Source organism: Tenacibaculum discolor, assembly GCF_003664185.1.
Taxonomy (GTDB): Bacteria; Bacteroidota; Bacteroidia; order Flavobacteriales; family Flavobacteriaceae; genus Polaribacter; species Polaribacter discolor.
The window spans coordinates 1-57,671 of the sequence record NZ_RCCS01000010.1 but is presented as its reverse complement, the minus strand read 5'-3'; the positions used below and the strand labels follow the sequence as shown (position 1 = coordinate 57,671).

The following is a 57,671-nucleotide window of genomic DNA, read 5'->3' as shown; positions in this document are numbered from 1 at the left end:
GTAATTATTGATAATAGCGAGTTTCAAAAAACCACTGCTAACAAATTACTTTTATCTGCATGGGGCGATAACTCGATAAACTTTAAAGAAAACTTCCAACCTAAAAAAGGAGGTAAAAACCATGAAGTAACTTTTAATTTAGTGGACTATGTTCCTTGGTCTGAAACAAAAATGGTTTTAGATGAAAACGGAACTGAACACTTGTTTTTTGTAGAAAGTTCTGACGGAAGTAGACATGAACACTACATTAAAAAAGGAACTATAGAGAACATTCATAACATTTTAGTAGGTTTTGAAGCTCCTAATAAAGAAGCAGCTTCAATTAACTTCTTTTATGAAGATGGTAGCTTAAAAATGATTTCTAAAAATGATGGTGATTGGTTTAGAATGGCTGACCAGAAAAAAGGTTTAATAGTTAAAGATAGTGCACAACACTTTCAACTGCTAACACTTCATAACGTAAATGGTCTACAATTTGTAGTTCCTAAATCTCCAGAAAAAGGAGAAATAAAAACTGTAAGGGGCAAAAAAGACGATAAAAAATATGACACTGTAATTTTTGATGTTACTGCTAATGGTGAAACTAAGCGTGTTGAGTTTTACGGTGGAAAGTTTAATGTTGATAACCAACAACAATTTAGCATTGGTGAATTAAACTTTAGAGCATGGTATGGTTCTAAATTATTACAAACTCCTTTTAGTATAAAATTAAATGACTTTCAGTTAGAAAAGTACCCCGGTTCAGAAAGTGCAGCTGCTTATGCTAGTGAGATTACCGTAATTGCACCTAATGAAACTTTTGATTATAGAATTTTTATGAATCATATTTTAGATTACGGAGGTTATAAATTCTTCCAATCGAGTTATAAAATCGAAGGTGAACACGAACAAACACATCTATCAGTAAACCACGATTTTTGGGGAACTTGGATTACTTATATCGGTTACTTTTTATTATTCTTTGGGTTAATAGCTTCGTTGTTTGTTAAAAATACTCGCTTTGATGATTTAAAACAATCACTAGTAAAAATCCGAAATAAAAAAGCTAAATTATCTGTTATTGCTTTACTATTTTCTTTAGTTAGTTTTGGTCAACATGAAACTCATGAACCAAAACAAATTACAGAAGCTCAAATAGATTCTATTTTAACAGCTAACAAAGTAGATGATAAACACGCTGCTTTATTTAGTTCTTTAGTTATTCAAGATGCTGGCGGACGTATGAAACCTGCTCATACTTTTGCTTCAGAATTAGTGAGGAAAGTAGCGCATGTTGATAAATTCAAAGATTTAGACCCAAGCCAAATTTTACTTTCTATTACTGAAAACCCAATGCTTTGGCTCAATGTTCCTTTTGTATATTTAGAAAAAGGGAACACACAAATTAGAGAAATTTTAGGTGTACCTGAAGATGCTGAATATGCTCGTTTTATTGATTTCTATAATAAAGATGGCTCTTCAAAAATTAGCAAATTAGTAGTTGAAGCTGAAAAGAAAAAAATTCAAAATAAGTTTGAAAAAGATATTATAAAGATTGAACGAAGAGTTTGGTTACTATCTCAAGCTTTAGGAGGTGGTATGTTGCGCATCTACCCTATTCCAAATGATGAAAACAATAAATGGGTATCTCAACCAGAAACACTACAAGCTAACTTTAAAGGAACAGACTCTGTTTTTGTACGTCAATCATTACCTGTTTATTTACAATTATTACAAGCTTCAAAAAAGTCAGGAAATTATACTGAGACTAACAAAGTTCTAAACGGAATTAAGAAGTTTCAACAAAAATTTGGTTCAGAAGTTATCCCTGCAAAAGATAAAATCGATTTAGAAATAGCTTACAATAAACTCAACATTTTTGTTAAACTTTCTGAGTATTATGGGTATGTAAGTTTACTTTTAATTGTATTTGTTTTCTTACAAATTTTCAACAATAAACCATGGGTTAACAATATAGTAAAAGTATTAATAGGTATTGTAATTTTCTTATTTGTCTTTCACGTTTTAGGGTTAACTGCTCGTTGGTATATAAGTGGAAATGCTCCTTGGAGTAATGCTTATGAGTCCATTATTTTTGTTGGCTTAGCAACCATGTTGTTTGGACTGATCCTAGGAAAAAAATCTTCATTAACTATTGCCGCTACCACATTTTTAGTTTCGGTAATTTTAATGTTTGCACATCAAAACTGGTTAGATCCTGAGATTGCTAACCTTCAACCTGTATTAAACTCTTGGTGGCTATATGTTCACGTTTCTGTAATTGTAGCTAGTTATGGTCCATTTGCCATGGGAATGATTTTAGGAATCTTTTCTTTATTCTTAATCATTTTCACTAATGAAAAGAATAAAAAGAAAATGGATCTACATATTAAAGAACTAACTGTTATTAATGAAATGGCATTAACCGTAGGTTTAGTAATGCTTACTATTGGTAACTTTTTAGGAGGTATGTGGGCTAACGAAAGTTGGGGGCGCTACTGGGGTTGGGATCCTAAGGAAACTTGGGCCTTAATTTCAATTATGGTATATGCCTTTGTTTTACACATGAGGTTAATTCCAGGTTTACGAGGAAGATATACCTTCAATTTATGGTCTATTATAGCTTTTGCTTCTATTATGATGACTTACTTTGGAGTAAACTTCTATTTATCAGGACTACATTCGTATGCTAGTGGTGATAAAGTAATCACCCCTACTTCAGTATATTACTCTATAGCTTTTGTTAGTATCTTAGGAGTTCTAGCTTGGGTAAAGAATAAAAAGTATTACAAGAAGTAACTTGGCAGTTTTTCTGTTAAAAAAATGTATTTTTGCAAACTGATAAAAAGAAAAAACAATTATGTTCAATAAAAATATAAAATTAGTATTAGCTGCCTTAATAACTGTATGGTCAGTGTATGAATTTACACAAGGACACATCATGAACGGTATATCTATACTTCTACTTGCTGGGCTGTTTATTTTATTTTATTTTAAAAACGAATTTATTCTTTTGGCCTTTTTACAGCTACGTAAACAAAACTTTGCTGGAGCTCAAAAATGGTTAGGATATATTAAAAATCCTTCTGCTTCTTTAACAAAAAAGCAAGAAGGTTACTATAACTACTTACACGGAATTATGTTATCTCAAACGAACATTACTCAAGCTGAAAAGTATTTAAAGAAGGCTGTTAAATTAGGTTTAGCTATGGATCATGATTTAGCTATGGCTAAATTGCAGTTAGCTGGGATAGCAATGACTAAACGCAGAAAGAGAGAAGCAACGAACTTAATGGCAGAGGCTAAAAAGCTAGATAAGCATGGAATGCTTAAAGAGCAGATGCAAATGATGAAGCAACAAATGAAGAAGATTTAACATTTTTTTAAGTTTTCATTATATATTTCGTAATTTTACTTACTAACAAAAATCATCAATGATTAGAGGTTTGTTTTTAAAAGCTTTTGATAAGTACGCTTCAAGATGGCTTGTTTTAATTATAGATATCGTCTTAGTTTGTATATCTTTCATTTTAGCCTACACTGTACGTTTCAATGCTAGCTTGAACTTTAATGTTAACAACCTATACATACAACTTCCATTTATAGCTACTATAGCTCTTATTAGTTTTATTATTGTTGGTTCATATAAAGGTATAGTTAGGCACACAGGTACAAGAGATGCTTTTAATGTATTTGTTGGCATTACTTTACTTTCATTCATAACAACATGTATTATACTATTTAACAATGCTTTAAACATATTCCCTAGTTTTACAATCCCAAAATCAATTATAATTATTCATTATTTGATTTCTGTACTTGTTCTAGTAGTTAGCCGATTTATTTTTAAAGCTTTTTATGAAATTGTTTCCACAGAACTTAAGTCTATTACAAATGTTTTAATTTATGGTGCCGGAGACTCTGGATTGATTACTTATGGTGCTTTAAATAGAGACACTAAAAACAAGTATGAAGTTCTAGGTTTCATTGATGATGACCCTAAAAAAGTTGGTAAAAAGTTAGATCGAATTAAGATTTATGACGGAAAAAGGATTAATAAGAAGTTCATTAAAGAAAAACAAATTGATGAAATTATTATTTCTATTCAGAATATTAAATCTGAAAAACTTTTATATTTTACTGATCACCTACTTGATTTAGACGTTCAAGTAAAAATAGTTCCTCCATTATCAAAATGGATTCATGGTGATTTGGAGGCGAATCAAATTAAACAAGTTAAAATTGAAGATTTATTAGATAGAAAACCTATTTCTATTGACAATCCTATTGTAAAAAGAGAGGTTAATAATAAAGTAATTTTAGTTACTGGTGCTGCTGGTTCTATTGGCTCTGAAATTTCACGTCAATTAAGCATTTATAATCATAAGCATTTAGTACTAATAGATCAAGCTGAATCTCCTCTGTACGATCTTCAACAAGAACTAATTCAAAAAGAACGTAAAAACTTTACCTCTATTGTTGCAGATGTCAGGGATAAAAAAAGGATGGAAGATATATTTCAAAGTTTTAAACCTCAAAAGGTATTTCATGCTGCTGCTTATAAGCATGTTCCTTTAATGGAGATGAGTCCTTATGAAGCTGTAAAAATAAATGTTGGAGGAACAAAAAATATAGCAGATTTATCAATAAAACATAATGTAGATCGTTTTGTGATGGTCTCAACCGATAAAGCTGTAAACCCAACTAATGTTATGGGCGCTACAAAACGTGTTGCTGAAATGTATATTAGTTGCTTAAGTAGCTCTAAAAGTCATACAACAAAATTTACTACTACTCGTTTTGGTAATGTTCTTGGTTCTAATGGTTCTGTAATACCTCTTTTTAAACGTCAAATTGAAAATGGTGGACCTTTAACTGTTACTCATAAAGATATTACTCGTTATTTTATGACTATCCCTGAAGCATGTAGGTTAGTTTTGGAGGCTGGTACAATGGGGAATGGCGGTGAGATTTATATATTTGACATGGGAAAATCTGTAAAAATATACGACATCGCAAAAAGGATGATTCATTTGTCTGGATTAAATTTTCCTGATGATATAGATATAAAAATCACTGGTCTTCGTCCTGGAGAAAAGCTATATGAAGAACTCTTAGCTGATGGAGAAAATACTAGTCCTACATATCATGAAAAGATTATGATAGCTAAGAACCAATTAATAAATTATAACATAGTTCAAAATAAAATTAAAGAATTATGCTTATCTAATATGAACCAAGATAATAGTAAGACGGTTCAACTTATGAAGGAAATTATTCCTGAGTATAAATCAAACAATTCAATATACGAAAAGTTAGACACTGATACTAAAAATTAAATTAGTACTTTCGCCAAAAAATTCAATCAATGCAAAGAATTTCAAAAATTGTTTTAATTTTAATAACTATTTGGTGCATTAGCTCTTGTGCATCAAGAAAAGATATTGTTTATTTCCAAAAAGATCAGGTAAATCAATCTCTTACTAATACTACATATAAAACTATTTTTAAGCCTGATGACTTACTTCAGATAACCATATCTGCACTAGACATGAATGCTGTAAAACCGTTTAATTTACCTTCTGTTACTTTCTCAACAACGACAGACAGAGCTGTTGGTAGCCCTCAACAACTATCATATTTAATTGATAATGATGGTTATATTGACTTTCCTGTTCTTGGTAAAATAAAGTTAGCAGGTTTATCAAGATCAGAAGCAATTGGGTTACTTAAGAGTAAATTATCCCCTGACTATCTTAAAAACCCCACTATCAATATAAAAATCATCAATTTTTCTATTACTGTATTGGGTGATGTTAAGATGCCTGGCAGATTTACCATCCCTAATGAACGAATTTCTATTTTAGAAGCAGTTGGTTTAGCTGGAGATTTAAATATGTCAGGAATTAGAACAGTTAAGGTTAAAAGAGAAGAAAATAATCAAATAAAAAGTTATACTTTAGATTTAAGATCTAATAACCTTTTTAATTCACCTGCTTATTATTTACAGCAAAATGATGTAGTTTATGTTGAGCCTAATAAGGCTACTTCACAAGATGCTGCTTACAACAAAAACACAGGATTGTTTATCTCTTTAGGTTCTGTAATCATTTCATTAATTTCTATTCTTACAAGATAGTACAACTATGAGTAACGAAAAACATACTACTCCACAACTGCAGGAAAACAATACAATTAATATTAGAGCTGAATTAGAAAAATATTTAATTCACTGGAAATGGTTTATTTTAGGTTTAATTTTAGCCATCATTTCTGCTTTATTATATATAAATGTATACAGCACAGCCATATATAGTGCATCTACAACAATTTTATTAAAAAACAATGAACAAGGAGGAGGTATTGCTGATGAGTTAGCTTCTTTTGGCGCATTTGGTATTGGTGGTGGTTCTAGCAAAAAGATTGATAATGAAATTGAAATTATAAAATCAAGAAAACTTCTTAGTCGTGTAATACAAACCTTATCTTTAAACACCTCGTATTCAGTAGAGAATTCTTTCAAAGAATCAGAGATTTATAAAGATACGCCTATTATATTTACACCTACTGACTCTAGTTATAATATTCATAAGAAACTAGACACCATATTAGAAATTGAAATTATATCCGAAAATAAATTCAAACTAAAAGACATACATGGTAATGTGATTTTAGAGAAAGAGTTCAATAAGGTAATTGAAAGTAACTCTATAGGTAATTTTAAAATCGAAAGAAAATCAAACATAGCCAAAAACATTTTAAGAAAGAACATAAAACTTTCTTTAATCCCTAGCAATAGAATCATAGACTACTTACAGAAAAATATTTCAATTATTCCTGTTTCAAAAAAATCAAGTGTTTTAAAGCTTTCTCTGGAATCTTCAATTAAAGAGAAAGCAGAAGACATTTTAGATGAATTAATTAGACAATACAATTTAGATGCTATCAACGATAAAAAAGAAATATCTGAAAAGACAAATGAGTTCATTTCTGATCGTCTAAAGAATGTAGCTAAAGAATTAGGTGTACTTGATGATAATGTAAAAACTTTTAAAGATAAAAACAACATTACTGATATTAAATCAGAGGCTCAACTAACTCTTCAAACAGATACTGAAAATCGTAAGAAATTAATAGAAGCTTCCACAGAATTAAGTCTAGCAAAATCTTTAAACAAAGAATTAGACGATGATGATTATTTACCCGCTAATTTAGGCCTTTCTGATGCTAATATTTCAAACTCAATTAATCAATACAACCAACTAATAGCTCAAATTAAACGTTTAGAAAAAAGTGCAGGAGCAAAAAACACAATGTTAATTGATTCTCAAGAAAACTTAAATAGTTTAAAATATTCCTTAAAAAAAAGTTTAGAAAACACTGTTAGATCTTTACAGATAAGAGTAAACAACTTACAAAGTGAAGCTAATAGGTTTAACTCTAAAATATCATCAATCCCTAATAAAGAAAGAGAGTTTTTAGATATTTCTCGTAGACAACAAATAATAGCTGGTTTATATTCTTTCTTGCTAAAGAAAAAAGAAGAAACAGCTATTTCTCTTACAGCAACTACTATACCTAATGCTAAAATAATCGATAGAGCCTATGCTTCTAATATCCCCGTAAGTCCTAGAAAAAAAATTATTTATTTAGCTACTTTATTTCTTGGTTTAATTATTCCTTTCAGTATCATCTATTTAAGAAATTTATTAGACACAAAAATTCATTCTAGAAAAGATATTACCGACTTAACCTCAATCCCTTTCTTAGGAGATATTCCTCACTCTGAGACTAAGGAAAAAATAGTTATTAATTCAAGTGCTCGTTCAAGTGCCGCTGAAGCTTTTAGACTTATAAGAACGAATTTAGACTTTATGATATCTAATAAAGAAGGAAGTGAGGCTAAGACAGTTTTTGTTACCTCTACAACTAGTGGGGAAGGTAAATCATTTACTTCTATCAATTTGGCTGCTTCGTTGTCTCTATCTGGAAAAAAAGTTGTCTTAGTTGGTATGGACTTAAGAGCTCCTAAAATTACTCAGTACCTAGAACTTCCTGATAGAAAAGGAGTTACTAATTACCTTACAAACAACATAGAATTGGAGTCCTTAAAGTTTTCAATAAATGAAATACCTGATTTAGATATTATTTCTTCTGGTACTATTCCTCCTAACCCTGCAGAATTATTGATGAGTAATAAAATAGAAGAATTATTCAGAACTCTAAAGTCTGAATATGATTATGTTATAATTGATACAGCTCCTGTAAGTTTAGTAACTGATACTTTATTAATATCTAAATATTCTGACATTGTATTATATGTTAGTAGAGCCAACTATTTAGATAAACGTATGTTGATGATTCCTGAAAGCTTATACAAAGACAAGAAATTACCCAACTTAGCAATCATATTAAATGACACTGATTTGAAACGAGTTAATGGTTACGGTTATGGTTATGGTTACGGTTATGGTTATGGAGTAGACATAGATGACAATGATAAACCATGGTATAAGAAAATATTTAGTTAAAAGAAATTGACTCTAATAAAAAAGGAAGCTTAAAAGCTTCCTTTTTTATTTAAATTTTTTATTATTATGTAACAATTTATCTATTTGTTTTTTTGTTTTTGATGTTCCTATTTTTTGTAGGAGTTTTAAGTGATTATGGTGGTGTGTATCTGTACCTACAAAATCATACATACCTTCACTTAACAACTTTTGTGCTGTTTTTTGCACTCCTTTACCATATTGTTCTGTCAAGGACAAAAGGTTTAATTGAAAAACACACCCTGCTTTCTTTAATTTATAAAAATTCTGAAAGTCATTGTGATAAAAATTATACCTTTCTGGGTGTGCTAGAACTGGTTTGTACCCCTTTAATTGTATTTCAAATAAAATATCGTATAAATTATAAGGAGCATTAAAATATGACATCTCAACAAGAATATAATTATCTTTTAGAACTAAAATATCGTCTGCTTTCAATCTTTCAATAAAACGTTCGTCCATCATATACTCTGCAGCCGCTCTTATTGAAATATCATTAAATCCATTTTCTTTTAAGGCTATTTTCACTTCTTCAAGCTTATTTTTTATGGTATCTGATGAATTTGGATACACATCTCCTAAAACATGCGGAGTTGTTACAAAATTCTTAATCCCATAAGAATACATCTTAGAAATTAATGATATGGAATTTTCAATATCCTTTGCTCCATCATCTATTCCAGGTAATAAATGTGAATGAATATCTACAAACTCTTTAGGGAAAACTTCTTGTAAAGGGATTTCTTTTTTTTTGAAAAAAAACATAGTAATGTATAATATATATATTTATCTGCAAATTTAAAATAATAAACTTACTATGCTGCTACAAACTTCATTCCTTTTTGTTTTTCAAAAATTAAATAATGGTCATTTCACTTTGATAGCATATATTTGACTTATAAAAACATAAGAAATGATTTTAATTGCCGATGGTGGCTCTACTAAAGCTGATTGGATTGCTCTTGACGATACTAAAAAAGAAGTTTTTAGAACAACTACACTAGGCTTAAATCCATCGGTTCTTACAGAACACGAAATGCTTAGCACTATCGATAGTGCTGACGACCTATTAAAAGTACAAAATGACACTCTACAGATTCATTTTTATGGAGCTGGTTGTGGAAGTCCTAAAGCTGCAGAAAGTTTACAAAATGTTCTAAAGTCTATTTTTAAAAAAGCTACAGTATTTGTTTCAGAAGATACTTTAGCTGCTGTTTATGCTAGTACAGGTAACAAACCTGGGATTGTCTGCATTTTAGGAACTGGATCAAATAGTTGTTATTACGATGGCAAAAACATAACTACTACAGCTCCTTCATTAGGTTATACTATTATGGATGAAGCTAGTGGAAATTATTTTGGTAAACAATTATTACGTGATTTTTACTACGATAAAATGCCTAAAAGAATTGCTTCGGCTTTCAAAACTTCATTCGAACTTGATACAGATACCGTAAAAATGAATCTGTATAGAAAGCCTTACCCAAATATGTACTTGGCTTCATTTGCTAAATTTATGCTAGAGTATAAAGGTGAAAAGTATATCAGAAAAATGATTAAAAAAGGGGTTCAAGAATTTTTTAAGTATCGTATTCTTCCGTTTAAAAAAGACAAACAAACCCCAATTTACTTTATCGGATCAATAGCTTATTACTTTCAGGATATATTAGAAAAAGTTGCTTTAAAAAACAACTTAATCGTTACAGATGTTATTCAACGCCCAATTGATAACTTAGTCGATTTTCATCGAAATCATTCATTTTAAAAAGACTCTACAATTCTTTCAAGAGCCATCCCTCTTGAACCCTTAACTAAAATTGTACTATTTTCTATTGGGTTATTCTTTACATAATCTTCAAACTCATAAAAGTTCTTAAACTTTTTACACTCAGTAATTGTCTTATAAAAATTATCCCCTATAAGAAAAGCTTTATTCAAGTCTAGTTTTTCAATCATATCTACTATGTTTTGATGCTCTTTTGAACTATATTCTCCAAGCTCAAACATATCTCCTAAAATTATTATTTTATTATTACCATGTAGTTTACTAAAACTTTCTAAAGCAGCTTTCATACTTGTAGGGTTAGCATTGTATGCATCTAAAATTACTTTATTAGTTTCAGTATTTATTACCTGAGATCTATTATTAGAAGGAACATAATTCTCAATAGCATTTTTTATTTGCTCTAATGACACGTTAAAGTAGTTTCCAATAGTTATTGCTGCTGATATATTAGCAAAATTGTAAGCTCCTATTAAGTTACTTAAAACATCTATATTTTTATAAGAAAGTTTTACAAATGGATTCGCTTCTATAAACTTTATACTTTCTTCAAAAGTAATTGTCTCTATACCTTCTGTTCTTTCTACTTGCTTTTCATCTGTAGGATTGACAAAAACTTTTTTATTATGAGCTCTTAAAAAATCATACAATTCAGATTTAGCTTTTACCACACCATCTAAAGAACCAAAACCTTCTAAATGCGCACTCCCGAAGTTTGTTATATAACCATAATCAGGATTCGCTATTCTTGATAAAAAATCAATTTCTTTTGCATGATTGGCTCCCATTTCAACAATACCTATCTCTGTATCTTTATTCATTGACAATAAGGTTAATGGTACACCAATATGATTGTTTAAGTTACCTAAAGTAGCTGTTGTTTTATACTTTGTTGATAGGACTGCATTTATAAGTTCTTTTGTAGTTGTTTTTCCATTACTTCCTGTTAAAGCAATTATAGGAATTTTCAATTGATTCCTATGATAATTTGCTAGTTCTTGAAGTGTTTCTAGAACATCTTTAACCAAAATTAGTTTTTCTGAAGTTTCATACTCAACTTCATCAATTACTGCATAACTAGCACCTTTATTAATAGCTTCTTCTGCAAACTTATTTCCATTAAAGTTTTCTCCTTTTAAAGCAAAAAAAAGTGTGTTTTTTCTAATACTTCTAGTATCTGTATCTACTAAACCATGAGCGATATACAGCTTGTATAAATCTTCTATCTTCATATTGTAAAAATAAAAAACCTCATTGAGATTCAATGAGGTTCTTATATAATTTTAGGTTCAATTATTATTTCACTTTATCTGGTGTAGCGGTTTTTCTTTTGTTTAAAACCATTGGTCCCATTTTATCAGTAGCACATCTAAACCCTATATAGTTCGTTGCCATATATTCTGGGAAATATCTTCTTTGTGCTGGATCTAACCAATATTCTCTATCAGCCCAAGAACCACCTTTATAAACTCTAGATTTATCACTTATTAATGTAGTTCTTCTCTTATCGTCATACTTATAGTTGTTTACAACGTTTCCTAAAGTATCTACTTCTGCTTCTGGTTTTTGTGGAGAATTATACATTCTTGTAGTACGGTCTAATTGATCTTTATCTAATCCGTAGAACTTAGAAGAAGCTTGGTCTCCATCGCCTAAACTAGAGTTATTAGCTAAGTTATAGTTTCTTCTCATGTAAGTATCTTCTTTAGTAATTGGAATATACTTAACACTTCCTGGTAAATCTTTAGGTACAATTCTACCGTTTTCTAAAGTATCATACTCTACTTCTCCATCACCAACAATAACAACTTTACCTTCTTCGTTAATTAATTTTTTAGTAAAAATATTACCTCTAAAGTAGTTAAAGTCATTTGCTTCTGAATCAATAATTGGTCGATATACATCTTGTACCCATTCAGATACGTTACCAGACATATCATATAAACCAAAGGCATTAGGAGGATAACTTTTAACAGCATTAGGAATATCTGATCCGTCACTACTCCAACCAGCAATACCACTATAGTCTCCTTTACCTTGCTTAAAGTTAGCTAACTGATCTCCTCTTCTTCTTTTATCTCTATCACGAGTATATTTTCCACTCCAAGCATACTTCTTTCTACCTCTAATATTATTATACTCACGGTTTTCAAAAATAGACTTTGCTGCATACTCCCACTCTACTTCAGTTGGTAATCTAAATTTCTGAGATAATATACCATCAGAAGAAGTTACTTGTCTTCCCGTAAAAGCTCCTTTTTCTGGTTTAGGCTCTCCTTTAGATCTTGGTACTGGGATACCTTTTTTATAGATTGTAGAATCTCCATCAAAAATGGAATAAGGATCTGTTAAATATGTATCAGTATCAAAGTTATTTTCACCTTTAAAGCTTATTGAATCTTCCTTAAAGATGTTTTTTATAACTCCTTTGTCCATTAATATCTTTAAGTTAACAGCATTAGTACGCCACTTACAATATTTATTGGCTTGTATCCAGCTAACCCCAACAACAGGATATTCCGCATACGAAGGATGTCTTAAATAACTTTCAGATAATAAGTTTGTATTACCTAAACCTTTTCTCCATACTAATGTATCTGGTAATATTGATGGATAAATATTTTTAAACTGCGGATCTTCTGGAGGGAATACATCTTTAGTATACTGCATAAATAACCCATACTCTGCATTAGTCACCTCTGTTTCATCCATGTAAAAAGTACGAACATGCATTTTTTGAGGAGTTGTATTCCAATCAAACATAACATCATCTTGTACTAATCCCATAGTAAAGGTACCTCCTTCTATATGAACCATTCCTGGCGGCACATTTTTACCTTCTTTGTACTCTCCCTTCAAATAACCTCCATAATTAGGATCATTAAAGTTCCAACCAGTTAATGAAGACTTACCCGATCTAGCTCCATTACTCTTACAAGAAGTAATTAATAAACCAGTGATCGCTAATAAACTAAATAATTTCAACGTACTTTTCATGTATTTTTAACTGTTTTTTAAGGGTGTCGCAATTTACAATATTTCTAATTTCTTACAACTAATTTATCTATAAATTCACATTTAGTAACCTTGTCTATGCAAGATTACAAACGACAGTTTTTATACTTTAGTATTACGAATCTAAGAAAAAGATTAAAATATAGGCTGTTAAAGTTTAATATTTTTAGTGGTAAAAAATAAATTTCTTCCTAAATCTAATAGTATACATAATAATATCTTAGTAATACCGTTACCTTATTAAACTAATAAATAAACTTTTAAGTTTAGTATTACAAGAAGTCCAAAAAAAGTTATTAGTTGTATACTCCCCCAAGAAAAATTATATATTTGCTAAACAATTAATCAAATTTTACATGAAAAAATTATCAATCGTATTATTTTTTGTGTGCTTTACCCTTCAAAATAAAGCGCAAGCCCAAACATCAATAAATACAACGGCAATGCCTTTTTTATTGATTACACCTGATGCTCGTGCTGGTGGTATGGGGGATATTGGAGTTGCTACATCTTCAGATGCCTTTTCTATCTTTCATAACCCTGCAAAAACTGCATTTAATCAAAACAAAATAAGCATAGGACTTAACTATACTCCTTGGCTTAGAAACTTAACTGACGATATTTTTGTTGGTGGAGGTTCTTACGTTAATAGGTATAGTGAAAAATCAGCTTGGGGAGTTGATTTAAAGTATTTTTCTCTTGGAGAAGTAGCTTTAACAAATGACAGTGGTACTTCTAATGGGATAGAAAATCCTAATGAATTAGCTATCACAGGAATTTATTCATTAAAACTAAGTGAAACTTTTTCTATGGGAATTGGTTTAAAGTACATCCATTCAAACTACAAAATAAGAAGTAACGACTCTAATTTAGATGCCGTTAACTCTTTTGCTGTTGATGTTTCTGGTTATTATCAATCTAAAGAAGATAACTATGGAAGCTTTAACGGACGCTACAGATTAGGTTTTAACATATCTAACATAGGTCCAAAAGTTGAATACAGTCCTGGTGTTCCTAACTTTATTCCAACAAACGCTAAAGTTGGGGGTGGTTTTGATTTTATTTTTGATGATAAGAATATTTTAGGACTTAACTTAGAATTCACAAAATTATTAGTTCCATCTAGTCCTAACTCTGAAAGAGGTTGGTTTGAAGGAATGTTCACTTCTTTAGGAGATAGAAGCTTTAGTGAAGAATTACAAGAAACTACTTGGGCTTTAGGAGCCGAATACTTATACAACAATGCCTTTGCTCTTAGAGCTGGTTATTTTCACGAAAGTGAGGAGAAAGGACAACGTCAGTACTTTACTTTAGGTACTGGGTTTACTGCAAGGGCTTTTACTTTAGATTTATCTTATTTAGTAAATACAGCAGCAGTAAATAATCCTTTAGAGAATACATTACGTTTTTCTTTATCATTTGATTTAGGAGAACTTTATGAAGTTTATTAAAAACCAGTATTTTTTTCATAAATTCGTATCAGAATACAAAAGCAGTCTAACCGACTGCTTTTTTTGACTAATTTATTTACGATGAAGAAAATTGATGTAACCACTATTGCTACTTTATTTGATGATATTTCACAATTATCAACCGAAGATGCCTTTTTAATGGAAAAAGCTGTTGAAGCAAGACAGAAAGCTTACGCCCCTTACTCAAAATTTAATGTTGGTGCTGCTATATTGCTTGATAATGGGGAAATTGTTTTAGGTAATAATCAAGAGAGCGCTGCATACCCTTCTGGTATGTGTGCAGAGCGAGTTGCTATTTGGAAAGCTGGTTCTGAATTCCCTGATATGAAGGTCAAAAAAATAGCAATAACAGCAGCCTCTGAAAACTCTACAGTGGATAAACCTGTTGGACCTTGTGGAGCATGCCGTCAAACATTATCAGAATATGAAATAAACCAACAACAACCTATTGAAATTATTTTTATGGGAGAAGTTGGTAAAATTGTGAAAACTGAGTCCTTACTATCTTTACTGCCTTTTTCTTTTGATAGCTCCTATTTGTAACATTTACAACATTAAAATCATAAAAAAACCTATTTGTTTTTTATAATAAAACAAAACATAGTTTATTTTTTAAGAATATCATAATTCTAAAAAAATGACTGTCTATAAAGTAATTATCGTCAATAAAAATGCTTTATTTGTAACTATCCAACATTTAAAAATTAGTATCTCGAATGAAATCATCAGTAATTACAGGAACAGGAGCCTTTATTCCTTCAATCAAAAAAGAAAATAGTAAGTTTAATGACAGTTTCTTTTTAAATGCTGATGGAACTTCCTTTGATAATTCTAACTCTGTAATTATTGATAAATTTAAATCAATAACTGGTATCGAAGAGCGTCGTTATGCTAAACCTGAATATAAAGCTTCAGACCTTGGTTTTTTTGCTGCAAAAAAAGCAATTGAAGATGCTAAGATTAATCCAGAAGAATTAGACTACATCATTTTTGCTCATAATTTTGGAGACGTTAAAATAAATGCTATTCAAAGTGATATTCTTCCCAGCTTAGCTACTCGTGTAAAGCATTTATTACAGATTGAGAATCCGAATTGTGTAGCGTATGATATTTTGTTTGGTTGTCCTGGTTGGATCGAAGGTGTTATTCAGGCACAAGCCTTTATAAAAGCTGGTATAGCAAAAAAATGTTTAGTTATTGGAGGCGAAACACTATCAAGAGTTGTAGACATGAACGATCGTGATTCTATGATTTACAGTGATGGCGCTGGTGCTTGTATCGTGGAAGCTACAGACAAAAACGACAGTGGTATTCTTAGTCATGCTTCACAAACCTTTACTAAAGAGGAAGCTTATTATTTATTCTTTGGAAACTCAAATGATAAAAATAAAGACAAAGATGTACGTTATATTAAAATGCACGGACGAAAAATATATGAGTTCGCTTTAACTAATGTACCTAAAGCAATGCAAACTGCTTTAGATAAAAGTGGTGTAAGCATTAATGACGTAAAAAAAATATTTATCCATCAGGCCAATGAAAAAATGGATGAAGCTATTATTAAACGCTTTTATCGATTATACAAAAAACCTGTTCCTGAAGGTATAATGCCAATGAGTATCCACAAATTAGGAAATAGTTCAGTAGCAACCGTACCTACCCTACTCGATTTAGTTTTAAAAGGAAATATTGAAAACCAAGAAGTAAAAAAAGGAGATGTTATTATTTTAGCATCAGTAGGTGCTGGAATGAATATTAATGCCATAGTTTATAAGATTTAATAGTTAAAAAAACTCTTTAATTTCTTACTAAATATTCTCGCAAATATAAAATCTAAGTACTATTTTTGCGCATGCAACAACACAACGTACTTATATTAGATTTCGGATCGCAATACACACAGTTAATTGCGCGCCGTGTAAGAGAATTAAATATTTATTGTGAAATTCACCCTTACAACAAAATACCACAAAATTTAAACGATTTTAAAGCTGTAATCCTTTCAGGAAGTCCATCTTCAGTTCGTTCAGAAGAAGCTCCACATCCTGATTTATCTGAAATTAGAGGTAAAAAACCTTTATTAGCTGTATGCTATGGAGCTCAATATTTAGCTCATTTTTCAGGTGGTTTAGTAGCTCCTTCTAATACTCGTGAGTATGGTAGAGCTAACTTATCTTTTATTAAAGAAGGAGAAGAATTCTTTAAAGATATTTCTGAAGGAAGTCAAGTTTGGATGAGTCATTCAGACACAATTAAAGAGTTACCTACTGGAGGAACATTATTAGCAAGTACTCATGATGTACAAAATGCAGCATACAAGATTGATGGAGAGACTACTTATGCGATCCAATTTCACCCAGAAGTATATCATTCTACAGATGGTAAACAATTATTACAAAACTTTTTAGTTAATATAGCTGGGGTAGCTCAAACATGGACACCAGATTCATTTGTTGACGAAACTGTAGCTGAATTAAAAGCTAAGATCGGTAATGACAAAGTTGTTTTAGGTTTATCTGGAGGAGTAGATTCTACCGTAGCTGCAGTTTTATTACACAAAGCAATTGGAAGTAATTTACACTGTATTTTCGTAAACAACGGATTGTTACGTAAAAATGAATTTACCGATGTATTAAAACAATACGAAGGTATGGGGTTAAACGTTAAAGGAGTGGATGCTTCGGCACGTTTTTTGGACGAACTAGCTGGATTAAGTGACCCAGAAGCAAAACGTAAAGCTATTGGTAAGGTTTTTATTGATGTTTTTGATGATGAAGCACACCAAATAGAAGATGCTAAATGGTTAGCACAAGGAACAATATATCCTGATGTAATAGAATCAGTTTCAGTTAACGGAGGTCCTTCAGCTACTATTAAAAGTCATCACAATGTAGGTGGTTTACCTGATTTCATGAAATTGAAAGTTGTTGAGCCTTTACGTATGATTTTTAAAGATGAAGTACGTCGAGTTGGTGCTTCTATGGGAATTGATAAAGAATTATTAGGTCGTCACCCATTTCCAGGTCCTGGTTTAGCTATCAGGATTTTAGGTGATATCACAGCAGAAAAAGTTCGTATTTTGCAAGAAGTAGATGCTGTATTCATCAACGGGTTAAAAGAGAGCGGATTGTATGACAAAGTATGGCAAGCAGGTGCTATTTTATTACCAGTAAATTCTGTTGGAGTTATGGGAGATGAAAGGACCTACGAAAAGGTAGTTGCTCTAAGGGCAGTAGAAAGTACCGATGGTATGACAGCAGATTGGGTTAATTTACCATATGAGTTTTTACAAAAAACATCAAATAAAATAATAAATAATGTAAAAGGTGTGAATAGAGTTGTATACGATATTAGCTCTAAACCACCAGCAACAATTGAATGGGAATAAAAATCCATTATTAATTTCAAAAAAAGAGTAGATGAAGAAATTACAGTTTTTACTATTAGTTTGTATTTTAACTTTTACCGTTTCTTGTGGTCAGCAAAAGCGTTACGTATCTTACAAAATCCAAGAAGGAGAAACGATGCGAGACGTTGCGGATCGCTTAGACATGAAAACAAAAGATTTATTACGTTTAAATCCAGATGTTGGAAGACGTCCAGATGCAAACACGGTAATTGTAATACCTAATCCTAAAATTAAAAAGAATACTTCTTCATCTACTACTTCTTCTCCTGAAGAAGAAACTGTAGATACTACTGATACTAATGATGTTGAGGATACAACTCCTGAAACTAATGAAGATGATACTGTTTTTAAACAAACAATTGTTGAATATGAGACTCACGAAGTTCAAAAAGGAGAAACTGTGTATCGTATTACAAAACAGTACGGTATTACCAAAGATGACTTAATTAAATTTAATCCTGAATACACTAATATTCAAAGTAATAATTTAAGTATAGGTCAGGTATTAAAGGTTAAGGAAATCAAGAAAACTATTACTATTGATAAAGAAAAAGTTTTAGAAAAGTTCTTAACGCATACTGTAAAGAGTAAAGAAACTATGTATAGTTTAACTCGTTTCTACAATGTATCCAAAGAAGATTTATTACGTTTGAATCCTGAATATCCAGATTTAGCTGATAATAAATTATCTATAGGTCAATTATTAAAAATTAAACCCATTGAAGAAGTAAGTAAAAAAGAAAATTATACTTTTTATAAAGATTCTATTGAAACTGACACTTCTATAAACCTTGCTATTTTACTTCCATTTAAAGCTGACGAGTATAACTCTCAATCCAGTAAAGATATTTTTGAAGGAAACCAATTAGCAAATATGGTTACTGACTTTTATCTTGGGGCAGAGATAGCTATTGACTCTATTAAAAAGCAAGGAGTACAAGTAAATGTTAATGTTTTTGATACAGGAAACAGAGGGAAAAATATAACTACTATATTAAAAGACAAAAAACTAGAAAATACCGATGTAGTTATTGGTCCTTTTTACTCTGATAAAGCAGAAGTTGTTGCTCGCGATGTAAACGCTCCTGTAGTTTTTCCTCATTACTCTAATAAACAAAGTAAGTTTTCTTCTTCTAAATTAGTTAAAACTTCTCCTGAGAAAAATAATTATGTGAGTTATTTAGCTTCTTATTTAAAAGACAGCTATAAAGACCAAGAAATTTTTATTGTAAGTGATGATCAAAAAGAAACTAATACGAGAGTTTCTAAAATTATTTCTGAGCTAAAAAAACATGATAGTATTAATAACATACATGTTTTAAAACCAGAAAAAGGCTACATAAAAAGAGACCGTTTTACTAGCAAAATGTCTTCTAAAAGACATAATTGGGTGATTTTTGCTTCTGAAGATAATGTAGTGGTTGCTGACGCCCTAAATAGTATGATAAGCCTGCCTGATGAAACTATAGTTCAAGTATTCGCAACTAATAAAGGTAGTGCTTATGATAAAATTGACAATAATAAGCTTGCCAACATTAATTTCACTTATGTTTCTAACACTTATTCTGATGAAGATGCTATAGAAACGAAAGATTTTAATAACAAATACTTACAAAAAAATAATACCATTCCTTCAGATTATGCTATCAAAGGCTTTGATATTACATATGATATTTTAATGCGTTTAGCTTCTGGATATCAACTTTCCGATACTTTTAAAAAAGGAGTCTCTTTACGTGTCGAAAACAAATTTGATTATCATAAAAAAATATTTGGTAGTTCTGGAAATCAAGGGTTATTTATTGTTAAATACAATCGAGATTTAAGCTTAATTAGACTTAGATAAATCTCTATCTCATAAATAAAAAAGCCAAAACTAAAAGTTTTGGCTTTTTTATTATTCATACATTTCTTTATAATATTTTTGGTACTCTCCACTTGTTACACGATTAATCCATTCATTATTTTCCAAATACCATTTTACTGTTTTTTTTATACCTTCCTCAAATTGTAAAGACGGTTCCCAGCCTAATTCATTTTTGAGTTTTGATGAATCTATAGCATACCTATAATCATGTCCAGCTCTGTCTTTTACATAAGTAATTAGTTTCTCTGAAGTTCCTTCCTCTCTTCCTAATAGCTTATCTACTGTTTTTATAACCACCTTAATTAAATCAATATTCTTCCATTCATTAAAACCTCCAATGTTATATGTATCTCCTAATTTTCCTTTGTGAAAAATAACATCAATTGCCTTAGCATGGTCTTCCACATACAACCAATCTCTCACATTTTCTCCTCTACCATACACCGGTAAAGGTTTGTTATTACAGATGTTATTGATAAATAATGGAATCAATTTCTCTGGAAACTGATTAGCTCCATAGTTGTTAGAGCAGTTAGAAATTACTATTGGTAAACCATAGGTATCAAAAAAAGCTCTTACAAAATGATCAGAAGATGCTTTCGATGCTGAATAAGGAGAATGTGGGTCGTAAGCTGTTGTTTCAGTAAAATACCCTTCCTTATTCAAAGAACCATAAACCTCATCGGTAGACACATGGTAAAACAACTTGTTTTCAAAATTGTCTTCCCAATAGCTTTTAGCTACCTGTAATAAACTCAACGTTCCCATCACATTAGTTCTGGCAAAAGAAAAAGGATCTTTTATAGAGCGATCTACATGCGATTCAGCTGCTAAATGAATTACTCCATCTATCTTGTATTTTGAAAAAATATCAGCTACAGCATCATAATCACAAATATCCGCCTTTACAAAGGTGTAATTAGATTTACCTTCAATATCTTTTAAATTTTCTAAATTTCCAGCATATGTTAGAAGGTCTAAATTGATGATATTATAATCAGGATAGTTGTTTATAAACAAACGTACCACATGCGAGCCAATAAACCCCGCTCCTCCAGTAATTAATATGTTCCTCATAAAAGTTTACTATATAAACTTTTCAAATTTACTAATAAATAAATGGAGTTTCTAGCTCTTTAAGAGTTGAAAGTTGTTGGTCTTTTGGAGAAAGTATTGCCTCTTCTGAATTAATTTTCCAATCAATATTCAAAGTAGTATCATTCCAAATAATTCCAGAATCGTATTCTGGTGCATACCAATTATCTACTTTATATGCAAAAATGGCTTCTTTAGATAAAGTAACAAACCCATGTGCAAACCCTCTCGGTATAAATAGTTGCTTTTTATTTTCTTCGGATAATTCTACGGTGATATGCTTACCATAACTTGGTGAATCTTTTCGGACATCCACAACTACATCTAATACTTTTCCTTGAATACAACGCACTAGTTTAGCTTGAGCAAAAGGTGGTTTTTGAAAATGCAGTCCTCGTAAAGCTCCAAAAGTGGATTTTGATTCGTTATCCTGCACAAAGTGTATCTGTTCGATATGTTCTTCAAATTCCTTTTGATTGAATGATTCAAAGAAATGTCCTCTTTGATCTCCAAAAACTTTCGGTTCAATAATTACAACTTCTGGAATCTCTGTTTTCGTAAAAATCATTACTATTCTTTTGCTAGTTTTAACAAATATTGTCCATAACTGTTTTTTTGTAAAGGCTCTGCTAACTTTTTTACTTGCTCTATATTAATATAGCCCATATACAGCGCTATTTCTTCTATACAAGCCACCTTTAACCCTTGACGTTTCTCTATCGTTTCTATAAACTGACTAGCTTCTAATAAAGAATCATGTGTTCCGGTATCTAACCATGCATAGCCACGCCCCATTAACTCAACCTTTAGCTGTTCGTTTTCCAAATAATGCTGGTTTACCGAAGTAATTTCTAATTCTCCTCTTTGAGATGGTTGTACATTTTTAGCTACTTGAATCACATTGTTCGGATAAAAATACAAGCCAACCACTGCATAATTAGAGTTTGGTTCTTTGGGTTTTTCTATGATAGAAATTGCATTTCCGTTAGTATCAAAATCTACTACTCCGTAACGTTGAGGGTCTTTTACATTATACCCAAAAACAGTTGCTTTATTGTTCTCTTTTATATTTTGAATTGCAGATTGTAACATTTCAGGCAATCCGTGGCCATAAAAAATATTATCCCCTAAAATCAAGCAAACATTATCATTTCCTATAAACTCCTCACCAATAATAAATGCTTGTGCTAACCCATCTGGAGATGGCTGCTCTGCATAACTAAGATAAATTCCTAGGTCACTTCCATCTCCTAATAACTTTTGAAAACTGGGTAAATCATCTGGAGTAGAAATAATCAATATTTCTTTAATTCCTGCTAACATCAATACCGATAACGGGTAATAAATCATAGGCTTATCATATACCGGAAGCAACTGTTTTGATACTCCTTTGGTAATCGGATATAAACGTGTTCCTGATCCACCTGCTAATATGATTCCTTTCATTTAATAAATGTTATTTACGAGTATGCTAATTTATAGAAAAAATAAAGCTCAGGAAAAACCTGAGCTTTATTTCTATTTTATTCTTGTTTTTGTTGCCATTTCCAAGCGGAAAGCAATGCTTCTTCTAATGTTTCTTGAGGTTTCCAACCTAAAATTTCATTAGCCTTTGTAGTATCAGCGTAAGCTGCTGTGATATCTCCTTCTCTTCTTGCTACTATTTTAGAATTTAACGATTGTTGAGTAACTTCTTCAAAAGTCTTTATAATCTCCATTACAGAACTTCCTTTACCTGTTCCTACATTGAAAAACTCAAAATTCTCTTTATTTTGTTTGTCTAGCAAACGTTGTAAAGCTTTCACATGTGCTTTTGCAAGGTCTACTACATGAATATAATCACGAATGGCGGTACCATCTGGTGTTGGGTAATCATCTCCAAAAACAGCTAGTTCTTCTCGGATACCAGCAGCTGTTTGTGTAATAAACGGAATTAAATTTTGCGGAACACCTAATGGTAACTCTCCAATTTTTACAGATTTATGTGCTCCTATTGGGTTGAAGTATCGTAAAGCTATAGCATTCATGTCGTACGCTTTACAACTATCTTTTATAATTTCTTCTCCAATTTGCTTGGTATTCCCATAAGGAGATTCAGCAATCTTTACCGGTGCATCTTCTGTGATAGGCAGTTCATCTGCTTGACCATACACCGTACATGACGAACTAAATATAAAATGGTCGATGTTTCGACCTTTCATTTCTTGTAACAAGTACACTAAGGCATTAATGTTGTTTTCGTAATAGTCTAGAGGTTTTTGAACACTTTCCCCAACCGCTTTAAAAGCCGCAAAGTGTATCACTCCTTCAATTACATTTTCATTGAAAAAATTATGTACTATTTTCTTATCTCGTAGATCTATTTGATGGAATTCAGGTTTAATTTCAGTAATCTCGGTAATTTGCTCTAATACTTCTATTTTAGAGTTTGATAAATCATCAATAATTACCACCTTAAAACCTGCTTTTTGCAGTTCTACCACTACATGCGATCCTATAAAACCTAAACCTCCTGTGACTAATATTTTTTTCATTCCCTAATCATTTTCAAAATTACCTCTTTTATTCGTACTCTGTCTTCATCACTTAAATTAGAACCTGAAGGTAAACATAATCCGTCTTCAAATAATTTTTCTGAGACATTCCTTCCGTAATATTTACAGTCTTCAAAAACGGGCTGTAAGTGCATGGGTTTCCATAACGGACGAGACTCTATATTCTCTTTTTCTAATGCTAACCGTAACTCTTCCCTTGAAAAACCTGCTTTTATTTCTTCAATAATTACAGTACTTAACCAGTGATTTGAAAAGTATTCTGATCTTGGTTCTATAAGTACAGAGATTCCTTCTATACCTTTGAATAACTCTTGATAGAATTGGTTATTAACTCTCCTTAAATTTATATGTTTATCTAACACTTCCATTTGACCACGGCCTATACCTGCCACAATATTACTCATACGATAATTGTACCCTATGTATGAGTGTTGATAATGAGGAGCATTATCACGTGCTTGGGTAGCTAAAAAGATGGCTTTTTGTTTATCTTCTTCACTCTTACATACCAAAGCACCACCACCAGAAGTTGTGATTATTTTATTTCCATTAAATGATAAAATACCTAAATCTCCAAATGTACCACATTTTTGACCTTTGTAAGTTGATCCTAATGCTTCAGCTGCGTCTTCAATTAAAGTAATCTCATATTTTTTTGAAAGAGTAAGAATTTCATCCATTTTAGCTGGCATTCCATATAAATGCACCACAATAATTGCTTTTGGTTTTTTCCCTTTAGCTATTCTATCTTCAATAGCCTCTTCCAATACCTTTGGACAGATGTTCCAAGTTTCTTCTTCACTATCTATAAAAACAGGAACTGCTCCTTGGTAAGTAATTGGATTTGCCGATGCAGAAAAGGTCATACTTTGACACAACACCTCATCTCCGTTAGTTACTCCTGCTAAAATCAATGCTAAATGCAAAGCCGAAGTACCAGAAGCTAAGCAAGCTACTTTTGAATTTTCTCCAACATACTCCTCTAAATCTTGTTCAAAACCGTTTACATTTGGTCCTAAAGGAGCAACCCAATTAGTATCAAATGCTTCTTGCACATATTTTTGTTCCCCTCCGCCCATATGTGGTGAGGAAAGCCATATTTTTTCTTTCATTTTACTTCTTTTATTTACTAGGATAATCTTTCACTCTAATGACCAATAACTTTATTTATGTTTTGTAATTTAATTAACTTTAAGTAATCTATCACATTTAGAAAACATTACACCTGACTTATAATTTGAAAATGAACTTATATCATTACTTCCTTTTAACCATTCAATAAAAATTGCCGCTGTATTATTTCCCGCTTCATGAGAAAATGGATACCCTCCTCCGAAACGTGGATTTAACTCTAAAACATATAATTCTCCTTCATATTCGAAAATATCACAATCAAGATTTCCAATATGTTTTAAAGCTGTACCTAGTAACTTACCAATAATCTCAAAACGATTATCTATTATAGATTTAGCTTTATCTGTTTCTCCTGATCGCATTTGTATTTTTTCACGTACAAAAGTACCAACATAATCATTATTAAAATCATTCAATACATCCATCCCATATTCTTTTCCAGAAATTTTTTCTTGAATTAAAATCGCGTGCTCTATATCTTCCATACTTGCTTCTGCAAGAATAGTACGTTTTAAACGTATAGTTTGTAGCTTATAAGCAAGCTCTAACTCCTCTAAATCTTCAGGAAAATCTATACCTATTGAAGCGCTTCCCCACCTAGGTTTTATGACCAGTGGAAAGTCCAATTCTCCAGTTTCCAGAGCTTTTTTAGCTTCATTGATATCAATAAAGGTTTTTGGTGACTTTAACCCTATATTTTCTAAAAATTTTACTGTCTCCCATTTATCAAAGGAAATCTTAATGACATCTTTATCAGATACAATAACTTTGGCTCCTAAGTTTTCTATTTTAGTTTTAGCCTCACTTAAAATAGGTAATTCTAAATCATTTAAAGAAATAACACAATTTATTTGATTTTCTTTCACAATTTTTAAAAGTGATGGTATATAGTCATCATTATAGATTGCTGGAACTATAATGGCTACATCTGCATCTACTAAAGCAGGAGCTGTGAGTTGCATATCTGTAGCAAAGACTTTTCCTGTTCCTTTCAGTGCTTCTTTAAAATAGTTGATTAGGTAGTTTCTTCTACCTGCACATGTAAAAAGTATATTCATTTATTTTCTTTTTTCTCTAACTTTATATAAAGGTGTCATACTAGGAACTACTGAAATATCTTGACTCTTAAGTACTTTTAAAAAAGTTAAGTAAAGTATTTTTACGTCCATTATAAAACTTACATTCTTAGCGTATTTGACATCAAGAGCCAATCGATCATTCCATTCTAAAAAATTTCTTCCATTAACCTGAGCTAACCCTGTTACGCCTGGTCTTACACTATGCCTTTCTAACTCTCTTTTTGTATAAAAATCTAAATAAGACTCGAACAAAGGTCTTGGTCCTACAAAAGACATATCTCCTTTTATAATATTAAAAATTTGAGGGATTTCATCTAAAGATGTTTTTCTTAGAAATCTACCTACCCTCGTAATTCTATCTTTATTTGGTAGAGGGTTTCCTTCTTTATCAAAAGCATCAATCATTGACTTAAACTTAATGACATGAAAAATTTGATTATTAAGTCCTGGTCTTTTTTGTGTAAAAAAAGGGGTCCCTTTATAATAAAAAAACAAAAACACTATCAAAATTATATAAACAGGAAAAAAAAGAAGTAAAAACAATAAAGCTCCTATAAAATCAAAAAACCTTTTAAATTTATTTTTATACATATTATTCTTTATCTTTTACGTATCGTTTATGTTTAGCTGGTGTTCCTGTGACAATAGAATAATTTTCTACATTTTTAGTTACTACAGACCCCATCCCTATAACACTAAATTTACCTATTTTTAGCTTACCTCCTATAGTAGAATTCAAACCAAAATAAGCAAAATCTCCAATTTCTAAATGCGAACCAACAGTACAGTTACCAGCAAAAAAAGCATGATTACCTATTTTATTATCATGTCCTACTAAGGCACCAGACATTATCCTACAACAGATACCTGTTTCAACCCCTGCTGAGATAGAAGCATTAGGCATTACTACACTGCCTGCTCCTAACTTTACATTTGAAGCAACATACGCTTTAGGACTAATAAAAGTAGCTAATCTATTCAAAGGAATATTCAATGATTCAAATAATTTTTCACGATCTTTTTGCCCATCAATCTTATAAACTGTATTTATAAAATAATATCCTTCATCTAATAACCTTTTAATATCTTGTTTTCCACCCAGAATAGGAAGTCCATCTATATTTTCATGGGTTTCCATATCATTTAAATATCCTGACATTATATATTCTGTATATCCTTCTTTGTTAGCATCTGCAATAGCCATTCCTATAGTAGAAGCTGCTCCAATACCACCAAAGATTATCACTTTTTTATTCATCTCTATTTATTCTGTATTTTCTTATATTTTTCTAAAATTTTATTTGCTTTTAACACAAAAGGAGGTCCTATAAATTTACCATTCATAATAGCTACTCCTTGATTGTTTTCCCTTGCTTCTTTATCTAATTTTAAAATTTCTTTTGCTTCTTTAATATCTTGTTCTGATGGAGAAAAATACCTATGAACCAAAGGAAGTTCTAATGGATTTAAACAAAGCATCCCTTCATACCCTAATTTTTTGGATAGAATAAGATTTTTCTCTAAATCTTCTAAATCTTTAACTCTTACATGAACTGTATCAATAGGTATTACTTTACAAGCTCTTGCTGCCATTGCAATCATATTTCTAGGCACAAATAGACTTTCATGATCCAAATCATGCTGCCCTTCTAAATCAGCAATAAAGTCTTCTGAACCGTAGGCTATAGCAATTACTCTTGAAGAAGCATTGCAGATATCTTGTGCATTCAAAACAGCTGAAGCTGTTTCTATTAAAGGGATTATTTTAAACGTTCCTACTGGTATTCCTTTTTCGTATTCTATTGTTTCAAGCAGTTTATCAAAAAAATAGATATCTTCTCCTTTTTTTGCTTTTGGATACATAAATCCAGATATTCCATCAATAGTTAATTGATTTACATCTTTTAGCAACTGTCCGCTTTCTCTATCATTTATTCTTGGGAATATTACTTTTTCTTTAAAAGCACCTTCACTAACCATTTTCCTTACCAAATCACGTGCCTTTTGTTTGTTTTCCAAAGGCTGTACTGAATCTTCTATATCAAAAAGTAAAATATCTGTATTAGTTTTTATAGCACTATCCATTAACTTTTTGTTATGAGCAGGAACAAACAACAAACTTCTCATTAAATAGTCACTCATTTTATTTTTTTTTAGGAATTAATACTTTTCTTCTAAAACTTAAAACAGGTTTATTATACTGGTTATATGCTATTGTTTCAACATATACAATACCTCTGTCGTTTTTGGACTTAGACTCACGTTTATCTAATACCGTTGTTTTTGCGCTAATCGTATCGTTAACAAAAACAGGTCCTATATGATTTACACTTTCGTATTCTAAATTAGCGATAGCTTTTCCACTAATATCTGGTACTGTTATTCCAACAACCAAACTAAAAACCAATGTTCCAACTACAAGGATTTGTCCGTGTTGATGATCTTTAACATGTTCTAAGCTTAAATGAACCGGGTGGTGATTCATTGTAAGTAAGCTAAAAAAGTTATTATCACTTTCAAAGATTGTTTTTGTTAAAGAGTGATTGATTGTTTCCCCAACGTTAAAATCTTCAAAATAGTTTCCTAAATTACTTGTTCTCATAATATTTTAAAATTTTATTAACTTTTTTTAAATGTGGTCTTTCAATAATTTGACCTTCTATTACTGTTGGAGAAAATTCTTTTTCGTTTAAAACTTTACTCAGTTCTTTCTTAATTCTTTTTGCCCATTCAAATTCATCTTTTGAATATAAATTCAGTTCTTTTAACTGCTCTAATTGCCATGGATGAATATAAAATTTAGCATCATAGCCTTTTTTTACTCCGTCTAAAATTTCATTTTGAAAGTCGGTTTTATTTTTTAATTCCATTGAAGCAATGTCTATTGCTAAAACATTTACAGAACGAGCATAGAGTAAAAGATGCTGTCTTAAAAATTCTAAGTTTTGTAAATTATGAATCCCTCCTATTTCTGCCATTAAATCATGACTCCCAATACCAAGTCCAGTTAAAAACTCTTTATAATCAAATAAAATATCTTTTATCTCAAGAAAAAGCCTTGATGTTTCAACAAGAATAATGATTTTAATAACATCACTATTTAAACCTTTAACTATCTTTTTAAAATGCTTTTTACCTTCTATTTTAGGGAAAACAAATTTTGTAAACCCTGACGCTATTAATTTTTTTAATAAAGATACATCTAATTTTTCTTCGTCATCATATAACGGAACTCTCACATAATATTGTCTTAGAGAATCATCTTTTATAAGGTTATTCAATAAATCTAATCGTTCAGAAAATTTTACTGCATCTTCTAAATCAATAATAATATCAGTTACCCCAAGGTTTTTAATATCCTGTATTTTATGCAATCGTGTACCTGGAACAAAAAAATAGCTTTCCATTTTTATAAAGATTTATATTCTTTTAATATTTCACTCCAAACATACCTTCTCTCATAGTTAGTCTGCATAATTTCTCTACTCTTCAACCCCATTTTACCTGACTCTCTTTTATTAACTAAACACCACTCCATACTCTCTTGTAATTTCTCAACATTTTTTACAGGAACAATCAATCCATTTTCTCCATGATTAATAATTTCGTTACAACCGTTAATATCTGAAACGATACAATTTAACTGCATAGCTGCTGCTTGCATTACAACGTTTGGAAATCCTTCGCGGTAACTTGGAAAAGTTAATACATTTGCCATTGCAAAATAATCAATTACATTTGTTTTATAGCCTACAGCATGTATGTTTGAATGATTATTTATCAAATCTTCTACTTCATGTTTTAATGGGTCGAGATGTTTTTCGAAACTTCCTACCAGAAGCAAATGTGTATTTGTTTTTTTACTATAAATATTGTTAAAAGCTTGCACAAGCTCATTTATTCCTTTATCTCCTACTACTCTACCTACAAATAAAAAAACAAAATCATCACCCTTTATTCCCAAGCTATTTCTTATTCCGCTCTTCATCTCTTCTGAGATTAATGTAGGGTCAAATTGAGTAGTATCTATACCATTGGAACTTCCTTTTCCTATAACTTTTATTTTTTTTGGAGAAGTAAATCTTTCTTTTAAAATAATTTTTTTAAGTCCATAGGAGTTTGGGTATACCTTTGTCGCACAAGCATAAGTTAACTTTTCTGCTTGATTTAATATCTGACGTTTTGTGCCTTTTGCTACTATTAAAGGCATACCTGCAACTGTATGTAAGCGGTGTGGTACATTTGTAATTTTAGCAGCTAACATTCCAAGCAAACCTGCTTTTGGCGTATGGGTATGAACTATTTCTGGTTTTTCTTTACGAAAAAGTTTTATCAACTGAATTAAAGCTTTTAAATCCTTAAATGGAGAAATCGTACGTGTCATTTCTATTGCAACAGTATCTACCCCTTGATTTTCACTTACATCTTCTAATGCTTTTCCTTTACTAGAAACACCTATTACTTGATATCCATTTTGAGTCATAAACTTTAATTGACCTTTCAATAACCCTCTTAAAGATTGCGGGACTGTCGTTACTCGAAATAGTTTTATTTTTTCCATATAATTATTTAGTTATTTTTGAGAAGAAAAATAGTTTTTAAACACACATACCGCCAAAAAGTTTCTTTTGAAAAACATCTAGAGGAACTCTTAAAAAACCTTCAAAGGCTCCTAAATCATATAAATATATATTTACAAGTCCTATAAATAGGAAAAAAAAGAAATCTTTTACATTAAAATCTTTTAATAAAGATAAAACTATAAATGGTATAAAACTTCCGATGATTCGACCTGATATAGGAGTTAAAAAATACCCTGTAGTATATATAACCAAACCTATTATTGCTAACTCAAAAGCAATCTCATTAAAAAAAACATCTTCTTTCTTTTTTCTTTTAAAAAATAACAAATAAAAAAATACAATTAACCATAATAAGAAAGCTCCCCCTCCTGAAGAAAATTGAAATCCTTCATAACTCTGTTTAGCTTGTATCATTTGTAATGCCATCATAAACGTAAAAGAGAAAAGCAGTCCAAACGAATAAAATATTATTAACTTAGTATAGTAACTCCACTTAAATTTAAAAAATACAATTAAATATATGCTATAAAACAAGGTTAAAATATAAAAAGAGTTATGTATTAACCCTAAAATTAGTAAGAGTATCAATACTTGGCTTCTTTTTTTAAAAAGAGGTATTAATAATATCATAAATGACAAACCTAACCCTTGCCTTATTGTTACTAATTGCATTCCTAAAGACTGAGCTTGCACAAAAAGAAAAAATATGGTTAATATTGCTATTAAAAAATTTTTACTTCTATAAAAACAAAAAAAACAAACAGAAAAAGAAATAAAAAAAACAATTAAGTCAATTGTTAATCTAGGATCACTGAAAAGTAATAATAAAGCTTTGTTTATCAATAAAAAAAGAGGTTCAAAAAAAAGATATCCTTTTGCTCCTATATCTTCTAAAATATCTGTTGAATAAGTTGCATATATTAAGTAGTTTCCTCTATCCTTAAAGAGAAAAGATGGTAATGAAGATAGCCATGAACCATATATAAAAGCTATAGATAAACTATAAAAAAGCTTGATAAACTTATTAAATTTATTTTTTTGCATTTACTTTATTATAATATTTTTAGTAGTTCCTTTTATTTTAAATTCACCTTCCTTTACGCTTTTTTTAACTATCACTTTAATTTTTTCAAAGTTAGAGTTCTTAAACACTCTTAAGTCTGTAGTGTTATTTATTCCTCGTATATTTTCAATCTCTAAACTTCCTGTAACTACTGGTAATAAAGAATATTTCTCAGGTATTAAATTCATTAACCCTAAGGCTACTTTTGAGCTATTGTCCATATGATTTTTTACTCTAATATTAACATGATTTTCATTTCCATTTAGTTGATTTAAGCAAAAAAAAATTCCTTGATTAAAATTATTAAAAGTATAAACGTTATCTATCAAAATATCTTTTAATTCTTCATTGTTATTATTAGGCTCTAAATCTATTCCTGCTTGTGGATTTGTTCCTTTTGTATTAGAAACAATGATATTGTGTATTATTAACCCCTTTACATTTATTACAGATATCCCATTCCTTCTATTTTTGTCAATTAAACCGTAACTTAAAAGTATGTTACTGCTACCTTTTCGAGCCAATGTCCCAATATAAACTCCATCTCCCCAGCATTTACTTATGTTAGCATTTATTATTTTAACATTATGTGATCCTCTAATCGAAATTCCCATTCCCCATTCTCCATTGCCCCCTATATGTCTATCTCTATCTCCAATTATTTTCGGGGAGAAAATTTTAACATCTTTTCGATTATGAATTCTAATAACTTCGTACTTTTTTTTTGAAGATGCCTTTAAAATTAATCTTGATTTTTTTTTGAAAAGAATGTTTTGGTTATCTCTTATATCCAAACCAAAATCGTTTATCAGTATAGGAAAGTTGGGCATTATAACATTTAAGTTTTCATCAATTGCTTTTTGTAAATTGTGAGTATAATCAATTGTCCCATTCTTTACATAGTTCTTTGGTAAATAATTAACTGCTTTTACAAATTCCCCTAACCTTAAATTCTTCTTAAACTCTTTTTTCTCTTTAAATTTTTGTACAAAATCAGGTACATTATTAATCTCTTTATATGAATAACGTTGTCCAAAAAAGTATGTCGACACGAAAAAAAACAAAAAAAACATTATTCTTTTTTCAGAAAATTGTTTTTTAATAAGTTTCATTCTTATATACATTTATATATTTTTTCACCATTGTTTCTATTGAAAAATTATTTGATCTATGATAACATTTTTCTGCCACTTCTTTATAAAAAGTTTTGTTTTCATATAATTTTAGTATTTTTTCAGCTAATGAATCACTATTACCTTTCTCAAATAAAAGGCCATATCCTTCTACTATTTCTCTTAATCCATCAACACTAGATGCAATTACAGGTTTTTTTGATGCCATTCCCTCAACTATTGCTAAGCCAAACCCCTCATAATTAGATGACAATATAGCTACATCTGAATAACTATATAATTCGGGGATATCATATCTCTTTCCCGTAAAAAAAACTCTATCTTTTAGTCCTAACTTAAATACTTGTTTTTCTCTTTCCTTTCTTAATTCTCCATCCCCAACCAGTAACAACTTTATACTTTCAGGTAATTTTGTTAACGCTTTTATCAATGTTTGTTGATCTTTTTGTTCTCTAAAACTTGACACCTGAATAAGAACAAAGTTTTCTTTGTCAAAAAAACTATACTTTTTTTGATATCTTTTTTTTTGAAAATCATTCAAGTTTATCCCATTTTCAATAACCTTCAACCTGTTATCGTCTCTTTTTAGGTATCCTTGTAAATTTTGATAAGTGGCTTGTGAGATACATCCTATAAAATCTAATTTAGAATAAATGTACTTGTCAATTTTTTTAAATAATTTATTTCCCCTTCTTCTATTTTCTGTACTATGTTCTGTATAAACAATTGGCTTTTTACTGAAGGATAAAATTTTCGCAAAGACTACCCAATATAAAGCAGGAAATAAATGTACATGTATCAAACTATACTGTTTTAAAAAAGGAATAATCTTAATAATTAAAAAAGGATTATAAACAGATCCTCTTGTTAATCCAGTAACAGTACCATTTGTTCTAGCCTCTAATTGAGATCTAAACTCAGTTTTATCATCTTTTAAGACTAGTACATCTACTGACAATTTCTTTTTTTGATATTCAGGAATGCTATCTACAATTAACTTCTCTGCCCCTCCTGTATTTAATGAGGAAATTACATGCAGTATTCTCATCTTATAATAATTCTTTTAAAAAGAGAGTCCATTTAGCAATCACATTCTCTTTACTATACTTGACAACTTCTTGTTTAGCACTATCGCTCATTAACTTGCGCATTTCTGTATTACTGATCAACTCTTTTATTTTTTCTACAAAAAAAGCCGAGTTATTTTCCTCTATTAAAAAACCAGAATTATCAGAAATAACTTCTGAAGGACCTGTTATACAATCATAAGCTATAATGGGTAAACCAAAAGATTGCGCTTCTATAAGGGTCATAGGCAGACCTTCAAAGCGAGAAGTCATAGCTAAAAATGAAGCTTGTTGATAGTATTCTGATATATTATTCGTGCTGGGTATCATTTCAACCCTCTCATGCATATCATACTCTTCTATTCTCTCTTTTAACTCCTGCTCATCCTCTCCGCTTCCTATTATTTGTAAGACCCATTCTTTGTCTATTGAATTCTCTTTTATCAAACTTGCCCATAAATCAATAAGTAAATCAAACCCCTTTTGATAGGCTAACCTGCCAATTGCAATTACTTTTTTTGAATCTATTGAATATTTTTCCTCTGAAATATTAAAAGGAGACATGTTATTTATTGCTTTGATGTTGCCTTTAACTTTTAAATTATCCTCCCACAACCCTTTATCTCGCTGTGTTAACACAACTATACCATCTGCATATTTTGCTGCTAACCAACGAAGCTTATGTCTTAAATTTTTACCTAAACTTACCGTAAAGTTAAAATGCTCCCAAATAACCAGTTTTAAGTTTTTTCTTTTATTAAAAATAAATACCGGTAAGAGAAATAGTAGTGAAAAAACTTCAACTGCTACTATAACGTTAATTTTATTTTCATTTAAAGCTTTTTTTAGTAAAAAAAATAAATTAAAATATTCTCTTTTTACATTTTTGCAATTTAAATGAATTAACTCTACACTTGAGTTAATTTTAAAAAAAGGCTTTTCTTTCTCCGAATTTGTTGCTATTAGGTAAACTTTATAATCTTTCTTTTCTGCCAAACCATTAGCTACTGAAATACAAGATCTTTCAGTCCCTCCAGACCGACTATAATTCCCTATATAAAAGGCTATTTTTTTCTCTTTGCTTACCATTTTATTGAAATATTATCTTTTACTTCTTTTTATTTTTCACTTAATTGGGGTATCTAACTAAAACTTTTTTTTTAACATAATTATATTTAAAGCACACAATTATATTTTTCTCTTAATTTTATTAATTAAAAACTGTTTTTCACTCTCATCAGTACCTACAAACCATATAAAAGATAATATTAAAATATAATTAATTGATACAAATATTATCTTATCAAAAAAAGTATTCAAAAGAATTAACTTTTGATTCTTTACATAAAAAAACAAAAGCTCTATACTTACCACTACTATAACAGGAATACCTACTACATTAAAATATTCAAAAAATTTAATGTTTAATTTTTTTTTCGTGTAAAAAAGTAAAAAAATTAAATTAATTACCTCCATTATAATCATGGATACTATAACAGATACAGGAGGAAACCCTTTCAATAAAAAAAAATATGACAGAGGCAAAGAAAGTAATAAAAAGAATGAGTCAAATATTTGATAACTACGAATATCTCCTTTTGCCTTTATAGCACTATCTATCGGATTATGAAAAACACGTACCATAGAATAAATTAAAGTTAGTTGTATAAACTCTTCTAGAAAGCTTGGTACTTCCTTTAACCATAAATCCAACAAATCTATTGTGAATAGTAAAAAAGGGATCATTAACATCATTATTAAAAAAAAGGAGTATTTCATTACTTTTAATACTAAATGTATAAACCTTTCTTGCTCACCTTGAGCGTACAGCTTAACTATTTGCGGATTACTAGCTATTAACAAATTTTGAGTGAACATTTGTAAAGCCCCAGAAACTTTTTGAGACAAGCCTCTAACTGTATTCAATGCTGGACCATAAAATAAATTCAATAACATATTAATTCCCTGATTCTGTATAGCATAACCTGTATTTCCAAAAAACTGCCATCCTGAAAACTTTAACATCTCTTTAAAGAGGTTAGATTCCCAGCTAATTCTAAACTTTATATCTTTAAATGTCCTTTTACAATATAAAGAACTTGCCCCTCTTATTACTATAGTTATTATAAAGACACCTACTGAATAAAGAATCAAACTATCAACTGTACTATAAAGAAGAACTAAAATCAAAAGTAACTTCAAAATGCCATCCAGAATTGAAATATAAGCATAGACTTTCATTTTCTCATTAGCTACAATTAAAGCGTCATAAGGTATTGACATTATTGAAACTATTACAGATAACAATGAAAAATGAAACACATAAAATGCTGCGGATAACCTTTCAGGAGCTATAACAAGTTTATTTTCAATATACCAAACTCCAAAAGCTTCTACTATTATAAAGAAAAGAACACTCAATGCTATGTGAATCATGATGCTCATACTAAATACAACATTAATGTTCTCTGAACGCCCTTTCCCCATTTCATAGTTAAGAAATCTTTGAGTTGATGATGTCATCAATCCCTTTACAGAGCTAAAAATAGCTACCAAACTTCCTACAACGTTATAAACTCCATAATCCTCAACTCCAAGTAATTCAAGAAGTATTCTTGATGTATAAAATGAAATAAACATCAAAAACACTAACCTAAAATACAAAAAAAGTGTATTAATAGCTATACTACTTCTCACTTATCAAATTTTTAAAACAGTTTAATTAGTAACCACTTTCCTCTTACTCTACACAAAACATGAAATGATATCTAAACGTTACTAAATAAAAACGTTAAATATATATCTCTTTATGATTAAACTCATTTTCATTCTTAATCAAGCTCATTTCTTTTAACAATTATTTTTACTTAATAGCATATAAATCACTTTAGTATTTAATACGAAATACATCTTTATTCTATTATTTCTTTCCCTCTTATACTAAAAAATTTTATGACATTTAGAATACATCTCAGTATTTTTCTACGTTAAGAACACTAGGTTTTCAATAACTTTACACCTATTTTATATAAGTATGTTTTACCCCTTTTTTTATTAAACCTACATTTCTAATATCATGTACAATCTCTATCGATTGCCTTGCTTCTTTCAAACCAAAGCCATTTCCTTTTAAAATCTCTTGGTAACTTGTAGTATGTAAATCGGTAAAACCTGAGCTGAACTCAATTTCTTCCCCATTTACGGTAATAGAACGATACGTACGTTGTCCTTTTTCTTGAATTTGTTTAGGTAAGGTGGTTTCATCAATCGATAGAAACCAACGAACACGTGCTTTTTCAAACTCTAAATAACCTGACGCTTTGTGTTTTTCTCTAAGGTGTACTTTATTTTCCTGTACATTTCCAAAAATCCAAGACAGCATATCGAAAAAGTGCACCCCTATATTGGTGGCAATTCCACCCGACTTACTTTCATCTCCTTTCCAAGAAATGTCGTACCAATTCCCTCTAGAAGTGATATAGGTTAAATCTACTTCGTATTTTTCTTCCTTATTTTCTTGTTCTATTCTATTTTTTAAAGCAATAATGCTTGGATGCAATCGTAATTGCAATATGGTATTAATCCTACTCCCTGTTTCTTTTTCAATCGCTTCTAAGGCATCTACATTCCAAGGATTTAACACCAATGGTTTTTCACAAATCGCATCGGCTCCTCTACGTAATGCCATACGAATATGTGAATCATGTAAATAATTGGGTGTACAAATACTTACATAATCCAACTGAATATTTTGTTGACGTTTTAATTTTTCAATATGGCGATCAAAACGCTCAAACTCCACAAAAAAGTCTGCTTTAGGAAAATAACTATCTAATATTCCTACGCTATCATTTTTATCCAATGCAGCTACTAAGACATTATTTGTATCTTTAATCGCTTTTAAATGACGTGGAGCAATATATCCTGCAGTCCCTATGAGTGCAAAGTTTTTCATTATAGATTTTTATCTTTTATTGAAATAGGCAATATATTTTTCACATCATACACCACAGATTTTTCACTTTGTAATGATAAAAAGTCTAAGTTTTCAAACTCTTTATGCGCTACTGTTAATACAATCGCATCAAAAGGTTCTTTTGGCACTTCCCTTGTTGACACCAACCCGTACTCATGCTTCACTTCTTCTTCGTTTGCCCAAGGGTCATAAATTGTAACATCCGTTCCGTATTCTTTTAACGCAGCCACCACATCTACTACCTTAGTATTTCGTACGTCAGGACAGTTTTCTTTGAATGTTACTCCTAATACCAAAACGTTTGCATCTTTAACACGAATATCTTTTTTTATCATCAGTTTTACCACCTCTGAAGCTACATAGTCTCCCATACTATCATTTAGCCTACGTCCTGCTAAAATAATTTCTGGATGATATCCGTATTCTTGAGCTTTTTGCGCTAAATAATAAGGATCTACTCCTATACAATGACCTCCTACTAATCCTGGTTTAAATGGTAAAAAATTCCATTTGGTTCCTGCTGCAGCTAATACATCATACGTATTAATATCCATTAGACCAAAAATCTTCGCTAACTCATTTACAAAAGCAATATTAATATCTCTTTGAGAATTTTCAATTACTTTAGCTGCTTCTGCCACTTTAATTGTAGGTGCTAAGTGTGTACCAGCAGTAATCACCGATTTATATAATTCGTCTATTTTTTTTCCTATTCCAGGTGTGGAACCTGAAGTCACTTTCAAAATCTTTTCAACCGTATGCTCCTTGTCTCCTGGATTGATACGCTCTGGGGAATAACCTGCGTAAAAATCTTCGTTAAATTTCAAACCAGACACTCTTTCCAATACTGGAATACACTCTTCTTCTGTTGCTCCTGGATATACTGTTGATTCGTATACCACAATATCTTCTTGCTTCAATACTTCTCCTACAGTTTCACTTGCCTTTACTAAAGGAGTTAATACAGGACGGTTATTTTTGTCTACCGGAGTTGGTACGGTAACTATATAATAATTACAATCTTTAATATCATCCAAAGAGGTGGTACAAAACAAACCATGCTTGTCTGAAGGTTGCTTTACCAATACAGATTGAAGCACATCATCTTCTACTTCTAAAGTACTATCGGTTCCTGACATCAACTCTGCTACACGCTCTTTATTGATATCAAAACCTACCGTAGAATATTTTGTTGCAAATAATCTTGCTAAAGGTAGACCTACATATCCTAATCCTATAACAGCTATTTTTGGTTGACTCATTCTTTTATAAATTTTCCCAATACCACTTTACTGCCTCTTTTAATCCTTGCTGAAGTGAAAATTGTGGATTATAGTTTAATAATTTCGTTGCTTTTTCTACACTTGCTAAAGAATGTGGAATATCTCCTGCTCTATTAGGGCCGTGTTTTACTTCTATATTTTTTATTGAAGCATCAAATTCAGACAGGTATTCTTTTAAATACTCTACCAAATCATTTAGTGTATTTCTATCTCCATAAGCCACATTATACACTGTATTTAAAGCTTCAGAATTATCAGCTACTAAAGACAATAAATTTGCTTGAATCACATTGTCTATATACGTAAAATCTCTTGAATAATTTCCGTCTCCGTTAATTGTAGGAGACTCTCCCTTCATAAACTGCCCTACAAACTTCGGAATCACCGCTGCATACGCTCCTTCTGGGTCTTGCTTTCTTCCAAATACATTAAAGTAACGCAATCCTATAGTTTCTAAACCGTAGGTTTTTGAAAAAACATCAGCATACAATTCATTTACATATTTCGTTATTGCGTAAGGAGATAATGGTTTTCCTATGACATCTTCTACTTTTGGCAATCCTTTTGAATCTCCATAGGTTGAAGAACTAGCAGCGTATACAAATCTTTTTACTCCTGCATCTCTAGCAGCTACTAACATATTTAAAAACCCCCCTACATTTACATCATTCGAAGTAACAGGGTTGTTTATTGACCTAGGAACTGAACCTAAAGCTGCTTGGTGTAGCACAAAATCTGCTCCTTCAACAGCTTTCTTACAATCTTCTAAGTTTCTTATATCACCTTCTATTAACTTGAAATTTGGATTATCATGAAGATGTGTTATATTTCCTCTTTTCCCTGTAGCGAAGTTATCTAAACACACCACTTTGTTATTCTTTTCCAATAGCACCTCACAAAGATTGGAACCTATAAAGCCAGCGCCTCCAGTAACTACTATTTTCTTTCCAGAAAGATTTATATTCATTTTAGAAGATTTTTATATCTTTTTCTCTATTAATCCGCAAAACTACAAAAAATAGCATAAACAGAATATTATAAAACAAAAAAGTCTCATCAAAAAATGATGAGACTTTCAGTGGGCGCGAAGGGATTCGAACCCCTGACCCCTTGGGTGTAAACCAAGTGCTCTGAACCAACTGAGCTACGCGCCCGTTTGCAATTAAATCCCTGTAAGAGTTGTGGGCGCGAAGGGATTCGAACCCCTGACCCCTTGGGTGTAAACCAAGTGCTCTGAACCAACTGAGCTACGCGCCCTTACTTGTTAATTGCGGATGCAAATATATAACAGTTTTATAGATTGACAATAACTTTTTTTCATTTTTTTTCTATAAAGTTTCTGCCACCACAAATGTACTTCCTCCAACATAAATCACATCTTCTTTAGCTGCATTTTCTTTTGACTTTTCAAGTGCTTGACTTACAGAATCAAACACCTCTCCTACCAATCCGAATTCCTTCGCTTGTTCTTTTAATTCGTCTGCTGACAAGCCACGAGGAATATTTGGTTTACAGAAATAATATTTTGCTTTTTGAGGAAACATTGGTAAAATTTCACTCAAATTCTTGTCTGAAACAACTCCTAACACCATATGTAATTGTTGATAATTTTCCTTTTTTAGTTGTTTCAACGTATAAAATAATCCTTCTTTATTATGTGCTGTATCGCAAATAACCTTCGGATTGTTCTGCAACACCTGCCAACGACCTTTTAAATTAGTGTTTTTTACAACATTCAACAATCCGTTTTTTATATTTTCTTCTGATATTGAAAATCCTTTTAATTGCTGAATCGTAGTTACAGCTGTCGTTACATTATGTTTCTGGTAGTCTCCTAATAAATCTGTGGTATAGTTTTTAGGATTATCTGAAGCAAAAACTATAGGTGCTTTACACTCTTCCGCTTTAGCGGTAAAAACATTTTCCGTTTCATTTTGACGCTCACCTACAACTACTGGAACTCCATATTTAATGATTCCCGCTTTTTCAAATGCTATTTCTGGTAAGGTTTCTCCTAAAAACTGAGTATGATCGAGTCCGATATTAGTAATTACAGAAACTTCGGGTGTAATTATATTAGTTGAATCTAATCTTCCCCCTAAACCAACTTCAATAACTGCAATATCTACTTTTTGATTTGCAAATTCTTTAAACGCCATTCCTACCGTCATTTCAAAAAATGACAAGCCTTGATTTTCTAAAAAAGTTTTATTGCTTTCTATAAAGTCAATTACCGCTTCTCTCGAAATCTCTTCTCCGTTAACCCGAACACGTTCTGTAAAGTTTTTTAAATGCGGGGAAGTATACAATCCAACCTTATAACCTACTTCTTGTAATATAGAAGCTATCATATGACTGGTAGACCCTTTACCGTTCGTTCCTCCTACATGAATTGTTTTAAACTTTTTATGTGGATTCCCCAACTCTTCACACAAGGCAATAATATTGGTTACATCTTTTTTAAATGCTGTTTTCCCTTGACGTTGATACATTGGCAACTGAGCAAACATCCACTCTAATACTTCTTGATAAGTCATTTAGAAAACTAATAAATTATTAAAAATGAAGAAAAATTAATTATGGTACTCCTGATACCATTTTACAAAACGACGTACTCCTTCTTCTACTTTAATCTCTGGTTTATACTCATAATCTTTGATTAAACCATCAACATTTGCCCACGTTCTTTTTACATCCCCCATCTGCATAGGTAGCATCTCTTTTGTAGCTTCTTTCCCTAAACTCGTTTCCATCTGCGTTATAAAATCTAACAATTTCACAGAGTCGTTATTACCTATGTTGTATATTTTATATAGTCCTCTACTCTCAACAGGTTTTTCTATAACTCTCTTAACCCCTTCCACAATATCATCTATATAGGTAAAGTCACGCTCCATATCTCCATTGTTAAACACTTTGATTGGACGATTATTTGAAATTGCATCAGCAAATAATATCGGCGCCATATCAGGTCTTCCCCATGGTCCATATACTGTAAAAAATCGTAACCCTGTTGTTGGAATCTTATATAAATGGCTATACGTATGAGCCATCAATTCATTGCTTTTCTTTGTTGCTGCATACAAACTCACAGGATTATCCACTGTGTCCTCTTCTGAAAAAGGCACTTTTTTATTGGCTCCGTATACACTTGAACTACTTGCGTACACCAAATGTTTAATCTCATAATGTCTACAACATTCTAAAATATTTAGAAAACCAACAATGTTACTTTGAATATATACATCTGGATTTTCGATACTATAACGAACTCCTGCTTGCGCTGCTAGATTGCAAACCACTTCAAAATTTTCAGTAGCAAACAGTTGAAATAACTCTTCTTTATCTTCTAGATTTAGTCTGACGAACTTGAAGTTTTTATTTGTTGAACTAATTGTTTTTTTATAAAATACCTCAGCACTATCCTTATCAACACCCAACTCTTTTAATCGAGCATACTTTAAATTGACATCGTAATAATCGTTGATATTATCAATTCCAACAACTGTGTGTCCTTCTGCTAACAATCTTTCACTTAAATGAAATCCGATAAAACCTGCTGCCCCTGTAACTAAAACTTTCATTAGTTTTTCCCTATTTGATAATATTCAAACCCTCTTTCTTTTAAATTGTAGCTATTGTATTGATTTCTTCCATCGAAAACAACAGGAGTTTTTAATTGTTTTTTAATTTCAGAAAAGTCTGGAGAACGGAATTCTTTCCATTCTGTCAATAATATCAATGCATCAGCCTCAGCTAACACTTCGTATTTTGCATTTTTATACGCTATATTCTCAACATCTTTTAAGTAAAAATGCTGCGCTTCTTCCATCGCTTTCGGATCGTACGCTTGTACTTTTGCCCCTCTCTTCACCAACTCTTTCACTACATAAATTGCTGGAGCCTCACGCATATCATCAGTTCCTGGTTTGAATGCCAATCCCCACAATCCAAAAGTCTTCCCTGTTAAATCTTCCCCAAATTTTTTAATGATTTTCTCTGCTATTACAAACTTCTGACGATTATTCACTTCTTCAACAGACCTTATCAATTGTGCTTCATAACCGTTTTCCTCGGCAATTTTCTTCAACGCTTTGACATCTTTTGGAAAACAAGAACCTCCGTAACCAGCTCCTGGATAAATAAAGCTATACCCTATTCTTGAGTCTGAACCAATTCCTGCACGTACATTATTTACATCCGCTCCTACTCGTTCGCAAATGTTCGCCATTTCATTCATAAACGAAATCTTCGTTGCTAACATTGCATTGGCAGCATATTTGGTCATTTCCGAAGAGCGAACATCCATAGCTATAAATCGGTCATTTGTCATAGTAAATGGTGTGTATAACTGACGCATTTTTTCAAAAGCATAATCTGATTCTGCTCCAATCACCACTCTATCTGGTTTCATAAAATCATTAATAGCATCTCCTTCTTTTAAAAATTCAGGATTCGACACTACATCAAATTCAATGCTTACATTTCTTTTATCCAACTCTTCTTGAATAGTTCTTTTCACCTTATCCGCAGTACCCACAGGAACTGTAGATTTATCTACCACGATTAGTCTATGATTCATTTTCTGACCAATTTCCTTTGCTACATCTAATACATATTGTAAATCAGCTGAACCATCTTCTCCCATAGGAGTTCCCACCGCTATAAAAACAATTTCGGTTTCATTAATAGTATCTTCTAACTTGGTAGTAAAGAATAAATTTTTCTTTTCTACATTTTTCAGTACCATCTTCTCTAATCCTGGTTCGTAAATAGGAATGATTCCTTTGTGCAACTTATTTATTTTTTCTTGGTCGATATCTACACAAGTAACCTTGTTTCCCATTTCTGAAAAACATGTTCCTGATACCAATCCTACGTAGCCTGTTCCAATAACAGTTAGTTTCATGTATTTGTGTTTATTAATTCTTCTATGGTTGCATCTTCAGTTTACACACAACCTAATTAAATAACTTTACGCTATTAATATTTAGCAAAGATATGTTATTTTGAAAGAGAAAACTTGTAGATAATTGTTCCTCGTTGTTTTGATGGTGCATTTCCATCTGCATTCCATTTTGTTTTCAATGCTGCTTTTTTTGCCGCATCGTATAAACATGATGCTGAATTTGTAGTTCCTCGAGCTCCCGGAGTTGCTTTAGTTACTTGTCCTTTTTGATTTACTTCAATACTTACCACTACTGTACCTTCTTCTTGACAATCTGGTTTTTGAATAGGTTTTGATAAAGCTTTTCTTCCTGCTAGGTTATAATTACCTCCTGAACCGCTCCCAGAATTCCCATAATATTTATCTGAATTTGGATCTCCTTTTTCATTTCCCTTTACACCTGTTTGTTTATCATCTCCTTCACCAGAGTTTGCTCCTTCTTTTGATGTTCCGTTTAACAAACTATTTAAAGCATCAGTCGTTTCTTTTGATGGTTTTGGCTTTGGCTTCTCTTTAGGCTTTACTTCTTTTGGAGTTTCTTTTACAACTTCTTTCTTTTCTACTTCTTTTTCAACCACTGGAACCTCTTCCGCTGTATCATCTGTAATAATTTCTTCTTTGATGGTTTCCTCTGGAGTTTCTTCTACCAACTCTTCAACAATTTCTTCTTGCTTTGGAGTAGCTTTCGATTTTGTTTTTTCAACAGGCTCACCACTTCCTACTTCAGAAGTACCAAAATTAATCGCTAAACCATATTCAATAGGCGGATCGAGATATTTCATTCCGTAATTGAATATCCCGATTATTAATAATATCAGAATAATTGCTGTTATCACAGCTGATTTACGTTTATGTTGTGTATCTAAAACCGTCATTTATTTACCTTTAACAGCCAAAATCATTTTTAACTTGTTTCTATTCGCAATATCAATTACCTGCATTACATTTTTATATTGCACATTTTGATCACCACGAATAACTACTGTTTTCTTTTTATCAACACCTACTTTAGTTAACAACTCCCTTTCTAAATTTACGTTGCTTACTTTTGTTTTATCTATGTAAAATGATGCATCTTTTGTAATAGTTACTGCAATTGATGTATTGTTTTCCGTTTTACCTCCAGCTTTTGGCAACAACACATCAATTGCACTTACTGTAACAAGTGTAGATGTTAACATAAAAAATATCAATAACAAAAAAACAATATCAGTCATTGATGACATATTGAAATTTGGATTGACTTTATTTCTTCCTCGTAAATTCATTATACTGGCTCGTTTAATAAGTCTAAAAACTCAACAGATTTTGCTTCCATTTGATAAACAACCTTATCTGTACGAACTACTAAATGATTGTAAGCGATATATGCAATAATTCCTACTATTAATCCTGCTACAGTAGTTGTCATAGCTGTATACAAACCGTCTGATAACATCTTAATATCAATTTGTCCTCCTGAATTTGCTATTTCATGAATCGCAACAATCATTCCAATTACTGTTCCTAAAAAACCTATCATTGGAGCAGCACCTGCAATTGTTGCTAAAACTGAAACATTTCTTTCTAACTTATACACTTCAAGTTTCCCTGCATTTTCTATTGCTGTATTAATATCTTCTAAAGGTTTTCCTATTCTAGAAATCCCTTTTCCAATTAACCTTGCCGTTGGTGTTACTGTATTATCACAAAGTGATTGAGCACTATCTATTCTTCCGTTAGTTACATGATCTCTAATTTGGTCCATAAAATTAACATCAACTTTTGATGCTTCTTTAATAGCAAAAAAACGTTCAAAATAAATATATAGAGCTACGGCTAATAAAACGAATAACAAAGCAATAATGATTTGACCGCCTACACCTCCATCCATAATTAAATTATAGATTGATAAAGTTTTTTCTTGAGGTACTTCCTCTACCAACTCCTGAGTTTCTTGAAATAATAGCATGAATACTAAATTAGGATTTATATTATGTTTTCGCTATTTAACTAACGATTTCTTTTATTTAAAATTGTTTGATATAAAAAGTCTTCCTTACTTTTAACAATGAAGGAAGACTTTTACTTTTATTATACTTGATTAATCAAAAATAGCACTTTTGCAATCATAAAAACTAATAATTTTATACTAGTTCTTTTAATGCAATTTCAAAAGCTGTTTCACTTATTTTAGTTTTTGCTGCACTTTTAGCGTGTGTTCTTTGTAATGCTTTTTTAATAGTATTTGAAGTGTCTTCAAAAATTGCTTGATCTGTCATTTCTACTCTACGCTCCATAAAGTATGCAAACACTCTTGCCATACCACAGTTTGAAATAAAGTCTGGAATTAAACTTACTTTCTTATCTGTATCTTCCATAATAGAACCGAAGAAAATTTCTTTATCTGCAAACGGAACATTTGCTCCACATGAAATAACTTCTAACCCTGAGCTTATCATGCTGTTAATTTGGTCTTGAGTAACTAGTCTTGAAGCTGCACATGGTGCAAAAATTTCACATGGCAAGTCCCAAATACGTTCGTTAATTTCTTCAAAAGGAATCATGTTTTCAGAAACTAAAGTATTACCGTCTTTGTTTAAGAACATTTCTTGAATTTCTTCAAAAGAGAATCCTTCTTCTTTAATGACTCCCCCAACACGATCAATTATACCTACAACTTTAGCTCCCATTTGCGCTAAATAATAAGCTGCTGCTGAACCTACGTTTCCAAAACCTTGTACTACTGCTCGCTTTCCTTCTACTGTTCCTCCATAAATATCATAGTAATGACGAACTGCTTCAGCAACACCATACCCTGTAATCATATCAGCTACTGTATATTTTCTGGAAATATCTGGTGATAGGTTTTCATCTTCTAATACCTTGATAACTCCATGACGTAACTGACCAATACGATTAATTTTGTCTGCTTCAGTAGGCTTAAAATGTCCATTAAAAACCCCTTCTTGCGGGTGCCAAACACCACTATCTTCTGTGATTGGAATTACTTCATGTATTTCATCAACATTTAAGTCTCCTCCTGTTCCATAATAGTTTTTTAATAATGGAGCGACAGCTTTATACCAACGTTCTAAAACTCCTTTTTTACGAGGGTCTTGTGGATCAAAATTAATTCCTGATTTTGCTCCTCCAATTGCAGGTCCAGATACTGTAAACTTCACTTCCATCGTTTTAGCAAGTGACATTACTTCATATTTATCTAATCCTTTACGCATACGTGTACCACCTCCGGCAGCACCTCCTCTTAATGAGTTTATTACAGTCCAACCTTCAGCTTCTGTTTCAGAGTCTTTCCAATTAAATACTATTTCTGGTTGTTTTTCTTCGTATTGCTTTAATAATTCTTTCATTGTTTAATGTTATAATAGATGATTTTCAACTTTACCTGTTTCTTTTTCATATTCAAAAATTCGTTGTAATTATTCCCCTAAGGGGGGCTAAAGTTGATTCATTATAATATAGGTTTTAGTGTGTAGTTGTTACCGAACAAATTTATTATAAAAAACAACATTACTCAAATAGTTTAAATTATTTCTGTGGATAAAAAAATTTACCTGAAGAATGGTCTTTTTTTGCTCCAGTTACTGATTGTAAACAATTTACTTTTTCTTGTTTTTTCAACAACCCTAAAAACGCAAAAACTAATGCTTCTTTGTAGTTGATTAACCCATCATCAACCATTGGTACTGTTTTTTTTATATAAAACTCTATTCTATTTATAAGAAAACTATTGAAAGCTCCTCCTCCAGTTACTAAAACCGTTGCTTCATTTTTATCCTCTATTACTTTACCTATTTGTATTGCTGAATGTTCTACAAAAGTTCTTAAAATAGTAGGTATTTCTGTTTCTTCTTCATTTATTAGAGGAAAAATAGTTGATTGTACCCATTCTAAACCTAGAGACTTTGGTGGTAATTGAGTATAAAAAGGAAGACTATTTAGATTTTCTAATAATTTTATATTTATTTCTCCTTTTGAAGCTACAATTCCTTTATCGTCAAAGTCAAGTCCCAATTTTCTAGTATAATGATTCAATACAATATTTACAGGACAAATATCAAAAGCTATTCTTTCTTTATTTTTTTCATAAGAAATATTTGCAAAACCACCTAGGTTTAGACAATAGTCATAATCAACAAATAACAACTTATCTCCTATAGGTACCAAAGGAGCTCCTTGTCCTCCAAGTTCTACATCTTGAGTTCTGAAGTCACAAATAACCTCTTTTTTAGTAATATTTGCTATTTCTTGGCCATTACCTATTTGTAAAGTTATTCCTGCTTCTGGTTGATGTAAAATAGTATGTCCATGAGAAGCTATAAAGTCTAATTTTAAAATGCGATGTTCAGTAATAAAATTACTTAATACCTTTCCTAGAAGTTTACCATATTCAATATCTAAAACCTCTAAATCTTTCTCATCATAATTAATTGCCTCTTGCAGTTTACTCTTCCATTCATTAGAGTATGATATTGTATCTGCTTTTAAGATTTTAAAATCCTTATATAATTTTTTGTGTATTTTAATGTATGCTAAATCTATTCCATCTAAAGAAGTTCCAGACATTAACCCAATACAATAAATATAGTTGTCTTGCATAAAGTAAAAATAGTAAGTCTATTGAAAAATTGCTATTAAAAAAGTATCTTTGAGCACATTTTTTACGAATTTAACAAAATATAAAAATAGATAATGGATTTTAACCTTACAGAAGAGCATTTAATGATTCGTGATGCTGCACGTGATTTTGCTAAAACCGAATTATTACCTGGAGTTATAGAAAGAGATGAAAAACAAGAGTTTCCTAATGAACTGGTTCGCAAAATGGGTGAATTAGGGTTTATGGGAGTAATGGTAGATCCTAAATACGGAGGAAGTGGAATGGATGCTGTTTCTTACGTATTAATTATGGAAGAATTATCTAAAATTGATGCTTCTGCTTCAGTAATGGTTTCTGTAAACAATTCATTAGTATGTTATGGTTTAGAAGCTTATGGTACTGAGGAACAAAAACAAAAATATTTAACAAAATTAGCTACTGGTGAACAAATAGGAGCTTTTTGTTTAAGTGAACCAGAAGCGGGTTCTGATGCTACCTCACAGGCAACTACTGCAGAAGACAAAGGTGATTACTACTTATTAAATGGTACTAAAAACTGGATTACTAATGGTGGTCGTGCAGATACTTATTTAGTAATTGCACAAACTGACAGAAGTAAGGGACATAGAGGAATCAATGCTTTTATTGTTGAAAAAGGTATGGAAGGTTTCCACGTTGGACCTAAAGAAGATAAATTAGGAATCCGTGGTTCTGACACACATACATTACAGTTTAACGACGTAAAAGTTCCTAAAGAAAACCGCATTGGTGAAGATGGTTTCGGATTTAAGTTTGCAATGAAAACTTTATCTGGTGGACGTATTGGTATTGCTGCTCAAGCTTTAGGTATCGCTGCTGGAGCTTACGAATTAGCTTTAAAATACTCTAAAGAACGTAAAGCTTTTGGTACAGAAATCTGTAACCACCAAGCAATTGCTTTCAAATTAGCTGATATGTATACTGAGATTGCTGCTGCTCGTCATTTAGTAATGGCTGCTGCATGCAAGAAAGATACTGGTGAAAACTACGATCGTGAAGGTGCTATGGCTAAGTTATATGCTTCTAAAGTAGCGATGGAACAAACTGTTGAAGCAGTTCAAATTCATGGAGGTAATGGTTTCGTTAAAGAATATCACGTTGAACGTTTAATGCGTGATGCAAAAATTACTCAGATTTACGAAGGAACTTCTGAAATTCAAAAAATTGTAATTTCAAGAAGTGTGTTAAGAGATTAATTATTTCTCTTTCATATCTATTTATAAGTAAAAGCTCATTTTAAAAATGAGCTTTTACTTTTTTAAATTCTTTATAGTAACTTTGCCCAATAAATAATCACTTATGTCAAATAAAAAATCCTACGGATTTATATCTGTAATTGTTCCTGTTTATAATGAAGAAGACAATGTAATTCCGTTAACTCAACAAATTGATGATAGTTTAGAAGGATTTGATTACGAAATCATTTATGTTGATGATTTTTCAACCGATAACACAAAGAAAAATGTTGTTAATATGAATAACCCTAGAGTTATTTTGGTTGAGCTACGTAAAAATTATGGTCAGAGTTTAGCATTAGCTGCTGGGTTTGATCAGGCAAAAGGTGATTATATAGTTACGCTTGATGGAGACATGCAGAATGACCCGTCAGATATCCCACACATGATTGAAAAAGCAGAAACAGAAGATTGGGATGTTGTTACTGGAATTAGAGCTAAAAGAAAAGACTCTTTTATTCGTACTATTCCTTCTAAAATTGCCAATTTTTTAATTAGAAGAGCTACTCGTTTAGATTTAAAAGATCAAGGGTGTGCTATAAAAGTATTTAAAAAAGATATAGCTAAAGATTTAAATTTATATGGTGAAATGCACCGATTTATTAATCTTTTGGCGCATTTAAATGGTGCTAGAATTACGCAAATACCAGTAAAACACCACCCTAGAATACATGGGCAATCAAAATATGGTTTAGGTAGAACTGTAAAGGTTATTAATGATATTATTTTAATAATCTTCCAAAGAAAGTATATGCAGCGTCCAGTTCATCTTTTTGGTAACTTCGGGTTATTTTTTATGTTCTTCGGATTAGCTATCAATTTTTATCTACTAATTTTAAAATTATTAGGACAAGATATTTGGGGCAGACCTTTATTAATTGTAGGTGTAATGCTAGTTATTATTAGTTTACAATTCTTTACTGTTGGGATTATTACAGATTTATTGATGAGAACTTATTACGAGTCACAAAAAAAACGCCCTTATACTATTAGAAAAATTCATGTAAGTGAATAATAAAATTGTTAAAACACTCGCCAAAATAGGTGTAAGTATCTTACTCTTATACCTTGTTTTTACAAAAATTGACTTTAACCAAGTCATTAAATTATATGAGACCTCCAATCCTTTTTACTTAGTATTGGCTATTGTTCTATTTATTATTTCACAGTTTGTTTCATCCTTACGATTAAATTATATTTTTCATAAAAATCAATTTCCACTAAATCAAGTAAGTAATCTAAAGTTGTATTTTATTGGAATGTTTTATAACTTCTTTATACCAGGTGGCGTTGGAGGAGACGCTTATAAAGTATATATATTAAATAAGCAATTTGGATGGAAGCCAAAGCAACTAACTAAATGTGTGTTTATAGATAGACTTATTGGCTTATTAGCTATTTTCTCCCTACTAATTTTAATGGGAGGTTATTTATTTTTTTCTAGCTCAATATTACTTTTGATAAGTATTATTATTGCATTTTTTACTTTTTTTGTAGCAAAATTTGTATTGGCGAGAATTTTTAAAAATAATGATACTTACTATACTTATAGCTTTGGTTATTCAATAGTTATTCAATTATTACAAGTTGGTGTTATTGTTTGTATTATTAAAGCCTTTCAGTTAAAAGTAACTGCAATTATTAGTTACTGTTTTGTTTTTCTAATATCTTCAGTACTTTCTGTAGTATCTTTTGCTGGATTTGGAGCTAGAGAATATATCTTTTTAAAAGCATCCACTTTTTTAAACACACAAGACACAATTGCTACAAGTATTGGACTTTCATTTAATATTATTACTGCTTTAATTTCATTAATTGGATTGGTTTTTATTATAAACAAAGTACAGCTAACAACTGTTTCATACAATAAATAATTTATGGACTTTTTTTACCAACAAAAAAACATTAAATATCTCTATTTTTTAGTTGCAGTGGTTTATGTTATAGGATTGTTTATTCCTTTAATGGCCAATGATTCAGCGCAACATGCTACCATGGCAATGCGTATGTATTTGAGTGATAATTTTTTTGAGCTATTGAAAGGTCCTAACCCTTATTTAGATAAACCACATATGCATTTTTGGTTATCAGCTATTTCATTTAAAATTTTTGGTTTACATGAATGGGCTTACCGAATTCCTGCCTTATTATTTACTGCTTTAGGAGCGTACTCTGTTTATCAATTAACAAAAAAACTATATAGTGAAAGTGTAGCTCATTTTGGTTCACTTATCTTTTTAACTAGCCAATCTATCATTTTAGCCAATCACGATGTTCGCACGGATGCTGTATTAACTGGAGTTACAATTTTTGCCATTTGGCAATTGTTTGAATATGTCTCAACAAGAAAACTAGTTTCAATTATTCTAGGAGCCATTGGTATGGGGATATCATTTTCTACTAAAGGATTTTATGGAGTAGGGATTATTTGTTTCGCTATATTTTCACATATAATTTATACCAAAAAGTTTAACGTAATATTTTCCTACAAAGTTCTTATAGGTTTAGCCATGTTCTTCCTTTCCATTACACCTGTTTTGTATGCTTACTATGTTCAGTTTGGTATAGATGGAGTTAACTTTATATTATGGAATCAAAATGTGGAAAGAATTACAGCTAAAGGTTTTACCAAAAACAGTCCTGATTACTTTTTCTTTTTTCATTCTCTACTTTGGACTTTTTTACCTTGGGCTTTTTTAATGTACTACGGTTTATTTTATCAAATCAAAAAGTTAATAAAAAACAAATTCAAATCTATAAAAGGTGTTGAACTATTAACTATTGGAGGTGTTTTAATTACACTCTTAATTATTAGCTTTTCAAAATTTAAATTGCCTCATTATTTAAATCCGTTATTAGCTCTACTTTCTGTGTTTACTGCTGGAGTTTTATATAATCTTCAAAAAGACAATCAGCAAAAAACATTAAAAGTATTTTTGGGCTTCATTTATTTTATGATAACTGTATTAACAATTGCTGTTATTTTAATTTTATGTTTTACTTTTAATACTCCTTCTATTTTAACTTTTATAATTAGTTGTGTTTTATTTTTAGTATTACTATTCTCTTTGATTCAGAAAAAGGATTTCAGTAAAAAAATAGTTATTAATTCTGTTCTTTTAATGGTATTTATCAATGTAGTACTTAATACTTACTTCTATCCTGAATTGCTACAATATCAAGGAGGAATAAAACTAGCTACCATTGTTAACCAAAACGATTCCATAAACATTAAAGACGTATATTTTTATGAAAATGATTATTCTTGGCCTTTAGATTTTTATACAGGAAGAAATACTCCGCATATTACAAAGGAAGAACTAAAAAACATTAATAAAGACGTTTGGATTGTTATTCGAAATATTCCTCTTGAAAAAGTTGAAGAAGATGGTTTTATCATTAAAGAAAAGCACAGAGTTGATCATTTTAGAGTAACTAGACTTAGCTTAAAATTTCTAAATCCTAAAACGAGAGATTCTAAGTTAGGTGATGCTTACTTATTAAAAATAGCTTCAAAAAAATCTTAGTGAAATTTACTCTTCATTTTTAAATTCAATCCCATGTAAATGCAAACCAGAAGCTGGTGCTATAGTTTTCATAAAGTCTATATCACTATTTTCAGGACTCAAACTTTTCTTGATGAACTCTAAGTCGTAGTTACCTTTACCTAATTCAGCTAAAGCTCCCATAATTAAACGGATTTGATTACGTAAAAAACCACTTCCTCTAATGATTAGCACATAGCTTTTCTTTGGAAAAAAAGAAGCCGATAAGTCAGTATTCTCTTCAATTCTACATAAATCAATAGTACGTTCAACTTTCGTTTCAGGTGAAGGTTTTGTACAGTAATGCTTAAAATTATGAAAACCTTCAAAAAGTTTTGCTCCTTCTTTCATTAGCCTTACATCCAATTCATCTAAATACCCCGTTAAAAAAGGAGCACAATAAGGATGGTTTTTCTCTCCAAAAGAAAAATAATAACGATACTCTTTAACTTTTGGGTGCTGAATAATATTAAATGATTCGTCGTGTAATTGTTCAACAGATACCACACGAATATCAGAAGGTGAATTTCTATTGAAGTCTTCAATAAAAAAAGACTCTTCTAGTTTTTCATCAATAAATAATTGAAAGTAATAATCAGTCGATGATACTTTAGCATCTGTTCTTCCTACACCTACCGATTTACAGCGGATACCTTTACAAACAAACTTTAATGTTTTATCTACAAAAAAATGAACCGTTTTTAAATTGGGTTGTTTCTGCCAACCATGTAAACGAAACCCCAAATATTGAAACCGAACTAAATACGCGTAGTTATAATTCATACTATAATAACTCGTATGATTGTTTTGCTATTTCTAACTCTTCATTTGTTGGAATTACCAACACTTTTACTTTGGAAGCATCACTATGTATTTCAGTTAATTCTTTCGCACGAATAGCATTCTTTTCTGTATCCAATTCAATACCCAAATATTCCATATCTGTGCAAACTAGTTTTCTAATCACATCAGAATTTTCACCAATACCTGCAGTAAATACAATTGCATCCAAACCATTCATCGCTGCAACATATGAACCTATATATTTTTTAATTCTATACGCATTCATGTCTAGTGCTAACTGGCAGTTTTTATCTCCTTTAGCAGCTGCTGCTTCGATATCTCGTAAATCACTAAAACCTGTTAAACCTAACATTCCACTTTCTTTTTGTAACATGTTATTTACATAATCAACATCATACCCTAAATTATTTATTAGATAAAAAATTAAAGAATGATCAATATCCCCAGAGCGTGATCCCATAATTAAACCTGTAACGGGACTAAAACCTAAACTATGATCAATACTTTTTCCATTCTTAATCGCAGTAATACTGCACCCATTACCCAAATGAATTGTTATAATTTTTGAATACTCCGTTTGAAGATATTTATTTGCTTTTTCTGATACATATTTATGGCTAGTTCCATGAAATCCATACAAACGAATTCTATGTTCATCTAAAAATTTATTAGGAATAGCATACTTATAAGCTTCAACAGGTATGGTTTGATGAAATGCAGTGTCAAAAACGGCTACTTGTTGTGCATTTTTAAAAATAGATTCAGATACTATAATTCCCTCTAGGTTTGCTGGATTATGTAAAGGAGCTAATGAAAATAACGACTTAATCTTCTTTTTAACTTCTTTTGTAACTATAGTTGTTTTTGTAAATGTACTACCACCGTGAACTACTCGGTGACTGACAACTTTAATATCGTTTATGGAAGAAATTACCCCTGTTTTATCATCCAACAATAAATTAACTACTTTTTCTAAACCAGATTTATGATCTTTAATTACTACTTCTTCTTCTATTTTATCTTTACTTGATTTATAGTGAACTTTTCCTTTTTCTAAACCAATTCTTTCTATCATTCCTGAACAAAGCACTTCTTGTTGAGGCATTTCAAACAACTGATATTTTATTGAAGAACTTCCTGAGTTTATTACTAAAACTTTCATGATTTTATATTAATAAGCTATTCTTGCGCTTGAATTGCAGTTAAAATTACAGTGTTAAAAATATCATCTATAGTACAACCTCTACTTAAATCATTTACTGGTTTATTTAATCCTTGTAGCATAGGTCCAATAGCCAAAGCTCCTGTTTCACGTTGTACAGCTTTATAGGTATTATTTCCTGTATTTAAATCAGGGAAAATTAACACATTTGCTTGACCTGCAACTTCTGAATCTGGTAATTTCTTTTTACCAACAGATGGATCAACCGCTGCGTCGTATTGAATAGGTCCTTCAACTTTTAAATCAGGTCGTTTTTCTTTTACTATTTCAGTAGCTCTTCTAACAATATCTACATCTTCTCCTTTTCCTGAAGTACCTGACGAGTAAGATAACATGGCTATTTTAGGATCTATACCAAAAGAAATGCTTGAATCTGCCGAAGAAATTGCAATTTCAGCCAGTTCTTCTGCCGTAGGGTTTGGGTTAATGGCACAATCACCAAACACAGAAACTCTATCTTCTAAACACATAAAGAAAATTGAAGAAACTACTGAAAAACCTGGCTTAGTTTTTACAAATTGTAATGCAGGTTTTATAGTGTGCTGTGTGGTATGTGCTGCTCCTGAAACCATTCCATCAGCAATTCCTTTATATACCATCATCGTTCCAAAATAAGAAACATCACCCATCAAATCTTCCGCCATTGTTAGACTTAAACCTTTATGCTTTCTTAACTCATATAATGTATTAGAAAAATCTGTAAAATATTCAGATTCTATAGGGTTGATAATTTCTGTTTTATCAAAATCAAAAGGAATATTTAATCGTTTAACTGAAGCTTCTATATTTACTCTTTTTCCTAATATCGTTAATTTAACAACATCTATTTTTTGTAATAAAGATGCTGCTGTTAATATTCGATCATCGTTTCCTTCTGGTAATACAATATGTTTACGTACTTCTTTTGCCTTTTTTAATAAATTATACTGAAACATTCTAGGCGTTAATACTTCCGACCCTTTATAACTAACAAGCTTTTCGTTCAAGCTTGCAACATCAACATGTTTTTCAAACATACTGATAGACATTTTTATTTTGTCAACATTCTCAGCATAAATATGAGAACGCACAGCTCCTAATCTTGAAGCAACGCTAAATGTCCCGTCTTTTACCCAAAGAATAGGCACAATTTTTTCTAACCCTTCTATTAGTTTTATTATAGAAGAATTTAATTCCATCCCCCCTGTAAGAATAATACCTGCTATAGAAGGATAATTACTAGAAATATTCGCCTGTAAAGTCCCTAATAGTATATCTGATCTATCTGCTGGTGTCACCACAACACTATCATCTCCTAAATGATGTAAAAAATGAGATAATTGCATTGCTCCTACTTTAATATCTCCTGTAGTGTTATTTAAGAACTCTTCTCCAAATAAAACTTTTCCTTCAATCTCCATTAAAAACTCCTTAATTGTTGGGTTATTTAATTTTTGATCTATTGGGATGGCATTTATAGAAACTGACTTAGGTAGGTTACCTCCAACCTCTTTTACAATAATTGGAATGTTATTTTCTTGAACTTTATTTGCAACAACTGCAATAACTTGTACATCTTTATTAACAAAAGAGTCATAGGTTAATCGTAAGCTTTGAGTAAAATCTTCAAGAGATTTATTCATTCCCCCTGACACTATTATTACTGGTGTTCCAATATTTTTAGCTATAAGAACATTCAAGTCCATTTCAATCACAGCTCCATGATCAGAAAAATCAGTTCCTTCAATAATGATAAAATCATTCTCTTCTTCTAATCTCTTATACTTTTCAATAATTTTACTAATGATTTCATCTTCTTGGTCATTATTTAACATTGTAATTAATTCTGACCTTGTAAAAGCATAACAATCTTCATAGCTACTTTTTAAGTTGAAGTAATTAAGAACAGTGTTTATATGGTTATCTCTCTTATTACCTACTGGGTTGTCAATTATAGGCCTAAAATATCCAACTTTAGGTTTTTTTCGAAGTAACAGTTGCATTAAACCTAAACTCAACATAGACTTTCCTGAGTTAGCATCACTTGCAGCTATATAAATTGATTTATTCATATTCTTGCTTTTAAAGCAAAATTACTTCTTTTAATATTATAAAAATAACGAGAAAAGAATTAAAACCTACGGTATATGTATATAGAATATTGAATTTAAAATAAGATCAAAAAAAAACCTCAATCTAATAAAAGATTGAGGTTTAAAAGAAAGGCAACGACCTACTCTCCCACCAGTGGCAG

The 57,671-nt window shown here is 30.9% G+C and carries 49 protein-coding genes and 2 tRNA genes (1 of these 51 running past the window's edge); 15 read left to right on the top strand and 36 right to left on the bottom strand.

Going from position 1 to position 57,671, the window contains the following annotated elements; translation table 11 throughout:
• The 5 genes from ccsA to C8N27_RS13680 all read left to right on the top strand — a co-directional run.
• Positions 1 to 2,778, top strand: the 3' portion of a protein-coding gene (ccsA, locus tag C8N27_RS13700) for a cytochrome c biogenesis protein CcsA (protein ID WP_121148154.1). 369 nt of this gene lie to the left of the window's left edge; only the last 2,778 of its 3,147 coding nucleotides appear in the window; its start codon lies beyond the left edge, outside the window; it ends in the stop codon at positions 2,776 to 2,778.
• A gap of 61 nt (positions 2,779 to 2,839) precedes the next feature.
• Entirely contained in the window at positions 2,840 to 3,355 is a 516-nt protein-coding gene (locus tag C8N27_RS13695) for a DUF2892 domain-containing protein (RefSeq protein WP_121148152.1), read from the top strand.
• 58 nt (positions 3,356 to 3,413) lie between these two features.
• Positions 3,414 to 5,318, top strand: coding sequence for a polysaccharide biosynthesis protein (locus C8N27_RS13690; RefSeq protein ID WP_121148149.1), 1,905 nt, complete (start codon positions 3,414 to 3,416; stop codon positions 5,316 to 5,318).
• 29 nt (positions 5,319 to 5,347) lie between these two features.
• Positions 5,348 to 6,118 (top strand): polysaccharide biosynthesis/export family protein, encoded by a 771-nt coding sequence (locus C8N27_RS13685; RefSeq protein ID WP_121148147.1) that lies wholly within the window; start codon positions 5,348 to 5,350, stop codon positions 6,116 to 6,118.
• A 7-nt stretch (positions 6,119 to 6,125) separates the two neighbouring features.
• Entirely contained in the window at positions 6,126 to 8,510 is a 2,385-nt protein-coding gene (locus tag C8N27_RS13680) for a GumC family protein (protein ID WP_121148145.1), read from the top strand.
• A 45-nt stretch (positions 8,511 to 8,555) separates the two neighbouring features.
• Here the strand turns inward: C8N27_RS13680 and C8N27_RS13675 are convergent, their stop codons facing one another.
• On the bottom strand, positions 8,556 to 9,293 hold the full coding sequence (locus C8N27_RS13675; RefSeq protein WP_121148143.1) for a tyrosine-protein phosphatase: 738 nt from the start codon (positions 9,291 to 9,293) through the stop codon (positions 8,556 to 8,558).
• 148 nt (positions 9,294 to 9,441) lie between these two features.
• On the opposite strand from C8N27_RS13675, the gene C8N27_RS13670 reads away from it, so the two are divergent.
• Positions 9,442 to 10,293, top strand: a complete 852-nt coding sequence (locus C8N27_RS13670; protein WP_121148140.1) for an N-acetylglucosamine kinase — start codon at positions 9,442 to 9,444, stop codon at positions 10,291 to 10,293.
• On the opposite strand, the gene C8N27_RS13665 is transcribed toward C8N27_RS13670, so the two are convergent.
• Both C8N27_RS13665 and gldJ read right to left on the bottom strand, forming a co-directional pair.
• Entirely contained in the window at positions 10,290 to 11,543 is a 1,254-nt protein-coding gene (locus C8N27_RS13665) for a UDP-N-acetylmuramoyl-tripeptide--D-alanyl-D-alanine ligase (RefSeq protein WP_121148138.1), read from the bottom strand. The two genes, C8N27_RS13670 and C8N27_RS13665, sit on opposite strands and share 4 nt — an antisense overlap.
• A 64-nt stretch (positions 11,544 to 11,607) precedes the next feature.
• Entirely contained in the window at positions 11,608 to 13,308 is a 1,701-nt protein-coding gene (gene gldJ / locus C8N27_RS13660; RefSeq protein ID WP_121148135.1) for a gliding motility lipoprotein GldJ, read from the bottom strand.
• Between the two features lie 374 nt (positions 13,309 to 13,682).
• Between gldJ and porV the strand changes: the two genes are divergently transcribed.
• The 5 genes from porV (at position 13,683) to C8N27_RS13635 (ending at position 20,053) form a co-directional block, all read left to right on the top strand.
• Positions 13,683 to 14,777 (top strand): type IX secretion system outer membrane channel protein PorV, encoded by a 1,095-nt coding sequence (gene porV / locus C8N27_RS13655; protein ID WP_121148133.1) that lies wholly within the window; start codon positions 13,683 to 13,685, stop codon positions 14,775 to 14,777.
• An 81-nt stretch (positions 14,778 to 14,858) separates the two neighbouring features.
• Entirely contained in the window at positions 14,859 to 15,341 is a 483-nt protein-coding gene (gene cdd / locus C8N27_RS13650; protein WP_121148130.1) for a cytidine deaminase, read from the top strand.
• A 173-nt stretch (positions 15,342 to 15,514) separates the two neighbouring features.
• Positions 15,515 to 16,579 (top strand): 3-oxoacyl-ACP synthase III family protein, encoded by a 1,065-nt coding sequence (locus C8N27_RS13645; RefSeq protein WP_121148128.1) that lies wholly within the window; start codon positions 15,515 to 15,517, stop codon positions 16,577 to 16,579.
• A 71-nt stretch (positions 16,580 to 16,650) separates the two neighbouring features.
• Positions 16,651 to 18,186 carry a glutamine-hydrolyzing GMP synthase gene (guaA, locus tag C8N27_RS13640; RefSeq protein WP_121148125.1) on the top strand — a complete coding sequence of 512 codons (1,536 nt, stop codon included), beginning with the start codon at positions 16,651 to 16,653 and terminating at the stop codon, positions 18,184 to 18,186.
• Positions 18,187 to 18,217: 31 nt separating this feature from the next.
• Positions 18,218 to 20,053: an amino acid ABC transporter substrate-binding protein gene (locus tag C8N27_RS13635; protein ID WP_121148123.1), complete on the top strand. Its 1,836-nt coding sequence runs from the start codon at positions 18,218 to 18,220 to the stop codon at positions 20,051 to 20,053.
• Between the two features lie 51 nt (positions 20,054 to 20,104).
• Here C8N27_RS13635 and rfbB read toward each other — a convergent pair whose 3' ends face one another.
• The 30 genes from rfbB to C8N27_RS13485 all read right to left on the bottom strand — a co-directional run bounded on the left by rfbB (position 20,105) and on the right by C8N27_RS13485 (position 48,592).
• On the bottom strand, positions 20,105 to 21,151 hold the full coding sequence (gene rfbB / locus C8N27_RS13630) for a dTDP-glucose 4,6-dehydratase (protein WP_121148119.1): 1,047 nt from the start codon (positions 21,149 to 21,151) through the stop codon (positions 20,105 to 20,107).
• A gap of 31 nt (positions 21,152 to 21,182) precedes the next feature.
• Positions 21,183 to 21,737, bottom strand: a complete 555-nt coding sequence (gene rfbC, locus C8N27_RS13625; protein ID WP_121148117.1) for a dTDP-4-dehydrorhamnose 3,5-epimerase — start codon at positions 21,735 to 21,737, stop codon at positions 21,183 to 21,185.
• A gap of 2 nt (positions 21,738 to 21,739) precedes the next feature.
• A complete protein-coding gene (gene rfbA / locus C8N27_RS13620; protein WP_121148115.1) occupies positions 21,740 to 22,615 on the bottom strand; it encodes a glucose-1-phosphate thymidylyltransferase RfbA in 876 nt (291 codons plus the stop codon).
• 77 nt (positions 22,616 to 22,692) lie between these two features.
• Positions 22,693 to 23,703, bottom strand: coding sequence for a UDP-glucose 4-epimerase GalE (galE, locus tag C8N27_RS13615; protein WP_121148113.1), 1,011 nt, complete (start codon positions 23,701 to 23,703; stop codon positions 22,693 to 22,695).
• Positions 23,700 to 24,836: a DegT/DnrJ/EryC1/StrS family aminotransferase gene (locus C8N27_RS13610; RefSeq protein WP_121148110.1), complete on the bottom strand. Its 1,137-nt coding sequence runs from the start codon at positions 24,834 to 24,836 to the stop codon at positions 23,700 to 23,702. The genes galE and C8N27_RS13610 overlap by 4 nt, the downstream gene beginning before the upstream one ends.
• Before the next feature lie 69 nt (positions 24,837 to 24,905).
• Positions 24,906 to 25,916: an ATP-grasp domain-containing protein gene (locus C8N27_RS13605; RefSeq protein WP_121148107.1), complete on the bottom strand. Its 1,011-nt coding sequence runs from the start codon at positions 25,914 to 25,916 to the stop codon at positions 24,906 to 24,908.
• Positions 25,917 to 26,528 carry a sugar transferase gene (locus C8N27_RS13600; RefSeq protein ID WP_121148104.1) on the bottom strand — a complete coding sequence of 204 codons (612 nt, stop codon included), beginning with the start codon at positions 26,526 to 26,528 and terminating at the stop codon, positions 25,917 to 25,919.
• Between the two features lies 1 nt (position 26,529).
• Positions 26,530 to 27,195 carry an LbetaH domain-containing protein gene (locus C8N27_RS13595; protein WP_121148102.1) on the bottom strand — a complete coding sequence of 222 codons (666 nt, stop codon included), beginning with the start codon at positions 27,193 to 27,195 and terminating at the stop codon, positions 26,530 to 26,532.
• Between the two features lie 2 nt (positions 27,196 to 27,197).
• Positions 27,198 to 28,079: an HpcH/HpaI aldolase/citrate lyase family protein gene (locus C8N27_RS13590; RefSeq protein ID WP_121148100.1), complete on the bottom strand. Its 882-nt coding sequence runs from the start codon at positions 28,077 to 28,079 to the stop codon at positions 27,198 to 27,200.
• 1 nt (position 28,080) lies between these two features.
• Positions 28,081 to 28,539, bottom strand: a complete 459-nt coding sequence (locus C8N27_RS13585; protein ID WP_121148097.1) for a MaoC family dehydratase — start codon at positions 28,537 to 28,539, stop codon at positions 28,081 to 28,083.
• The gene (locus C8N27_RS13580) at positions 28,526 to 29,344 is read right to left on the bottom strand and encodes an aldolase/citrate lyase family protein (RefSeq protein WP_121148095.1); all 819 of its coding nucleotides are present in this window, start codon (positions 29,342 to 29,344) and stop codon (positions 28,526 to 28,528) included. Before C8N27_RS13580 ends, C8N27_RS13585 begins: the two co-directional genes overlap by 14 nt.
• 2 nt (positions 29,345 to 29,346) lie before the next feature.
• Complete coding sequence (locus C8N27_RS13575; RefSeq protein WP_121148093.1) at positions 29,347 to 30,498, bottom strand: glycosyltransferase family 4 protein; 1,152 nt, start codon at positions 30,496 to 30,498, stop codon at positions 29,347 to 29,349.
• A gap of 37 nt (positions 30,499 to 30,535) precedes the next feature.
• Positions 30,536 to 31,564, bottom strand: a complete 1,029-nt coding sequence (locus C8N27_RS13570; protein WP_121148090.1) for an EpsG family protein — start codon at positions 31,562 to 31,564, stop codon at positions 30,536 to 30,538.
• Positions 31,565 to 32,695: a right-handed parallel beta-helix repeat-containing protein gene (locus C8N27_RS13565; protein WP_167444757.1), complete on the bottom strand. Its 1,131-nt coding sequence runs from the start codon at positions 32,693 to 32,695 to the stop codon at positions 31,565 to 31,567.
• Positions 32,682 to 33,764, bottom strand: coding sequence for a glycosyltransferase (locus tag C8N27_RS13560; protein WP_121148084.1), 1,083 nt, complete (start codon positions 33,762 to 33,764; stop codon positions 32,682 to 32,684). The genes C8N27_RS13565 and C8N27_RS13560 overlap by 14 nt, the downstream gene beginning before the upstream one ends.
• Before the next feature lies 1 nt (position 33,765).
• The gene (locus C8N27_RS13555) at positions 33,766 to 34,872 is read right to left on the bottom strand and encodes a glycosyltransferase family 4 protein (protein ID WP_121148082.1); all 1,107 of its coding nucleotides are present in this window, start codon (positions 34,870 to 34,872) and stop codon (positions 33,766 to 33,768) included.
• 99 nt (positions 34,873 to 34,971) lie between these two features.
• Positions 34,972 to 36,480 carry a lipopolysaccharide biosynthesis protein gene (locus C8N27_RS13550; RefSeq protein ID WP_147431745.1) on the bottom strand — a complete coding sequence of 503 codons (1,509 nt, stop codon included), beginning with the start codon at positions 36,478 to 36,480 and terminating at the stop codon, positions 34,972 to 34,974.
• Positions 36,481 to 36,802: 322 nt separating this feature from the next.
• A complete protein-coding gene (locus C8N27_RS13545) occupies positions 36,803 to 37,738 on the bottom strand; it encodes a Gfo/Idh/MocA family oxidoreductase (RefSeq protein ID WP_121148077.1) in 936 nt (311 codons plus the stop codon).
• The gene (locus tag C8N27_RS13540) at positions 37,738 to 39,021 is read right to left on the bottom strand and encodes a nucleotide sugar dehydrogenase (RefSeq protein WP_121148075.1); all 1,284 of its coding nucleotides are present in this window, start codon (positions 39,019 to 39,021) and stop codon (positions 37,738 to 37,740) included. Before C8N27_RS13540 ends, C8N27_RS13545 begins: the two co-directional genes overlap by 1 nt.
• 4 nt (positions 39,022 to 39,025) lie before the next feature.
• Entirely contained in the window at positions 39,026 to 40,009 is a 984-nt protein-coding gene (locus tag C8N27_RS13535) for an SDR family oxidoreductase (protein WP_121148072.1), read from the bottom strand.
• Between the two features lie 112 nt (positions 40,010 to 40,121).
• Positions 40,122 to 40,196 (bottom strand) — tRNA-Val (locus tag C8N27_RS13530).
• Positions 40,197 to 40,224: 28 nt separating this feature from the next.
• Positions 40,225 to 40,299: transfer RNA gene (locus tag C8N27_RS13525), tRNA-Val, on the bottom strand.
• A 71-nt stretch (positions 40,300 to 40,370) separates the two neighbouring features.
• Positions 40,371 to 41,579 (bottom strand): bifunctional folylpolyglutamate synthase/dihydrofolate synthase, encoded by a 1,209-nt coding sequence (locus C8N27_RS13520; RefSeq protein WP_121148069.1) that lies wholly within the window; start codon positions 41,577 to 41,579, stop codon positions 40,371 to 40,373.
• A gap of 36 nt (positions 41,580 to 41,615) precedes the next feature.
• Positions 41,616 to 42,626, bottom strand: a complete 1,011-nt coding sequence (locus tag C8N27_RS13515; protein WP_121148066.1) for an NAD-dependent epimerase — start codon at positions 42,624 to 42,626, stop codon at positions 41,616 to 41,618.
• On the bottom strand, positions 42,626 to 43,951 hold the full coding sequence (locus tag C8N27_RS13510) for a UDP-glucose dehydrogenase family protein (RefSeq protein WP_121148063.1): 1,326 nt from the start codon (positions 43,949 to 43,951) through the stop codon (positions 42,626 to 42,628). Before C8N27_RS13510 ends, C8N27_RS13515 begins: the two co-directional genes overlap by 1 nt.
• Before the next feature lie 95 nt (positions 43,952 to 44,046).
• A complete protein-coding gene (locus tag C8N27_RS13505; RefSeq protein ID WP_121148061.1) occupies positions 44,047 to 44,865 on the bottom strand; it encodes an energy transducer TonB in 819 nt (272 codons plus the stop codon).
• Positions 44,866 to 45,258 carry an ExbD/TolR family protein gene (locus tag C8N27_RS13500; protein ID WP_121148058.1) on the bottom strand — a complete coding sequence of 131 codons (393 nt, stop codon included), beginning with the start codon at positions 45,256 to 45,258 and terminating at the stop codon, positions 44,866 to 44,868. It abuts the gene before it with no gap.
• Complete coding sequence (locus C8N27_RS13495; RefSeq protein WP_099213912.1) at positions 45,258 to 45,941, bottom strand: MotA/TolQ/ExbB proton channel family protein; 684 nt, start codon at positions 45,939 to 45,941, stop codon at positions 45,258 to 45,260. Before C8N27_RS13495 ends, C8N27_RS13500 begins: the two co-directional genes overlap by 1 nt.
• 175 nt (positions 45,942 to 46,116) lie before the next feature.
• The gene (locus tag C8N27_RS13490) at positions 46,117 to 47,343 is read right to left on the bottom strand and encodes a Glu/Leu/Phe/Val dehydrogenase dimerization domain-containing protein (protein ID WP_099213911.1); all 1,227 of its coding nucleotides are present in this window, start codon (positions 47,341 to 47,343) and stop codon (positions 46,117 to 46,119) included.
• Between the two features lie 178 nt (positions 47,344 to 47,521).
• Positions 47,522 to 48,592 (bottom strand): anhydro-N-acetylmuramic acid kinase, encoded by a 1,071-nt coding sequence (locus C8N27_RS13485; protein WP_121148056.1) that lies wholly within the window; start codon positions 48,590 to 48,592, stop codon positions 47,522 to 47,524.
• 93 nt (positions 48,593 to 48,685) lie between these two features.
• Here C8N27_RS13485 and C8N27_RS13480 point away from each other — a divergent pair, with 93 nt between their 5' ends.
• The 4 genes from C8N27_RS13480 (at position 48,686) to C8N27_RS13465 (ending at position 53,394) form a co-directional block, all read left to right on the top strand.
• Positions 48,686 to 49,828 (top strand): acyl-CoA dehydrogenase, encoded by a 1,143-nt coding sequence (locus C8N27_RS13480; protein WP_121148054.1) that lies wholly within the window; start codon positions 48,686 to 48,688, stop codon positions 49,826 to 49,828.
• Positions 49,829 to 49,931: 103 nt separating this feature from the next.
• On the top strand, positions 49,932 to 50,882 hold the full coding sequence (locus C8N27_RS13475; RefSeq protein ID WP_121148051.1) for a glycosyltransferase family 2 protein: 951 nt from the start codon (positions 49,932 to 49,934) through the stop codon (positions 50,880 to 50,882).
• Positions 50,875 to 51,741 carry a lysylphosphatidylglycerol synthase transmembrane domain-containing protein gene (locus C8N27_RS13470; protein ID WP_121148049.1) on the top strand — a complete coding sequence of 289 codons (867 nt, stop codon included), beginning with the start codon at positions 50,875 to 50,877 and terminating at the stop codon, positions 51,739 to 51,741. The genes C8N27_RS13475 and C8N27_RS13470 overlap by 8 nt, the downstream gene beginning before the upstream one ends.
• Before the next feature lie 3 nt (positions 51,742 to 51,744).
• A complete protein-coding gene (locus C8N27_RS13465) occupies positions 51,745 to 53,394 on the top strand; it encodes an ArnT family glycosyltransferase (RefSeq protein WP_121148046.1) in 1,650 nt (549 codons plus the stop codon).
• Between the two features lie 6 nt (positions 53,395 to 53,400).
• Here C8N27_RS13465 and C8N27_RS13460 read toward each other — a convergent pair whose 3' ends face one another.
• From C8N27_RS13460 to pta, 3 genes are read right to left on the bottom strand one after another with little or no spacing between them, the layout of a single operon-like run.
• Positions 53,401 to 54,195, bottom strand: a complete 795-nt coding sequence (locus C8N27_RS13460; protein WP_121148044.1) for a tRNA pseudouridine synthase A — start codon at positions 54,193 to 54,195, stop codon at positions 53,401 to 53,403.
• A gap of 1 nt (position 54,196) precedes the next feature.
• Complete coding sequence (locus C8N27_RS13455) at positions 54,197 to 55,378, bottom strand: acetate/propionate family kinase (protein ID WP_121148042.1); 1,182 nt, start codon at positions 55,376 to 55,378, stop codon at positions 54,197 to 54,199.
• A gap of 17 nt (positions 55,379 to 55,395) precedes the next feature.
• On the bottom strand, positions 55,396 to 57,489 hold the full coding sequence (pta, locus tag C8N27_RS13450) for a phosphate acetyltransferase (RefSeq protein WP_121148039.1): 2,094 nt from the start codon (positions 57,487 to 57,489) through the stop codon (positions 55,396 to 55,398).
• Between the last annotated feature and the right edge of the window lie 182 nt (positions 57,490 to 57,671).

What these genes read in the sequence shown, in the direction of transcription:
- C8N27_RS13695 (WP_121148152.1), top strand. Translation starts at nt 2,840, where the DNA reads ATGTTCAATAAAAATATAAAATTAGTATTAGCTGCCTTAATAACTGTA.
- C8N27_RS13690 (WP_121148149.1), top strand. Translation starts at nt 3,414, where the DNA reads ATGATTAGAGGTTTGTTTTTAAAAGCTTTTGATAAGTACGCTTCAAGA.
- C8N27_RS13685 (WP_121148147.1), top strand. Translation starts at nt 5,348, where the DNA reads ATGCAAAGAATTTCAAAAATTGTTTTAATTTTAATAACTATTTGGTGC.
- C8N27_RS13680 (WP_121148145.1), top strand. Translation starts at nt 6,126, where the DNA reads ATGAGTAACGAAAAACATACTACTCCACAACTGCAGGAAAACAATACA.
- C8N27_RS13675 (WP_121148143.1), bottom strand. Translation starts at nt 9,293, where the DNA reads ATGTTTTTTTTCAAAAAAAAAGAAATCCCTTTACAAGAAGTTTTCCCT.
- C8N27_RS13670 (WP_121148140.1), top strand. Translation starts at nt 9,442, where the DNA reads ATGATTTTAATTGCCGATGGTGGCTCTACTAAAGCTGATTGGATTGCT.
- C8N27_RS13665 (WP_121148138.1), bottom strand. Translation starts at nt 11,543, where the DNA reads ATGAAGATAGAAGATTTATACAAGCTGTATATCGCTCATGGTTTAGTA.
- gldJ (WP_121148135.1), bottom strand. Translation starts at nt 13,308, where the DNA reads ATGAAAAGTACGTTGAAATTATTTAGTTTATTAGCGATCACTGGTTTA.
- porV (WP_121148133.1), top strand. Translation starts at nt 13,683, where the DNA reads ATGAAAAAATTATCAATCGTATTATTTTTTGTGTGCTTTACCCTTCAA.
- cdd (WP_121148130.1), top strand. Translation starts at nt 14,859, where the DNA reads ATGAAGAAAATTGATGTAACCACTATTGCTACTTTATTTGATGATATT.
- C8N27_RS13645 (WP_121148128.1), top strand. Translation starts at nt 15,515, where the DNA reads ATGAAATCATCAGTAATTACAGGAACAGGAGCCTTTATTCCTTCAATC.
- guaA (WP_121148125.1), top strand. Translation starts at nt 16,651, where the DNA reads ATGCAACAACACAACGTACTTATATTAGATTTCGGATCGCAATACACA.
- C8N27_RS13635 (WP_121148123.1), top strand. Translation starts at nt 18,218, where the DNA reads ATGAAGAAATTACAGTTTTTACTATTAGTTTGTATTTTAACTTTTACC.
- rfbB (WP_121148119.1), bottom strand. Translation starts at nt 21,151, where the DNA reads ATGAGGAACATATTAATTACTGGAGGAGCGGGGTTTATTGGCTCGCAT.
- rfbC (WP_121148117.1), bottom strand. Translation starts at nt 21,737, where the DNA reads ATGATTTTTACGAAAACAGAGATTCCAGAAGTTGTAATTATTGAACCG.
- rfbA (WP_121148115.1), bottom strand. Translation starts at nt 22,615, where the DNA reads ATGAAAGGAATCATATTAGCAGGTGGATCAGGAACACGTTTATATCCG.
- galE (WP_121148113.1), bottom strand. Translation starts at nt 23,703, where the DNA reads ATGAAAAAAATATTAGTCACAGGAGGTTTAGGTTTTATAGGATCGCAT.
- C8N27_RS13610 (WP_121148110.1), bottom strand. Translation starts at nt 24,836, where the DNA reads ATGAAAGAAAAAATATGGCTTTCCTCACCACATATGGGCGGAGGGGAA.
- C8N27_RS13605 (WP_121148107.1), bottom strand. Translation starts at nt 25,916, where the DNA reads ATGAATATACTTTTTACATGTGCAGGTAGAAGAAACTACCTAATCAAC.
- C8N27_RS13600 (WP_121148104.1), bottom strand. Translation starts at nt 26,528, where the DNA reads ATGTATAAAAATAAATTTAAAAGGTTTTTTGATTTTATAGGAGCTTTA.
- C8N27_RS13595 (WP_121148102.1), bottom strand. Translation starts at nt 27,195, where the DNA reads ATGAATAAAAAAGTGATAATCTTTGGTGGTATTGGAGCAGCTTCTACT.
- C8N27_RS13590 (WP_121148100.1), bottom strand. Translation starts at nt 28,079, where the DNA reads ATGAGTGACTATTTAATGAGAAGTTTGTTGTTTGTTCCTGCTCATAAC.
- C8N27_RS13585 (WP_121148097.1), bottom strand. Translation starts at nt 28,539, where the DNA reads ATGAGAACAAGTAATTTAGGAAACTATTTTGAAGATTTTAACGTTGGG.
- C8N27_RS13580 (WP_121148095.1), bottom strand. Translation starts at nt 29,344, where the DNA reads ATGGAAAGCTATTTTTTTGTTCCAGGTACACGATTGCATAAAATACAG.
- C8N27_RS13575 (WP_121148093.1), bottom strand. Translation starts at nt 30,498, where the DNA reads ATGGAAAAAATAAAACTATTTCGAGTAACGACAGTCCCGCAATCTTTA.
- C8N27_RS13570 (WP_121148090.1), bottom strand. Translation starts at nt 31,564, where the DNA reads ATGCAAAAAAATAAATTTAATAAGTTTATCAAGCTTTTTTATAGTTTA.
- C8N27_RS13565 (WP_167444757.1), bottom strand. Translation starts at nt 32,695, where the DNA reads ATGAAACTTATTAAAAAACAATTTTCTGAAAAAAGAATAATGTTTTTT.
- C8N27_RS13560 (WP_121148084.1), bottom strand. Translation starts at nt 33,764, where the DNA reads ATGAGAATACTGCATGTAATTTCCTCATTAAATACAGGAGGGGCAGAG.
- C8N27_RS13555 (WP_121148082.1), bottom strand. Translation starts at nt 34,872, where the DNA reads ATGGTAAGCAAAGAGAAAAAAATAGCCTTTTATATAGGGAATTATAGT.
- C8N27_RS13545 (WP_121148077.1), bottom strand. Translation starts at nt 37,738, where the DNA reads ATGAAAAACTTTGCACTCATAGGGACTGCAGGATATATTGCTCCACGT.
- C8N27_RS13540 (WP_121148075.1), bottom strand. Translation starts at nt 39,021, where the DNA reads ATGAGTCAACCAAAAATAGCTGTTATAGGATTAGGATATGTAGGTCTA.
- C8N27_RS13535 (WP_121148072.1), bottom strand. Translation starts at nt 40,009, where the DNA reads ATGAATATAAATCTTTCTGGAAAGAAAATAGTAGTTACTGGAGGCGCT.
- C8N27_RS13520 (WP_121148069.1), bottom strand. Translation starts at nt 41,579, where the DNA reads ATGACTTATCAAGAAGTATTAGAGTGGATGTTTGCTCAGTTGCCAATG.
- C8N27_RS13515 (WP_121148066.1), bottom strand. Translation starts at nt 42,626, where the DNA reads ATGAAAGTTTTAGTTACAGGGGCAGCAGGTTTTATCGGATTTCATTTA.
- C8N27_RS13510 (WP_121148063.1), bottom strand. Translation starts at nt 43,951, where the DNA reads ATGAAACTAACTGTTATTGGAACAGGCTACGTAGGATTGGTATCAGGA.
- C8N27_RS13505 (WP_121148061.1), bottom strand. Translation starts at nt 44,865, where the DNA reads ATGACGGTTTTAGATACACAACATAAACGTAAATCAGCTGTGATAACA.
- C8N27_RS13500 (WP_121148058.1), bottom strand. Translation starts at nt 45,258, where the DNA reads ATGAATTTACGAGGAAGAAATAAAGTCAATCCAAATTTCAATATGTCA.
- C8N27_RS13495 (WP_099213912.1), bottom strand. Translation starts at nt 45,941, where the DNA reads ATGCTATTATTTCAAGAAACTCAGGAGTTGGTAGAGGAAGTACCTCAA.
- C8N27_RS13490 (WP_099213911.1), bottom strand. Translation starts at nt 47,343, where the DNA reads ATGAAAGAATTATTAAAGCAATACGAAGAAAAACAACCAGAAATAGTA.
- C8N27_RS13485 (WP_121148056.1), bottom strand. Translation starts at nt 48,592, where the DNA reads ATGCAAGACAACTATATTTATTGTATTGGGTTAATGTCTGGAACTTCT.
- C8N27_RS13480 (WP_121148054.1), top strand. Translation starts at nt 48,686, where the DNA reads ATGGATTTTAACCTTACAGAAGAGCATTTAATGATTCGTGATGCTGCA.
- C8N27_RS13475 (WP_121148051.1), top strand. Translation starts at nt 49,932, where the DNA reads ATGTCAAATAAAAAATCCTACGGATTTATATCTGTAATTGTTCCTGTT.
- C8N27_RS13465 (WP_121148046.1), top strand. Translation starts at nt 51,745, where the DNA reads ATGGACTTTTTTTACCAACAAAAAAACATTAAATATCTCTATTTTTTA.
- C8N27_RS13460 (WP_121148044.1), bottom strand. Translation starts at nt 54,195, where the DNA reads ATGAATTATAACTACGCGTATTTAGTTCGGTTTCAATATTTGGGGTTT.
- C8N27_RS13455 (WP_121148042.1), bottom strand. Translation starts at nt 55,378, where the DNA reads ATGAAAGTTTTAGTAATAAACTCAGGAAGTTCTTCAATAAAATATCAG.
- pta (WP_121148039.1), bottom strand. Translation starts at nt 57,489, where the DNA reads ATGAATAAATCAATTTATATAGCTGCAAGTGATGCTAACTCAGGAAAG.